The sequence below is a fragment of the Shewanella sp. FeAMO genome, from assembly GCF_053653955.1.
In genome coordinates this window covers 2,418,553-2,476,223 of record NZ_CM132201.1, presented here as the reverse complement: position 1 = coordinate 2,476,223, position 57,671 = coordinate 2,418,553, and the positions used below count along the sequence as shown (strand labels likewise).

General features: G+C 53.2%; 46 protein-coding genes and 2 tRNA genes (2 of these 48 only partly in view). 22 read left to right on the top strand and 26 right to left on the bottom strand.

Translation table 11 applies throughout. From position 1 onward, the window contains the following. The 4 genes from ACWAU4_RS11025 to ACWAU4_RS11010 form a co-directional block, all read left to right on the top strand. On the top strand, window positions 1–532 hold the 3' portion of the coding sequence (locus ACWAU4_RS11025) for an MATE family efflux transporter (RefSeq protein WP_045282764.1). The gene continues 845 nt to the left of window position 1, outside the view; only the last 532 of its 1,377 coding nucleotides appear in the window; the start codon falls outside the window, past its left edge; its stop codon occupies window positions 530–532. 138 nt (window positions 533–670) lie between these two features. Beyond that, window positions 671–747: transfer RNA gene (locus ACWAU4_RS11020), tRNA-Val, on the top strand. Window positions 748–783: 36 nt separating this feature from the next. Beyond that, window positions 784–860: transfer RNA gene (locus tag ACWAU4_RS11015), tRNA-Val, on the top strand. Window positions 861–1,083: 223 nt separating this feature from the next. After that, window positions 1,084–3,786, top strand: coding sequence for a bifunctional acetate--CoA ligase family protein/GNAT family N-acetyltransferase (locus ACWAU4_RS11010; RefSeq protein ID WP_208126013.1), 2,703 nt, complete (start codon window positions 1,084–1,086; stop codon window positions 3,784–3,786). Window positions 3,787–3,873: 87 nt separating this feature from the next. Here ACWAU4_RS11010 and ACWAU4_RS11005 read toward each other — a convergent pair whose 3' ends face one another. The 3 genes from ACWAU4_RS11005 to ACWAU4_RS10995 form a co-directional block, all read right to left on the bottom strand. Then, entirely contained in the window at window positions 3,874–5,499 is a 1,626-nt protein-coding gene (locus tag ACWAU4_RS11005) for a phosphoethanolamine transferase (protein ID WP_208126011.1), read from the bottom strand. Between the two features lie 409 nt (window positions 5,500–5,908). Next, on the bottom strand, window positions 5,909–6,346 hold the full coding sequence (locus ACWAU4_RS11000) for a MarR family winged helix-turn-helix transcriptional regulator (protein WP_025009721.1): 438 nt from the start codon (window positions 6,344–6,346) through the stop codon (window positions 5,909–5,911). 13 nt (window positions 6,347–6,359) lie between these two features. Continuing rightward, complete coding sequence (locus tag ACWAU4_RS10995; protein ID WP_208126009.1) at window positions 6,360–7,478, bottom strand: cation diffusion facilitator family transporter; 1,119 nt, start codon at window positions 7,476–7,478, stop codon at window positions 6,360–6,362. A gap of 257 nt (window positions 7,479–7,735) precedes the next feature. Between ACWAU4_RS10995 and ACWAU4_RS10990 the strand changes: the two genes are divergently transcribed. From ACWAU4_RS10990 to ACWAU4_RS10980, 3 genes are all read left to right on the top strand, one after another. Next, on the top strand, window positions 7,736–9,799 hold the full coding sequence (locus ACWAU4_RS10990) for a PhoX family protein (RefSeq protein ID WP_208126007.1): 2,064 nt from the start codon (window positions 7,736–7,738) through the stop codon (window positions 9,797–9,799). A gap of 292 nt (window positions 9,800–10,091) precedes the next feature. Next, complete coding sequence (gene eco / locus ACWAU4_RS10985) at window positions 10,092–10,637, top strand: serine protease inhibitor ecotin (RefSeq protein ID WP_208126005.1); 546 nt, start codon at window positions 10,092–10,094, stop codon at window positions 10,635–10,637. Between the two features lie 136 nt (window positions 10,638–10,773). Beyond that, complete coding sequence (locus ACWAU4_RS10980) at window positions 10,774–11,469, top strand: tRNA/rRNA methyltransferase (protein WP_044734462.1); 696 nt, start codon at window positions 10,774–10,776, stop codon at window positions 11,467–11,469. Window positions 11,470–11,488: 19 nt separating this feature from the next. Here ACWAU4_RS10980 and ACWAU4_RS10975 read toward each other — a convergent pair whose 3' ends face one another. From ACWAU4_RS10975 to ACWAU4_RS10960, 4 genes are all read right to left on the bottom strand, one after another. Next, on the bottom strand, window positions 11,489–12,943 hold the full coding sequence (locus tag ACWAU4_RS10975) for an efflux transporter outer membrane subunit (protein WP_243756859.1): 1,455 nt from the start codon (window positions 12,941–12,943) through the stop codon (window positions 11,489–11,491). After that, window positions 12,940–16,080 carry an efflux RND transporter permease subunit gene (locus ACWAU4_RS10970; protein ID WP_096141745.1) on the bottom strand — a complete coding sequence of 1,047 codons (3,141 nt, stop codon included), beginning with the start codon at window positions 16,078–16,080 and terminating at the stop codon, window positions 12,940–12,942. The genes ACWAU4_RS10975 and ACWAU4_RS10970 overlap by 4 nt, the downstream gene beginning before the upstream one ends. After that, window positions 16,081–17,337 carry an efflux RND transporter periplasmic adaptor subunit gene (locus ACWAU4_RS10965; protein ID WP_391570463.1) on the bottom strand — a complete coding sequence of 419 codons (1,257 nt, stop codon included), beginning with the start codon at window positions 17,335–17,337 and terminating at the stop codon, window positions 16,081–16,083. A gap of 135 nt (window positions 17,338–17,472) precedes the next feature. Continuing rightward, window positions 17,473–18,249: a tRNA-uridine aminocarboxypropyltransferase gene (locus ACWAU4_RS10960; RefSeq protein ID WP_208125997.1), complete on the bottom strand. Its 777-nt coding sequence runs from the start codon at window positions 18,247–18,249 to the stop codon at window positions 17,473–17,475. 614 nt (window positions 18,250–18,863) lie between these two features. Here ACWAU4_RS10960 and emrD point away from each other — a divergent pair. Then, a complete protein-coding gene (gene emrD, locus ACWAU4_RS10955) occupies window positions 18,864–20,045 on the top strand; it encodes a multidrug efflux MFS transporter EmrD (RefSeq protein WP_257574394.1) in 1,182 nt (393 codons plus the stop codon). Between the two features lie 295 nt (window positions 20,046–20,340). Here emrD and ACWAU4_RS10950 read toward each other — a convergent pair whose 3' ends face one another. The 4 genes from ACWAU4_RS10950 to dapA form a co-directional block, all read right to left on the bottom strand. After that, window positions 20,341–23,433, bottom strand: coding sequence for an efflux RND transporter permease subunit (locus ACWAU4_RS10950; RefSeq protein WP_028779221.1), 3,093 nt, complete (start codon window positions 23,431–23,433; stop codon window positions 20,341–20,343). Continuing rightward, window positions 23,430–24,494 (bottom strand): efflux RND transporter periplasmic adaptor subunit, encoded by a 1,065-nt coding sequence (locus ACWAU4_RS10945; protein ID WP_454290564.1) that lies wholly within the window; start codon window positions 24,492–24,494, stop codon window positions 23,430–23,432. Before ACWAU4_RS10945 ends, ACWAU4_RS10950 begins: the two co-directional genes overlap by 4 nt. 459 nt (window positions 24,495–24,953) lie before the next feature. Beyond that, window positions 24,954–26,054, bottom strand: coding sequence for an outer membrane protein assembly factor BamC (gene bamC / locus ACWAU4_RS10940; protein ID WP_025009713.1), 1,101 nt, complete (start codon window positions 26,052–26,054; stop codon window positions 24,954–24,956). A 4-nt stretch (window positions 26,055–26,058) separates the two neighbouring features. After that, entirely contained in the window at window positions 26,059–26,943 is an 885-nt protein-coding gene (gene dapA / locus ACWAU4_RS10935; RefSeq protein WP_028779222.1) for a 4-hydroxy-tetrahydrodipicolinate synthase, read from the bottom strand. Between the two features lie 174 nt (window positions 26,944–27,117). Here dapA and ACWAU4_RS10930 point away from each other — a divergent pair, with 174 nt between their 5' ends. Then, a complete protein-coding gene (locus tag ACWAU4_RS10930; protein ID WP_025009712.1) occupies window positions 27,118–27,666 on the top strand; it encodes a glycine cleavage system transcriptional repressor in 549 nt (182 codons plus the stop codon). 40 nt (window positions 27,667–27,706) lie between these two features. After that, the gene (gene bcp / locus ACWAU4_RS10925) at window positions 27,707–28,174 is read left to right on the top strand and encodes a thioredoxin-dependent thiol peroxidase (protein ID WP_025889755.1); all 468 of its coding nucleotides are present in this window, start codon (window positions 27,707–27,709) and stop codon (window positions 28,172–28,174) included. Window positions 28,175–28,290: 116 nt separating this feature from the next. On the opposite strand, the gene ACWAU4_RS10920 is transcribed toward bcp, so the two are convergent. After that, entirely contained in the window at window positions 28,291–28,917 is a 627-nt protein-coding gene (locus tag ACWAU4_RS10920; RefSeq protein ID WP_025009710.1) for a LysE/ArgO family amino acid transporter, read from the bottom strand. A 156-nt stretch (window positions 28,918–29,073) separates the two neighbouring features. On the opposite strand from ACWAU4_RS10920, the gene ACWAU4_RS10915 reads away from it, so the two are divergent. Further along, window positions 29,074–29,967, top strand: a complete 894-nt coding sequence (locus ACWAU4_RS10915) for a LysR family transcriptional regulator ArgP (RefSeq protein WP_025009709.1) — start codon at window positions 29,074–29,076, stop codon at window positions 29,965–29,967. Window positions 29,968–30,032: 65 nt separating this feature from the next. Here ACWAU4_RS10915 and ACWAU4_RS10910 read toward each other — a convergent pair whose 3' ends face one another. Both ACWAU4_RS10910 and ACWAU4_RS10905 read right to left on the bottom strand, forming a co-directional pair. Beyond that, window positions 30,033–31,124, bottom strand: coding sequence for an AI-2E family transporter (locus ACWAU4_RS10910; protein ID WP_044734452.1), 1,092 nt, complete (start codon window positions 31,122–31,124; stop codon window positions 30,033–30,035). An 80-nt stretch (window positions 31,125–31,204) separates the two neighbouring features. After that, window positions 31,205–31,426, bottom strand: coding sequence for a sulfurtransferase TusA family protein (locus ACWAU4_RS10905; protein ID WP_025009707.1), 222 nt, complete (start codon window positions 31,424–31,426; stop codon window positions 31,205–31,207). A gap of 102 nt (window positions 31,427–31,528) precedes the next feature. Between ACWAU4_RS10905 and bepA the strand changes: the two genes are divergently transcribed. The 4 genes from bepA to ACWAU4_RS10885 all read left to right on the top strand — a co-directional run bounded on the left by bepA (window position 31,529) and on the right by ACWAU4_RS10885 (window position 36,027). Further along, complete coding sequence (gene bepA, locus ACWAU4_RS10900) at window positions 31,529–32,998, top strand: beta-barrel assembly-enhancing protease (RefSeq protein WP_051472599.1); 1,470 nt, start codon at window positions 31,529–31,531, stop codon at window positions 32,996–32,998. A gap of 122 nt (window positions 32,999–33,120) precedes the next feature. After that, complete coding sequence (gene arsC, locus ACWAU4_RS10895; RefSeq protein ID WP_025009706.1) at window positions 33,121–33,471, top strand: arsenate reductase (glutaredoxin); 351 nt, start codon at window positions 33,121–33,123, stop codon at window positions 33,469–33,471. Further along, window positions 33,472–33,855 carry a DUF2069 domain-containing protein gene (locus tag ACWAU4_RS10890; protein ID WP_071237658.1) on the top strand — a complete coding sequence of 128 codons (384 nt, stop codon included), beginning with the start codon at window positions 33,472–33,474 and terminating at the stop codon, window positions 33,853–33,855. A gap of 222 nt (window positions 33,856–34,077) precedes the next feature. Continuing rightward, window positions 34,078–36,027: a PKD domain-containing protein gene (locus ACWAU4_RS10885; RefSeq protein ID WP_208125995.1), complete on the top strand. Its 1,950-nt coding sequence runs from the start codon at window positions 34,078–34,080 to the stop codon at window positions 36,025–36,027. 91 nt (window positions 36,028–36,118) lie between these two features. On the opposite strand, the gene hda is transcribed toward ACWAU4_RS10885, so the two are convergent. Next, window positions 36,119–36,829 carry a DnaA inactivator Hda gene (gene hda, locus ACWAU4_RS10880; protein WP_025009703.1) on the bottom strand — a complete coding sequence of 237 codons (711 nt, stop codon included), beginning with the start codon at window positions 36,827–36,829 and terminating at the stop codon, window positions 36,119–36,121. Between the two features lie 77 nt (window positions 36,830–36,906). Further along, entirely contained in the window at window positions 36,907–38,052 is a 1,146-nt protein-coding gene (locus ACWAU4_RS10875) for a DUF2066 domain-containing protein (protein WP_144130945.1), read from the bottom strand. 211 nt (window positions 38,053–38,263) lie between these two features. Between ACWAU4_RS10875 and ACWAU4_RS10870 the strand changes: the two genes are divergently transcribed. Further along, window positions 38,264–39,511, top strand: coding sequence for a uracil-xanthine permease family protein (locus tag ACWAU4_RS10870; RefSeq protein WP_101058811.1), 1,248 nt, complete (start codon window positions 38,264–38,266; stop codon window positions 39,509–39,511). A gap of 106 nt (window positions 39,512–39,617) precedes the next feature. On the opposite strand, the gene ACWAU4_RS10865 is transcribed toward ACWAU4_RS10870, so the two are convergent. From ACWAU4_RS10865 to ACWAU4_RS10850, 4 genes are all read right to left on the bottom strand, one after another. Beyond that, entirely contained in the window at window positions 39,618–40,097 is a 480-nt protein-coding gene (locus ACWAU4_RS10865) for a GNAT family N-acetyltransferase (RefSeq protein WP_037436570.1), read from the bottom strand. Window positions 40,098–40,319: 222 nt separating this feature from the next. Beyond that, window positions 40,320–42,257 carry a sensor histidine kinase gene (locus ACWAU4_RS10860; protein WP_208125993.1) on the bottom strand — a complete coding sequence of 646 codons (1,938 nt, stop codon included), beginning with the start codon at window positions 42,255–42,257 and terminating at the stop codon, window positions 40,320–40,322. A gap of 14 nt (window positions 42,258–42,271) precedes the next feature. Next, window positions 42,272–44,491, bottom strand: a complete 2,220-nt coding sequence (locus ACWAU4_RS10855) for a GGDEF/EAL domain-containing response regulator (RefSeq protein WP_208125991.1) — start codon at window positions 44,489–44,491, stop codon at window positions 42,272–42,274. A 34-nt stretch (window positions 44,492–44,525) separates the two neighbouring features. Further along, window positions 44,526–44,675, bottom strand: coding sequence for a hypothetical protein (locus ACWAU4_RS10850; RefSeq protein WP_156019740.1), 150 nt, complete (start codon window positions 44,673–44,675; stop codon window positions 44,526–44,528). A gap of 580 nt (window positions 44,676–45,255) precedes the next feature. On the opposite strand from ACWAU4_RS10850, the gene ACWAU4_RS10845 reads away from it, so the two are divergent. From ACWAU4_RS10845 to ACWAU4_RS10835, 3 genes are all read left to right on the top strand, one after another. Further along, window positions 45,256–45,690, top strand: a complete 435-nt coding sequence (locus tag ACWAU4_RS10845; protein ID WP_025009696.1) for a GNAT family N-acetyltransferase — start codon at window positions 45,256–45,258, stop codon at window positions 45,688–45,690. A 54-nt stretch (window positions 45,691–45,744) separates the two neighbouring features. After that, window positions 45,745–46,233, top strand: coding sequence for a LabA-like NYN domain-containing protein (locus tag ACWAU4_RS10840; RefSeq protein WP_025009695.1), 489 nt, complete (start codon window positions 45,745–45,747; stop codon window positions 46,231–46,233). Between the two features lie 95 nt (window positions 46,234–46,328). Continuing rightward, the gene (locus ACWAU4_RS10835) at window positions 46,329–47,114 is read left to right on the top strand and encodes an alpha/beta fold hydrolase (protein ID WP_208125989.1); all 786 of its coding nucleotides are present in this window, start codon (window positions 46,329–46,331) and stop codon (window positions 47,112–47,114) included. Window positions 47,115–47,211: 97 nt separating this feature from the next. Here the strand turns inward: ACWAU4_RS10835 and ruvB are convergent, their stop codons facing one another. The 6 genes from ruvB to ACWAU4_RS10805 form a co-directional block, all read right to left on the bottom strand. Further along, window positions 47,212–48,216 carry a Holliday junction branch migration DNA helicase RuvB gene (gene ruvB, locus ACWAU4_RS10830; protein WP_096141738.1) on the bottom strand — a complete coding sequence of 335 codons (1,005 nt, stop codon included), beginning with the start codon at window positions 48,214–48,216 and terminating at the stop codon, window positions 47,212–47,214. 35 nt (window positions 48,217–48,251) lie between these two features. Then, window positions 48,252–48,869: a Holliday junction branch migration protein RuvA gene (gene ruvA, locus ACWAU4_RS10825; protein WP_025009693.1), complete on the bottom strand. Its 618-nt coding sequence runs from the start codon at window positions 48,867–48,869 to the stop codon at window positions 48,252–48,254. Further along, entirely contained in the window at window positions 48,866–49,387 is a 522-nt protein-coding gene (ruvC, locus tag ACWAU4_RS10820) for a crossover junction endodeoxyribonuclease RuvC (protein WP_025009692.1), read from the bottom strand. The genes ruvA and ruvC overlap by 4 nt, the downstream gene beginning before the upstream one ends. Window positions 49,388–49,398: 11 nt before the next feature. Continuing rightward, entirely contained in the window at window positions 49,399–50,145 is a 747-nt protein-coding gene (locus tag ACWAU4_RS10815; protein ID WP_025009691.1) for a YebC/PmpR family DNA-binding transcriptional regulator, read from the bottom strand. A gap of 106 nt (window positions 50,146–50,251) precedes the next feature. Then, complete coding sequence (gene aspS, locus ACWAU4_RS10810; RefSeq protein ID WP_025889779.1) at window positions 50,252–52,033, bottom strand: aspartate--tRNA ligase; 1,782 nt, start codon at window positions 52,031–52,033, stop codon at window positions 50,252–50,254. A 188-nt stretch (window positions 52,034–52,221) separates the two neighbouring features. Beyond that, entirely contained in the window at window positions 52,222–55,038 is a 2,817-nt protein-coding gene (locus ACWAU4_RS10805) for a diguanylate cyclase domain-containing protein (RefSeq protein WP_243756858.1), read from the bottom strand. Window positions 55,039–55,185: 147 nt separating this feature from the next. Here ACWAU4_RS10805 and cmoA point away from each other — a divergent pair, with 147 nt between their 5' ends. The 3 genes from cmoA to ACWAU4_RS10790 form a co-directional block, all read left to right on the top strand. Next, window positions 55,186–55,917, top strand: a complete 732-nt coding sequence (cmoA, locus tag ACWAU4_RS10800) for a carboxy-S-adenosyl-L-methionine synthase CmoA (RefSeq protein ID WP_167716271.1) — start codon at window positions 55,186–55,188, stop codon at window positions 55,915–55,917. Continuing rightward, entirely contained in the window at window positions 55,914–56,882 is a 969-nt protein-coding gene (gene cmoB / locus ACWAU4_RS10795; RefSeq protein ID WP_096141736.1) for a tRNA 5-methoxyuridine(34)/uridine 5-oxyacetic acid(34) synthase CmoB, read from the top strand. Before cmoA ends, cmoB begins: the two co-directional genes overlap by 4 nt. A 63-nt stretch (window positions 56,883–56,945) precedes the next feature. After that, window positions 56,946–57,671 carry the 5' portion of an ATP-dependent zinc protease family protein gene (locus tag ACWAU4_RS10790; RefSeq protein ID WP_123116292.1) on the top strand. 39 nt of this gene lie beyond the right edge of the window, so only the first 726 of its 765 coding nucleotides appear in the window; the start codon lies at window positions 56,946–56,948; its stop codon lies off the right edge, out of view.

The window sequence follows — 57,671 nt, the reverse complement described above, 5'->3', positions numbered from 1 at the left end:
TGTATTTATGTTGCCACTCTCCATCGGCATAGCCGTTTCTATTCGGGTCGGTTATTATCTGGGCCGCGGCCAGAGTAATGTGTCGGCACTGGTGACCAAGGTGGGATTGGCTATCGCCTTTTCTCTGGCAATGCTCACCGCGGTGGCGACTGTGGTATTCAGGTATGAGATTGCCCTGCTCTATAATGACAACCCAGAAGTGGTCACTCTGGCAGGCAGTCTGATGCTGATGGCTGCTCTATATCAGTTGTCCGATTCGGTACAAGTGGTTGCGGCCGGTGCCCTTCGTGGCTACAAGGATACCCGCAGCGCCTTTTTCATCACCTTGTTTGCTTATTGGGCTGTGGGGATGACCCTGGGTTATGTATTGGCGTATACCGATTTTCTGGTACCCGCCATGGGAGCACACGGATTCTGGATTGGGCTTATCGCCGGCTTGACCGTAGCCGCGATACTCTTTGCTATCCGTCTGAGATATATCCAGAAAAGTGGCAAACAGTTCGCGGTTATCTCTGACGAGAGCACGAATTAAGCCGAATGCGATCAAAGCTGCAGCAAGTTGTGCAGCAATTCGCCACTCAATAAAAATTTGTGTTTTTTTACTTGCAACTGGCGGCTGCTCGCCCTTAATATAGCGCTCGTTCGAGGGCGACAGCCTGAAAAACGCAATACACCCGTAGCTCAGCTGGTTAGAGCACTACCTTGACATGGTAGGGGTCGGTGGTTCGAGTCCACTCGGGTGTACCACTCTCTTCAGAGAGTCAAAAATGAAAATCATGCAATACACCCGTAGCTCAGCTGGTTAGAGCACTACCTTGACATGGTAGGGGTCGGTGGTTCGAGTCCACTCGGGTGTACCAAGCAACCTGCTTCAAGCAGGTTTTTTTATGCCTGAAACTCCCCTTTCCCGCCATTCAAATTTGCGTTTCCTCTTGCTCTTGTCTTTTCATTCCCACTGGGAGAGTAACCACCTCTACTGCATGGTATTTTTGTAAATCAAGCCCGACTTTTTGCATATTGCTTACTTTCTCCGGCCATGGAATCATGGAGCATAGACAAGGTCCTTTGCCGACAGGGAAATCCATGAGCCAACGTACTCTGCACACGCTGTTCAAACCCGGGTCCATCGCCGTCATTGGCGCGTCCAATCGCGACAAGCGCGCGGGCAATGTGGTAATGAAAAACCTGCTCTCGGGGGGCTTTGCCGGGCCAATTATGCCGGTAACGCCCAAGTATAACGCGGTTATGGGCGTGCTGGCCTATCCCAATATTGAGTCTTTGCCGATCAAACCTGACCTGGCCATCATCTGTACCCGCGCCTCCAGCGTACCTGCGATAGTGGAAACCCTGGCACAATTTGGCTGCAAAGTGGCGATCATCATGGCCTCCGGTATGGCCGATGAATTAAACGAACAAGGCGAAAACCTGCTTGAACTGACTCAAGCCAACGCCAGACGTTACGGCATGCGGATACTCGGCCCCAACAGTTTGGGGATGATGTTGCCGCCCCAGGGACTCAATGCCAGCCTGGCCCATGCCGGTGCCCTGCCCGGCAAAATAGCCTTTGTATCCCAGTCTGCAGCCATCTGCACCACAGTACTCGACTGGGCCAACAACAAAGGGATCGGCTTCTCCTCATTTATTTCCCTCGGTGATGCCACAGACATAGACTTCGATGAGCTGCTGGATTTTCTCGGCCGCGATTCCCGCACCAGCGCCATCATGCTTTATATAGATTCGGTCAATGAGAAGCGCCACTTCCTGTCGGCAGCCAGAGCCGCGGCCCGGCATAAACCTATTTTGGTGATCAAATCTGGCCGCAGCGCCGAGGGTGGCAATGCCGCCAAACTGCACACAGGTGGCATTGCCGGTAATGATGCCGTATATGAGGCCGCCTTTCGCCGCGCCGGTATGCTGCGGGTCACCGACTTGGTTGAGCTATTTGCAGCGCTCGAGAGTCTGGCTCACCTCAACCCGCTCAATGGCGAGCGCCTGTGTATTTTATCAAATGGCGGCGGTCCCGCCGTGCTGGCGGTGGATGAATTGGTGCTCAAGGGTGGCAAGCTAGCACTGTTGTCCGACACCACTGTGGAGAAACTCTCGCAGCTGTTGCCCTCTACCTGGTCCGGGCAAAACCCAGTGGACATCATAGGTGATGCCGGCGCCGAGCGTTACAGCCAGGCGCTGTCGGTATTAATGGACAGTGATGAGCTGGACGCCATCCTGGTATTGCACTCCCCTTCGGCCCTTGGCGAAAGTGTCACCATAGCCGATGCCTTGATTGACACCATCAAACAGCACCCGAAACGTAACCGGGTGAGCATCTTAACCAACTGGAGCGGTGAAGATGCCGCTTACCGGGCTCGAAAACACTTTTCCAAGGCGGGGATCCCAACTTACCGCACACCCGAGGGCGCCGTGCGCGCCTTTATGCATATGGTGGAGTATCGCCGTAACCAAAAACTGCTGCAGGAAGTGCCGCAATCTATACCTGACACTATCCCAACAGACAGCACTACCGCGAGAAGTCTGTTGCAGCAAGCCATAGCCAAGGGCAAACGGGTACTGGAAACCCATGATGCCCGCAACATACTCAACGCCTATGGCTTGGATACCATAGATACCTGGTTTGCCAGGGATGCGGCCGAAGCCGTGGCCATTGCCGATAAGGCGGGTTATCCAGTGGCATTGAAAGTGCAATCACCGGATATTTTGCATAAATCGGACGTTCACGGGGTAATGCTGAATCTCACATCGGCTTCCGAGGTCAATCAGGCCGCGGCGGCCATAGTCGAACGGGTGCACGCCTCCAACCCTGCAGCCTCGGTGGAAGGAATGATAGTGCAAAAGATGGCGCTGACCGCCGGCGCACAGGAGCTCAGAGTCGCGGTAATCAACGACCCAGTGTTCGGCCCAGCCATCATGCTAGGTGAAGGCGGCTCCGAGTGGGAACCCACCCGGGATGCGGCCGTCGCCTTGCCGCCACTGAATATGGCACTGGCACGTTATATGGTGATCCAGGCGCTCAAGACTCAAAAGATCCGCGATCGTCACTTACCCCAAGGCTTGGATATGCGAGCCTTGTGCCTGATGTTGACCCAGATTTCGCAGCTCATTATCGATTGCCCCGAAATCGAGAGCCTGGATCTTAATCCTGTATTGGCGGCGGGCGAGAAAATTACCCTCTTGGATGTCAATCTGCGCCTTAACCCGGAAGTTACGGATAACGCCGGGCGACTGGCGATTCAACCCTACCCCAAAGAGCTGGAAGAGAAAGCCAAACTGCGTAACGGCCTTGAGGTGATGTTGCGGCCGATACTGCCGGAAGATGAACCCAAGCATCTGGACTTTGACAACTCGCTGACAGATGAAGACAGATACAAGCGCTATTTCGGGGTACGCTCGCGTATGACCCATGAAGAAATGGCGGTACTGACCCAAATAGATTACGCCCGTGAGATGGCGTTTATCGCCACCATAAGAGATGAAAACGGCGAAGAGGAAACCTTGGGTGCAGTGCGAGCCTCTATCGATCCGGATAACACAGAAGCGGAATTTGCCATGGCGGTTCGCAGTTCCCATCAGGGGATCGGTATTGGCAAGTTGCTGCTGGAGAAGCTTATCAACTACTACCGCACCACGGGCACTCAGGTGTTAACCGGTTTCACCATGTTCGAGAACCGCAATATGGCCAGTCTCGCCAAGAGTCTTGGCTTTACTGTCACCTTTGATATGGAAGAACACCTGATCAAGATGCACATGGAACTGGCCGGCAAGGACACATAACCCTTCTATATTGAAGGTGAACAACCACACCTCAAAACCAAGAACCCGGCCAATGCCGGGTTCTTTTGATAATTGGAGCAGACTAGCTTAACGGCGACAAAGGGCAATCAAGTCCAACTCAGGCTGGTAAACCTTGCTGCTGACATCGAAGAGCCCCAACAGCGTATCGAACAGGTTGTCGTGGGAAACACTCTTGGCGGCGGCTTCCTTTGCCAGGCAGTCATCATTCAGCCCAAGTTGCTGCTTGAATTGCTTGGAAAACCAAGCCATCCAAGGCACCCTGGTTTGTTCACTCGGCGCTATGGCATAGGGTGATCCATGCAGATACATGCCTTTTTCGCCCAGGGATTCACCGTGATCGGACAGGTACATCATTGCCGTATCATAATCGCCACTGCGTCCCTTTAACTGCTCGACCACCTGAGAGACGATATAGTCGGTATACAGAATCGTGTTGTCATAGGTATTGGTGAGCTGCTCGCGGCTGCAGTTTTGAATGTCACTGCGCTGGCAATCCGGGGTAAAACGGCGATATTGTTCCGGATAGCGCAGATAATAGGTAGGTCCGTGACTGCCGATGATATGCAACACTATCAGCCGATCCTGGCCATTGTTCGGCTGCAACAAGGCTTGTTTGAGTTCATCAAGCAGTACCTGATCCTGACAAAACTGGCCATCGCACAGCTTCGGATCGGCGTTCAGTGCTATCAGCTTGTTTTCCACCCTGTCACACACTCCTTTACAGCCACTGTCGTTATCAAACCACTGTACTTTCACACCGGCATGGTTGAGCACATCCACAGCGGTATCCTGAGCCTTGGCGGCGCGGGAGTCATAATCTTCCCGGCTCATTCTGGAAAACATACAGGGTAAAGAAACTGCCGTGGCCGTGCCACAAGAGCTGACATCGCTGAAGATCAGCGGTGAAATCGCCTTGGTGTAGACATTGGTTGGCCTGTCATAGCCATAGTATTGGTAATTTTGCGCCCTGGCGGTTTCACCAACCACCAGCACCATCAGTCTGGGTTTAGTTTCCCCGGCTGGTTTTACCTGCTTGGCATCTGTACCCAACTCTTGATATTCGAGCGGCTTTTGCAGGTAGTGCTGATTGATGTATTTGGCCGCCGAGCCGACAAAATAGGTGGGCACAATGTAACGTTTGATTTCATCATTATTGCGACCAAAAGCCAGATAGTTCTGCATATAGAAAAAGGCTATCACCACTATGATGAGGATGTTCGCTATGATGTACAGCGCCTTGTACACCAGCTCCTTGCCTATGGGCTTATAGGCGATCTGGATACGATACAAGAGCACTGCCGGCAGCACCCCGGTCAACAGCAGATTTAACATTGATGCCCAGTTCACATAGGTCAAGGCCTCGGCGCTGTTGGTCTGAAAGGTATTCTCTATCATGCCGGTATCGAATACTACGCCATATTTGAACGCGGCAAAAAATACCCCCGATGAACACAGCAACAGCACAATAAAAAAAGGTTTGAGAATATATTTAAAGCTGAACAGGGAAAACAGTATCCCCAAAGCCGAGATCAAGAAGATGGGAATGGTAGCCACAAACAAAGGAGCCACATGCGCTTGGTTCTCGAGCCCCTGTTTGACTATGGTAAAAAAAGGCACATTGAACACGGCCACAAAATACAGTGCCAGTACAAAGGTCAGGCGATTGACAGAGATGGGATTCAACACACTCATTCCTAAATGACGGTTAAAATTGATGCAAGGCTCAGCAATTTCAACTTATGGTTAACTAAATGTTAATATAACAATTTTATCTTAAGGTTCCCTTATCGGTTCCGACATCGCTCATGGGGCCGAATTAAGCTTTCAGACTCTGTGCCAATGGGAAAGTTCGCGATGCACCATACGCTAAAACTGCGGTATAAAAGGTTAAAAGAGTCGCTTGATAACTCAAGAGCCGCTTTGCATGCAAATGTCCCGCAATGTAAGTTGGAGACGCATTAAGCTTGGCAAACCGGAAGTCGCCAAAATGTCTCTGAGAGTAAATTACGGCAAGTTTTATTGTGCTCTTCCATGTTCCGAAGAAAAAGAAAGCGCCTTTTAAAGGCGCTTTGAGGTTTTATATCAGGGTAAACAATCGCAATTAGAATTCGCTGTTGAGCCGATTGAAGAACCCAAGCAGTTGCTCCAGCTCAGCGTCACTGAATTTCGCGGTCATCTCTCGGGTTAACTGCAAATGCAGGGCATCATGCTCCTTAAACATCTGCTCGCCCTTTTCGGTTAAGGATACCTGGATGGCGCGCCGGTCATTTTCCAGCGGCTGACGTTCGGCCAGGCCCGCCTTAACCAAACGTTCAACCTGCACGGTCAGGGTTCCTGTGGTAATACCGAGCTTTTCCGCCAGTTCCTTCATCTTCATAGGGCCGTGAGCCCCCAGGATCTCCACTGTATGGATCTGCGCCAGTGAAGCGCCTTGGTCTCTGACTACGCTCTGTTCCCATGAGGACAGACGCTCATAAAACTCTATGATGGCGTGGTTGATTGACTGTTGCAGCGAATCCTGCCGCTGTTGCTGTTTCATCTATTCTGGCACCTCAATGATGATGGTGATGATGTCCTGTCTGTGTGTGGCTCGCTTGCTCACATTCTTTGGCTCTCGGCATCGCCGCTTTATCGCAGTCGGCACATTGATTGACTTCAATGGTCAGATGATCTATGCGACTGAAATCCGCCAGCAACTCATGATAATAGTCGGTACTGTGGGGAGCGTGGCTCACCAAAGAGATCATGGCTGCGTGATGATCGGCGCTGACCGGCCACACATGAATATCGGTTACCTTGTGGTCTTTTTCGGCTTCTATCCGTTCCACCAGCTTGCGACTGAACTCGGCTTCAACACCTGCGTCAAGCAAAATGGGGCTGGTCTGGCTGATAAGTCCCCAAGCCCAGCGACTGATGATAACAGCTCCGACAATGCCCATCACGGGATCCAGCCAATTCAATCCGAAATATTTACCGGCCAACAGCGCGCCAATTGCCAACAAGGAGGTCAAGGCATCGGCCAATACATGGAAATAGGCTGCGCGCAGATTATGATCTTTGTGTCCGTGGGAATCACCATGGTCGTGGACATGCAGGTGTCCGTGATCGCTGTGATGGCTGTGATTGTGGTCATGTCCGTGCTTGTGGCTATCTGCCTGGCTATGGCTATGTGCATGGTTATGCCCATGACTGTGGCCATGATCGTGACCGTGATGGTCCTTGAGCAGAAATACACTGACGATGTTGACGGTTAAACCTATGATGGCCACCAGAATCGCCTGGTCAAAATGAATATCTTCCGGATACAGGAGTCTGGAGCCGGACTCTATCAACATCAACAGTGCCACCAAGCCGAGAGCAATCGCACTGGTAAAACCACCGAGTACGCTGACCTTGCCGGTACCAAAGGCAAATCTGGGGTTGTTGGCATGTTTCCTGGCGTAAGAGTAAGCAAACAATGTCAGCATAAATGCAGCGGCATGAGTTCCCATATGCCAACCATCGGCCAACAACGCCATGGAACCGTATATAGTACCGGCAACAATCTCGGCCACCATGGTGACCACAGTCAGCAAAAGCACCCACTTGGTACTCTTCTCTCCCTGCTCATTATGGTGGGTAAAGTTATGATTATGCTGCCAGCGCGTGGTGGTATGAAACTCTGAACTCATAGTTAGCCTGCTTTTATATTTTGATGTTCAAACTATTTGATAGGCGAAATATCTCTTTTTCCTGACACAATTTCAAGCATTGCGACTGCAAAAAATCACAAGTGTGACCATGGGATTAACAAACTTCATCCTAAAGTCGGGGGATTATGTCTTATTTGTGTCACCTTTCAGTTATCTGGCTGTCATATGGCGTCATTAGTCTTTGCGTCGCATTTGCAATTCCTATAACGAGATAGAAGATCACGGAGTGAAATCTTATGAGCAAGGCGACTTTCGATCCGACGCGTTATAACAAGAGTCAGAACGAACCTTTTGCCCAGGTACTGGATAAACACCTTTCCCGGCGCAATTTTGTAAAAAGTGGCTTGGGCGTCAGTGCCCTGACTGCATTCGGCGGCTTCGGCCTTGCCGGCTGTGGTTCCGACAACAATAACACCTCTGGCACACCGGATCCTGTGCCCCCTACTCCGGTTCCTCCCAGCCAATCCAGTGTTACACTCGGTTTTGAGTCGGTAGCCGGTTCTCGCCTTGATGCAGTGGTTATCCCTGAAGGTTACCGGGCTCAGGTCCTGGCTCCCTGGGGGACTCCGCTGAACAGTAAAGCGGCTGATTGGAAGGCTGATGGCAGTAATACCGCCCAGGATCAGGCCAACTCTGTGGGTCAAAACCACGACGGCATGCATTTCTTCCCGCTTAATGAAGCCGGAACCGATGGCCTCTTGTGTATCAACCATGAATATATTGAACCAGATGCCCTGCACCCCAACGGCCCGACTAAGGATGCCGATACCGGCCTGAGAACCCTGGTCGATGAAGTCCGTAAAGAGATCAATGCTCACGGCATGACAGTGGTACGCATCAAGCTTAACGACGGCAGCTGGGAAGTAGTCAAGGACGACAAACACAATCGCCGCTTCACCGGTGCTTCCACCATGGATCTCAGCGGCCCGGTAGCCTACACAGACAAAGTCGTAACCGCCTTCTCGCCTGATGGCAGCCAGACCCGCGGCACCCTGAACAACTGTGGTAACGGTTATACCCCTTGGGGGACTTACCTCACCTGCGAAGAGAACTGGCCCGGCTACTTCGTCAATAAGGGCGAGATGACTCAAGCCCAAAGCCGTATCGGTGTCAGCAGCAGTTCTACCCGCTATGGCTGGGCCGATCTGGCCGGTCATGCCGAAGAGCGCCTAGATGAATTTGCCCGTTTCGATGTCACCCCCAAGGCCAGCGATGCCATGTATGACTATCGCAATGAAGATAACGGCTATGGTTATATCGTCGAAGTCGACCCCTACAATCCCAACTCCCGCGCAGTCAAACGCACAGCCCTGGGGCGTTTCCGTCATGAAGGCTGCGCCTACGGCAAGCTGACCGAAGGCAAACCACTGGTATTCTATTCGGGCCATGACTCGCGCTTCGAATATCTGTACAAGTTTGTTTCGGCGGCGCTTTGGGATCCCGAGGATGCAGACAGCAGCAACCGCCTGGCAACCGGTGCCAAGTACATGGATGAAGGTACCCTGTATGTGGCCAAGTTTAACGAAGGTGGCGTAGGTGAATGGTTGCCGCTGACCATGGATGCCATGACAAAGGACGGCAAGACCCTGGCCGATACATTTGCCAGCCAGGCAGATATCATCATCAATACCGCCGGCGCCGCCGATTTGGTTGGCGCGACACCAATGGACAGACCCGAGTGGTGTGTGGTGGATCCTTTCACCGGCAGTGTCTATCTGACCCTGACCAACAATTCCAAGCGGACAGAAGCCAACGCCGCCAACCCAAGGCTTAAAAACAACTTTGGCCATATCATCCGCTGGGATGAAGGTGCCAGTGATACCGAGTTTAGCTGGGATATCTTCCTGTTCGGTTCTCCGGCCGACGGTGACGATGCCACCAACCTCTCCGGCCTGACTGAACTTAACCAGTTGGCCAGCCCGGACGGCCTGGCGTTCGATGCCCGCGGTATTCTGTGGATCCAGACAGATAATGGCGCCAAAGAGGTGACTGAGCACACCAACGACCAGATGCTGGCAATAGTGCCATCCAAGATGGTCGATGGCGACGGCAAGCCTCTGACAGTTACCGCCGACAATCAAACCGAGCTGAAGCGCTTCTTCGTCGGCCCCAATGGCTGTGAAGTCACAGGCTTTGCTATCTCGCCGGACTACACTTCGGTATTTGCCAATATCCAGCACCCGGGGAATTGGCCGGTATCGGCCAATGCCGCCGAGGAAACACCCATCGGCACCAGCATACGTCCGAGGGCAGCGACCGTGGTACTGCGCAAAGTCGATGGTGGTGAAGTCGGCATTTAAATAAACAGCTGTGTTTAAACGAACAGCCGGTTCACACGAATCGGCCTGAACTGACAACGCCCGCCAGGCTGAACCTGGTGGGCGTTTTGCCTCTCGATAACTTGAATTAAGAGCAAGCACATAGCTGGTATTATTTTGATTTGTATAGCAATACAAAATTATTTATGATTTTTTTGAAAATAAATAACCCTTTCTCAGAAGCTGGCCGTTTAACTCTACAGAAGCGCAATCATACACAGCGCCAATCCAATAATTGATTTCAGCCCATAGCGGGCCCATAAGGAGAAAACCTATGCTTAAGTCCGGCAAACTGAAACTGGCACTTATCGCTTCCGCTTTGTTATCTGCCCAGGTTTTGGCAGTCAGCCCGCCGCATCCACAGGGATACAATCAGAACATGATTACTGAAAACCAATTTGATGCCAACAGCTATCAGCCGCAGGATAGCAGCAAGATGTTCCCCGCTCCCAAAGAAGGCATGGTGCAACACATACTGACCCTGCCCCAATTGGAAAACGAAGACGACTACATGGTTGAAATTCAGGTGGGCCAAACCCAGATGGTCGACTGCAACAAGCACGGCCTGATGGGCGAGCTGAAGCAGATGGATCTCAAAGGTTGGGGTTACACCTATTGGGAGTTGGATGAAATTGGCCCGGGACGCTCGACCATGATGGCCTGCTTCGATAAGGCCAAGCATGAAGAGTTTGTTCGCATTCCGGGTGAATACAAGCTGAGATATAACAGCAAGTTGCCTATGGTTATCTATCTGCCTAAAGATGCCGAGCTGCGCTACCGGGTGTGGCGGGCCGAAACAGTGTTCAATTATTCCAAGTAACACAGTGCCTTAAGCCTTCTGGCTGCTCAAATAGAGCTGCAACAAACCTTTTCCCGGCCGGTTGCAGCTTTTTTGCTTTATTCTCGATTGCAGAACCTTATAATCGCTGCAGTTTTCCTTTAGAGCCTTTTTTCGGATGAAACTCAGCTTTGTACTCGTCTCCCCTGCTCGCGCCGCCAATGTTGGCGCTGCTGCCCGCGCAATCAAGACCCAAGGGTTCAATGAACTCATTGTGGTGAATTCGCAAGCTCACCGGGAAGAGGAAGCGGCCTGGGTCGCCTGCGGCGCCGAGGACATACTGGACAACATCCGTGAAGTGGCCAGCCTGGATGAGCTCAGAGAAGAGTTTGAGCTTATGGTGGCCACCACAGCAAGAGAGCGCGGCAGCCCACGACACTATTTAAGCCCGGCAGAACTCGGCGAACAACTGAGTCATCAGCAGGAACAGGTGAAGCGCACCGCCATCGTCTTTGGCTGTGAGGCCAGCGGCCTGAGTAACGCCGACTTGGCAATTTGTGACTTGCTCAGCTACGTACCACTGGCCACCGAATACCCTTCCCTCAATCTGGCGCAAGCCGTGATGGTCTATTCCTACGCTCTGGGTCAGGCTTTGGCTTGTGCCGATGGCAGCCTGGGGCTAAAAAGTGCTCAATCGCCGTTGGCACAACTCAGCGCCCTCAAACAAAAAGCCACCACTCTGCTGGAGCGAGTCGATGCCGCCGATGATGCCAAGTTAAGCCTGTGGTTGAATGAGAGCCTCTCTCGCCTCAGTGACAGAGACGCCAAAATGGCCCACCAACTGCTGGGCGATATACTCAAGAAACTCGACTGAAGTTACTGTGTTCCCTGGGTTAACTCTTTGCCGGTGCGCCGCCACGCAGGGCGCGGTATAGGGCTATCATAGCCAGCAACTTATCGCGTTTTGACTCGCTCAACGAAAGCTCGGCGCTGAAGCGTTGGCGCTGGGCATCCATCAAATCGAGTGAAGTAGCAACACCGTTCTTGTATCTGAGCCGCGCCAAGCGCACATACTCAGAGGAAGCATCGAGCAAGCGTTGCTGCTCTATCAGAGCCTGCTGCGTTCTCTGATAATCATTCATCGCATTGCGTACTTCCATATAGGCGTTCAATACCGTGCTACGATAAGCAAGCATTGCCTGTACCTGCGCCTCGTTGGCTATCTCATATTCGGCGCTTATCTTGCCGGCATTGAAAATTGGCGCCGTGATCCCACCGAGCAGCGACCAGGTGAGCCCCTTTGAGCTGAAAAGGTTATCCAGGTTATTGGATTCGCGACCATATTCGGCAGTAATGGTAAACCCGGGGAAGAAAGCACTCTTGGCTACCCCGACCCCGGCCGTGGCTGCTACCAGAGCCAGCTCGCTGGCGCGTACATCCGGGCGGCGCGACAGTAGCTGTGAAGGCACCCCAACCGCCAGAGATTCGGGAAATTCACTGCTCACCAGTTTGGGAAGCTCTGGCAAGGGGTGATCGTAAGCCCCCAGTAAGATAAGCAACTGATTACGTTTGGCCTTGCTGTCATATTCGAGCTGAGGCAAGGTCACCATGGCGGTTTGATATTCCACTTCCGCCTGGTGTACATCGAGACCCGAGATCATCCCGTTGGCCCGCCTGAGCTTAGCCAGCTGCAGTTCCTTGGCGCGGATCTGAGCCGTTTCCCGGGAGATCTTAAGTCTTTGCTCTATATCGGTCAGCTCGTAAAAGGCGGTGGCGATATCACTGATAAGGCTGATTTTGGATGCCTCAAGCAGCTCTGCCTGCGACAGAGTATTGGCAAGCGCCGCCTCACTGGCCCGGCGATTGGCGCCCCAGATATCCAGCTCCCATGAAGCGACCCCGTTAAGGCCCAAGGCTGTCTTGGCACTGGGATCTTTATTGGTAATGGCGCTGCTAAGCGACCGTTTGGCTTCAAACTCCAGCCCAAGTTCGGGCCACAGGGCCGCATCGACCACCCGCCCTTCGGCTCTGGCGGCTCGCAGCCTGCTCTGCATCATCGCCAGGTCGATATTGTTTCCCAGCGCCTGACGAATAAGCGCCTGCAGTTCGGGATTGAGGAAAAACGTCTGCCATTCATCCTTAACGGCTTCATTGGACTCTACTTGCGGCAGCGTCTTATCAAACTGCGCCGGCATGTTGAGCTCGGGGCGCTGATAATCAGGCCCCAGAGTGCAGCCCCAAAGGCCCAAGGAAAGTATCAAAGCGACTAGCGCCGGTCTAGTGCGTTTGCAGCTGACAAGGCTCTTGTTCGGCTTCTCTTGGCTCATGGCTAATACTCCGGTCATCATAAGCCTTCCTCCGTTGCCGGCTTTTGGCTTGCCGAATCACCCTTAACCTTGGCGCGAACCCAACCGGCTGTGGTCACAAAGAACAGCGGCACCAGTATAATCCCTATGCTGGTCGCCAGCACCATGCCGCCGAGGATAGGAATAGATACCGAGTGGCGACTGACTGAGCCGGGTCCGGCCGATAACACCAGTGGCAAGACACCGAGAATAAAGGCCATGGAGGTCATCAAAATCGGCCTGAAGCGCATCGCGGCGGCTTCCATTGCCGCCTCCAGTCTTGAACGGCCCTCCCGGTGCAGTTGATTGGCGAACTCGACAATCAAAATCGAGTTTTTGGCTGCCATCCCGATGAGGGCGATAAAGGCGACCTGGAAGAAGAGATTACTCTGCATACCACTGAGCAGTGTTGCCAAAGAGGCTCCCAGCATGGCGACCGGAGCAATAAGCAGCACGGCCACAGGAATGGTCCAACTCTCATACAGCGCCGCCAAAAACAGGAATACAAACACCAAAGCCAGCGTAATGGCGATACTGGTCTGGTTGGCCGAGCGTACTTCCTGGAAGGTAAGCCCGGTCCATTCGTACTTGAATTCGGGCGGCAGCATGGGCTTAGCTACTCTGTTGATTGCTTTTATCACATCACCTGAAGCATACCCGGCTGCCGGAGTGACGTTGATGGAAGCACTGGAGAACAGATTGTAGTGAGTCACAGCCGCCGGCCCCACAGTGTATTCATAGTCGGCCAGAACTCCGATAGGCACCATGACACCATTGGATGACCGGACATAATAATCTTTGATCTGCTGGGGGAACTGGCGATAACTGTCCTCGGCCTGAACCCTGACCTTATACACCCGGCCAAACAGATTGAAATCATTGACTACGGAGGAATCGGTAAAGGTCTTGATAGTGCTGTAAAGATCGGCCACATCCACCCCGATAGCCATAGCCTTGGCTTCGTTGACCGAGAGATACATCTGCGGAATGGAACCCTGCAGCGACATGGCCGCTGCCGCGACTTCCGGTTGTTGTTTGAGCTGCTCCACCAATTCGTTGCTGGTTTCCATCAGCCCCTTGAAATTGGTTCCCGAAGTATCCTGCAGCACCATTTCAACCCCGGAGCCGTTCCCCAAACCGGGCACGGCCGATGGCAGGTAGAGGTTGAACTCTGCCTGCAATACCTGGCTGAGTTCATGTTTCAGCTCTTTCATCACCTTCTGCACTGTGGCCTGGCTTTGCTCCCGCTCCGCCCAGGGCTTGAGGACCACTTCAAACTGGCCGTTGGCCTGATTCGAACCCGAGCGGCGGTTTTCACCGGCCAGGGTGAAGGACCAGGCTACCGCAGGATGGGCCAGCACATGGCGCTCGGCAATCTTGAGTACCTTTTGGGTGCGGTTGACCGTCGCTCCGGCCGGCAATGTCATATCAATAAAGAAACGCCCTTGGTCCTCATCCGGCATAAAGCTCGATGGCAAGTGGCTCATAATGTACCAAACCGCCACCACCATGGCGCCAAACACCAGGTAACTGCGCCGCGCATGTTTGTTGGCTACACCTACCAGGGATACGTATTTGTCGGTCAATTTGGAGAGGCGGTTGTTGAGCCAGAAGAAGAAACCGCTCTTGGCCGCATCGCCCGGACGCAACAACAAGGCGCAAAGTGCCGGACTAAGGGTCAATGCCACCACTGTCGAGATCAGCACGGCCACAGCAATGGCGACAGCAAATTCCCGATACATAATACCTGTGATACCGGCAAGGAAGGACACAGGAACAAACACGGCGCACAGCACCAAACTGGTCGCTATCAGGGCTCCGGATAACTCTTTCATGGCGCTGCGGGTTGCCGCCATCGGGCTCATGCCCTTTTCATTGATAAGTCGCTCGACGTTTTCCACCACCACAATGGCATCGTCAACCACAATACCAATGGCCAAAACCAATGCCAGTAGGCTTACTGTATTGATGGTAAAACCGAAGGCCAGCATGGCGGCCAGCGTTCCTATCAAAGAGACAGGTACCGCGATCGCCGGGATAAGGGTCGCCCGCAGGTTCTGCAAAAACAGGTACACCACCAACACCACCAACACCAGGGCTTCGATCAGGGTCTGCACTACCTCATCGATAGACTCTTCGATAAACACAGAAGCATCGTAAAACACCTGCCAGTCCATACCGCTTGGGAACTTGGTTGCGAGTTCGGCCATGGTTTCCTTGACCTTACGGGTCACCTCAAGGGCATTGGCACCGGGCAGCAAATACACCTGCAAGATGGTGGCGTTTTCCCCATTGAGTTGTGATTGCAAGGTATAAGCCGAAGACCCCAGTTCTACTCTGGCAATGTCACGCAAGCGAATGAGCGAGCCGTCGGGATTGGCGCGAACTATGATTTCCTCAAATTCCCTGACACTGGACAGACGTCCGCTGGCGGTTATCGGCAAGGTTTGGCTCAAGGCGCTAGTGTTGGGTTGGGTACCCACGGTACCAGCCGGAGTTTCCTTGTTTTGTGCCTTGATGGCATCGATAACATCTGTGGTAGTCAGGCTGTGACCGGCCAAGGCATCCGGGCGCAACCACACCCGCATGGCATAACTGCGAGCGCCTGTGTTACGAACCCGGCCAACGCCGGGGATCCTTCTCAGTGCCGATTCGATATTGATGGAGGCGTAGTTGGAGAGGTAAATCTCATCGAAACGGGGATCTTTGGAGGTCAATGACAGCTTGAGCAGTTCCACCGAGGAATCCTTGGAGACTGACACCCCGGCGGTCTGTACATCGATAGGCAAGCTATCGATGGCCTGCTGAGTGGCATTCTGCACATCCACCGCCGCCAGATCCGGACTGGTGCCCACATCAAAGGTAATGGTGACATTGGTGCTGCCGGAATTGGTGCTCTTGGAGCTCATATAGATCATATTGGGCACACCGTTGACCTGCTGCTCCAGCGGTGTTGCCACAGACTCGGCGGCTGTAGTGGAAGCTGCCCCCGGATAAGAGGCTGAGATACTCACCTGCGGCGGCGTGATATAGGGATATTGATCCACCGGCAGCTGGAACATGGCTATCAAGCCCAGGAGCACGATAACGATACTGATAACAGCCGAGAATACCGGCCGTCCGATAAAGAACTGAGCCATTTACTTACGCTCCTGTTCTTTTGATTGCTGCTCCAGCGCCTCTTTCTTTTCCTGCTCGTCGAGCCGCTTTTGATACTCTTTGGCATCCAGCGGCTCGGCCAGTTGGCCATGACGCACACGGTGCATGCCTTCGACTATCACTCGTTCACCGGCGTTGAGACCGCTTTTGACCACCACGCCTTCCGGGCCCTGGTATTCAATCACGATAAAGCGCCGCTCAACCTTATTGTCCGGCATCACCACCATCACATAGACACCGCCCTGATCCACCTGAGTCGAACGCTGCGGGATCACTATGGCATTGTCTATCTCACTGAGTTTGATCCTGACATTGGTGTATTGACCCGGCAATAACTCCTTGTCCGGATTGGGCAGTACCGCCCTCACCTCAAAGGTACCTGTGCTGGAATTGACCTGGGGATCGGTAAAACTGACGTTACCCAAATAGCGATAATCACTGTTGTCCGGTAAGGTGATACGCACAAAGCCTTCAACCGCCTTGCCTTCAGTTTCCGCTTCCTGCTGTTGGTTGTAACTGGTCATTCGCCGCCTGGCATTGAGGTAATCCAGCGCCGACATATTGAAATTCACATAGATGGGATTCACCTGCTTCACCCGTGTCAGCAGCGATTGCCCCTGACTGCCGACCAAAGCGCCGATATCCACCTCGGAGCGGCTGACCAGACCTGCGATTGGCGCTCTTATCTCGGTATAACTGAGTTCCAGCAGCGCTTCTTCCAGCTCGGCATGGCCGGCGGCCAGGGCCGACTTGGCCTGCGCCAACGCCGACAGGGCATTGTCATAATCCAGCTGACTGGCGGCATCCTGCTCATAGAGGGGTTTCAGACGCTTCACATCCCGCTGCGCCTTTTCCAGTATCGCCTGCTGCGACTCGACGTTGGCCTTGAGTCGATTAACCACAGCGTTATAGGGCTTGTTATCTATCTTATACAAGATATCGCCGGCATTGACCGCGCTGCCCTCGGTAAAGAGCCGCTCCTCGACAAAGCCATCGACGCGGGCCCTGACCTCCACATCCAAAGAGGCCTTGGTGATACCGACATAATTACCGTAGACAGGCACAGTCGCCTGTCTGACCTCTTCCACCACCACCAGTTTGGGCGTGATGGCAACGGGTTCGGGGTCACAACCGAGCAATAAAAAGCCACTGACGATAAGCAGTGGCATAGAGAAAAGCGATGCATTTGAACCCTTTCGGGCGAAGACGGTCATTAGCGCAGCAAAGACAGAGGACATAGCAGCTTCCAGCGTTCAATGGGAGATCCTGATTGTTAAACACCCCGACGTTTGGCGACAGGTTGTTCATTTACCAGTGTAAGTCCTTGAAGCTGCGTGTCAATTCCCGACTATTATTAAGGGAAAGCTAATAACTTACTTAAGCCTCAGGGTTTCAACCTGAAAGGCAAACTGCTCTTTAAGTGATTGAATATGCTCGGGCTTATTTTTTATCAAGCGGCTACGGGTTGCCAGACTGCTGCTGATAAAGAGCTTAAACCAAGTATCAAGCGCTTCGGCGCAGCCCTCTTCACCCAGAGACTGCAGCGTTAAAATTGCCACTTCGGCCGTACCCATCTGAAAGTCGCGGCTCCCCTTTCTGAGCTGATAGCGAGCCAAGGTTTCGGCGCTGAATGACAACATAGGTAATTGATGCAGGTAAGCACTCTTGCGAAACATCTTCACCGCCTCACGCCAACTGCCATCGAGCAAAATGAACAGCGGTCGCTTGTCTTGCTCCGGATCTCCCTGATTAGCGAGCACTTCGCTCAAAGCCTCAGTCACCACCTCTTGCCCCGGTAAGGCATATTCCCCGGGGAACACCAGATAAGGCTGATAATCCGGGTTTTCCAGCAAGGCTAAGAGTTGAGGGTCCGGCAGAGTTCTCGACCAAAGAAAGGCATGGGTATCCGGAATGAGATCGGCTATCAAACGCCCGCTGTTGCTGGGTTTCAATACCTCGGCATCATACATAAGCAAAGCAAACGCCGCTTCGCAGGGCAGAAGGCGCCTGTGCTCACAGGTACAAAAGCTCTGCTCCAACAGGCAACGGCCACAGCGAACAAGATTCTTGCCCCTTGATGCATAAGGCTTGGTCGACAGCGACTGTCGGTATTCATACAGACGGTGTACCGCGTGAGGTTGAATTGACATGAATTTCCCGAATTACAATGACTTAATAACTCTAGTGTACGACTTTCTTACCGCCAGCCTTGATGCTTTGACTGCCGTGCGTAAGAGTCGGCGCAGTTTACTTCCGCATTCATGTGGCAGCAAGTCGTTTAACCTCACTCTTGCCAGGATAGCCGGCACTTGGTACTTGTCCATAAGGCCGAATGAAAGAACCGATGGAAAATAATCCATCATCAAGATTTGTAAACATATCATTCCAATATAGAGACTCAAAACAGCAATGAAAGCCCTCTATAGAGCTACCATGGCGCTTTCAAAGGTAAATACCCCCAACTTTTGGGTTATATTCCACCCAAACAGTGTAAAGATTAAGGTACGCAAATATATTCTATATAAAATGTTATCAATAGCCTTAATTTTTTTCTTGTATAACAGCGACTTCTGTCATTGAAATTGCAAAATTGCCGAGTATGATAGCGCCCGTCTCGGGAGCTCCCGAGCAGGAAGGGGCTGATACTTATCTCAAGAGGCACTCGCCTTATCGCATCTTCCCAAACGGTTCTTTAGTTATGGTTCTTTATCAAGGTTGTGGGAGTATTACTGTGGTACCTGATGAGAATGTTTCCGGCGTATCCTTGAAGCCTTTATTAATCATGCTGGTGATGATGGTTGCCAGCGGCCAGATTGCCCAAACCATTTTTGTGCCGGCGCTGCCTATGATGGGTGAGCAATTCAGTGTCAGTGCCGGGCAACTGCAGGCGATTATGGGCACTTATCTCTTGGCCTATGGCCTACTGCAATTTGTTTATGGCCCGGTATCGGACAGATTCGGTCGCAAGCCGCTGCTGCTCATCGGTCTTAGTCTTTTCGTCATAGGTGCCATCATCGCCGCCTGCGCCGAGAGCTTTAATACCTTGCTGCTGGCCAGCGCCATTCAAGGCTGCGGCACAGCCAGTGCCGGTGCCCTTTGTCGCTCGATTCCAAGGGATTTCTTCTTCGGCGAAAAGCTGGTGCGTTTCAACAGCTATGTGTCCATGGCCGTGGTGTTCTCGCCGCTGCTGGCTCCCTTTATTGGTGGAGTGTTGAGTGTGCATTATGGCTGGCATGCCGTGTATTGGTTCCTGGCTTTTTTCGGCGTCTGCGTGGTGATAACCCTGGCGCTGAGGTTCAAGGAATCCCTCCCCAAGGAAAAACGCCAGCCGCAGTCCATGCTCAAGTCCTATGCCTTGGTGCTAAAGCACAGAGCCTTTCGCGGTTATCTGCTGTCATTGGTGGCTACCTTCGCCGGGATTGCCGCCTTTGAAGCCATCGCCGGTATACTCTATGGCCAGGTGCTGGCTATGAGCCCCATGATGGTCAGTTGTTATTTCGTGGCGCCTATTCCGGGTTATCTGCTGGGGGCCTGGTATGCCGGCAGACAGGCATCACTGCATAAACTGTTTCACCACGGTGTAGCCCTGCTGGGTGCCGGGGCACTGTTTTTACTGCTGCCCGGCCTGTCAACTTTGGTGATAGGTTGGAGTCTACTGATTGGCTCAGTGCTCTTCTTCACCGGGGCCGGCATATTGTTTCCGGCGCTGACATCGGCGGCGCTTGAACCCTTCCCGCGCCAAGCCGGGGTTGCGGGCGCCCTGCTCGGTGGCTTACAGAACTTTGCCGCCGGTCTTGCGGCCATGTTGATGTCGCTGGTGCCCATGATGGGGCAACTCAGCATAGGGCTTTTGACTTCGTCCATGGTGGTGCTGGTGGTGTTGGCACTCAACTATGCCAGAACCCATCCGGATATCGATGTGCATACCGCCGGGGACCCGCTCTGATTTCCCTGTCAAACCATTAAGCAAGACCGGCCACTGGCCGGTCTTGCTGCTTCCACCCCTTACACTTCATGCTCTTCTTTGCGATTCAGACTTTATCAGCGTTTTAGTCGACGAAGGCATTCGCTTTTGGACGCTATCCTTATGCGCCTTGCCAAACTGCGATCATGACAACAAAGCCAAAACAACCGAATAGCTCAGGCATCAAAAGCGCCCCCAAAAGGAGCGCTGGTACCTAAATCTGAGGTTAAACCGAAAGCCAAACCAATTAAAACGGTTTGGCGGCTGATTAGGCCGGTTATTCGGCCAGTTCTTTTTCCAGTTGCTGCGCCACGGCTTCGGGCGAACTGGAATGGCGGGCAAACAGTGAATAAGCCACAGGGATGACCAACAGGGTAAACAAGGTGGCCAGCAAAATGCCGGAGAGCACCACTACTCCGATAACAAAGCGGGTCTCGGCGCCGGCACCTTCGGCGAGCACCAGAGGCACGGCACCGGCGGCCGTGGTTATGCCTGTCATCAGTATGGGTCTGAGCCTTTGGTTGGCCGCCTGCAAAATAGCGGCATCAAAGTCGACCCCCTTATCCCTGAGCTGGTTGGCAAATTCAACAATCAGAATACCGTTCTTGGCCGCCAGCCCCACCAACATGATGATGCCTATCTGGCTGTAGATATTCAGACTTTGACCGGTCAGCAACAAACCCACCAAGGCGCCCACGGTTGCCAGCGGCACAGTCAGCATGATCACCATGGGGTGAATATAGCTCTCAAACTGCGCCGCCAATACCAGGAACACTATCCCCAGTGCCAGCAGGAACACGAAGTACATGGAGCTGCCGGACTCCTGATAGTCGAGCGACTGGCCTTTGTAGCTTATCAAGGCTTCTGCCGGCAGATAGGTGTGGGCCAAATCATTGAGATAATCGAGCGCCTCACCCAGGCTGTAACCTTCCGCCAAACTGGCCTCCAGGGTAATGGCCCGCATCCGGTTGTAGCGATGGAGCTGACTGGCGTCGGCAAACTCCTCTATGCTGACCAGGTTCGAGAGCGGGATCAGCTGCTTGCTGCGATCTGAGCGCACATAGATATTCTGCATATCCGAGGCGGTGTTTTGGCTGTCGCGGTTCCCCTCAATGATCACGTCATACTCTTCACCGTCGCGCATAAAGGTAGTCACCAGGCGTGAACCCAACATGGACTCAAGCGTGCGCCCTATATGAGCGATGGAAACCCCGAGATCGGCCGCCCTGTCTTTGTCGATAACGACTCTGAGCTGGGGCTTGGTTTCCTTGTAGTCATGATCCAAACCGACGAGATTGGGGTTTTCCGCCGCTTTTTCCAGCATGATGTCGCGCCATCTGGCAAGTTCCTCATAGCTGGGGCCGCCAATGACAAACTGCACAGGTTTACCCACTCCACGGCCAAAGGCCTGACGCATTACAGGAAACGCCCTGACGCCGGCGAGATCGGCCAGCCTGGCACGAACATCATTGATGATCTCCTTGGCGGGACGGCGCTGGCCCCAGTCATTGAGCACTATGATCGCCATACCGTTGGAGAAGTTGGCCGAGCCGCCCCAACCGCGAGGCGCCCGGATCAACAAACGCTTGATTTCGCCGCTGTCGACCAGAGGCATCAAACGTTGCTCCACCTCGTTCATATAGGCTTCAATATATTCATAGCTGGCGCCTTCCGGGCCGTTGACCATCAGGAACATAGAGCCCCTGTCTTCTTCCGGCGCAAACTCCTGCGGGATCAGTTTGACCATGTAGGCACTGGCCCCAAGAGCCGCCACCACCAACAGGGAAACCAGCAAGGGGTGCTTCATGGCGCCGGTGAGGCTGCGGCTGTAAAAGCCTGCCAGAGCGTTCATTCCCTTGTCGACCTGCCGCATCAACCAGGTATCCTGGCTCGCGGGTTTAAGCAGCTTGGAACACATCATGGGGCTGAGTGTCAGTGCCACTATCGAGGAAAACAACACGGCGGCACTCATGGTGACGGCAAACTCTTTAAACAGCTTACCGAGATCGCCATCGAGGAAGGTGATTGGCATAAATACCGCCACCAACACCGCCGTAGTGGCAATAACCGCAAAGGCCACCTCACGGGCGCCGAGGAAAGCGGCTTTCAATGGACTGTCACCCTCTTCGATGCGGCGGTGAATGTTTTCCAGCATCACGATGGCATCATCCACCACCATGCCGATGGCCAGGATCATCGCCAGCAGAGTCAAGAGGTTAATTGTGTATCCCAAGGCGTAGAGCACGATAAAAGTGGCCAGCAGGGATACAGGCACAGTCAGCGCCGGGATCAACATGGCGCGCACACTGCCAAGGAACAGGTAGATGACGATGATCACCAGAATAATGGCGATAAACAGCGTCTGATACACTTCATCGATAGAGGCTTCGATAAACACTGAGCTGTCGTAGGAGCGTTTGATCTCCATACCCTGGGGCAGAGTCGGGTTGATCTCATCCACCAGTTTATTCACCGCCCGCGCCACTTCCAAAGTATTCGCGGTAGACTGTTTGGAGACCCCCAAGCCTATCATGGCTTCGCCGTTACCACGGAACATGATCCGCTCTTCTTCCGAGCCGATTTCGACCCTGGCCACATCCCCGAGCTTAACCAGGTAGCCATCGCCCCCTTGGGTCAGCACCAGGTTGGCAAAGTCTTCGGCGGTGCGAAAGCTGCGTTCAAGCCGCACGGTAAAGTGACGTTCCTTGGATTCGATGGAGCCGGCCGGCAGTTCGACGTTTTCCGATCTCAGGGCCGCTTCGACATCGGCTACGGTCAGGTTGCGGGCCGCCAGTGCCTGGCGGTCAATCCAGACCCGCATGGCGTAAACCTTGCCGCCACCGACACGCATATTGGCCACCCCGTCGATGACGGAGAATCTGTCGGTGAGGTAACGGCGGGCATAGTCGGTGAGCTGCAAAGTGGTCATCTGATCCGACACCAGATTGAGCCACATGATCACTTCATCGCCGCCATTGGCCTTTTGCACTTCCGGCGGATCGGCCTCTTCCGGTAAGTTATCCAGCAAACCGGCAATCCGGTCACGGACATCGTTGGCGGCGGCTTCAATATCGCGGTCAATATCAAACTCAAGCACCACAGAGGAGCGGCCATCTGTGCTGGAAGAGTCGATATGACGTATGCCTTCAACGCCACTGATCCTATCTTCAATCAGCTGAGTGATACGGCTTTCCACCACAGAGGCACTGGCGCCACGGTAGCTGGTATCTATCGAGACTATCGGCGGGTCGATATCCGGGTATTCGCGTAGTGGCAACTTACCGAAGGACACCAGACCGAAAGCGATCAGCAACAGGCTGATGACCGAGGCGAAAACCGGCCGTTTAACGGAAATGTCTGTCAGTATCATGCTGTGGTCTTCGCCTCTTCAGCCGTCAGGAAGCTGAAATGTTCCTTGAACTCCACCTTGACCTTGTCACCGGGACGGACCTTGAGGATCCCGCGAATGATCACCTGCTCACCCAGCTCAACGCCTTCGAGAATTTCCACCCAGCCACGGCTGCGCAGCCCAATAGTAACCTGACGCTGTTCCACCACACCTTCACTGTTGGCCAGATAGATGTAGTGACGGTTTTGAATAGGAATAATGGCCGACTCAGGCAGCAACAACGCCTCACGGTTTTGCTTGATAAGCTTGACCTTCATCAACATGCCCGGTAGCAGTTGACCATCGGGGTTGGGGATTTCGGCGCGCACCACTACTGCCCGTGTGGTTGGGTTAACCCGGCTGTCGATGGAAACAACTTTGCCGCGAAACAGTTTATCCGGGTAAGCGACCGCGCTGGCTTCCACGATTTTGCCCGGCAACAAGTCCTGAATAAAACGCTCGGGAACCGAGAAATCCAGCTTGATCACCGAGATATCATCCAAGGTGGTGATCACCACTCCTGGGGTGACCAGGCTGCCGACCGAAACCTGGCGTAAACCCAGGCGACCATTGAAGGGGGCGGTGATCTGTCTGTCCCGCAGCGCCGCCTGTGCCTGCTCGACTTCGGCCCTGGCACTTTCTATCAGAGTTTGCAGTCGGTCGCGCTCGGTTTCTGCGACTGTCTTGCTGGTGACCAGAGAGCTGATGCGGTCGAACTCGCGGGTATTCTCCCGTACCTTGATCCTGGCCAGTTCCACTCTGGCCTGCTGCTCGGCGTCCTGCAGCTTGGCAAGCAGTTGCCCTTGCTTGACTATCTGACCATCATCGAAGCGAATCGAGGTCACCACATCGCTGACCTTGGGGGTGATGGTGACTGACTCATAGGCTTTGGAAGTGCCAAGGGCCTCCACTTCATCCCGCACAGCCTGAATGGCTGCCTTATACACCACAACATTGGGTACCGGGCGGGCCTTTCTCTCCGCCGGGGCTTGCTGCTGATGCCATTGTTGATAACCAATGGCTGCGGCCGCCAGTAGTACCAAGAGGAGTATTATTTTTTCATTGGTTGTCCGAAGGTACAGAGTTTTATGGGTAAAACAGTTTACTCTGCGACTTATCGGCTTCAATACGTTTTACCTTTTCTTACAAATTACATTTATTTGACACAGATACACACACAGTTAAAACAACTGCATCAAAGCCGCCGGAACAAAGATACAGGCTATAGATTGACTCAAAAACCAAGGACTATTCTGCAAATGGCTTTACAAACAGGGAGGCGTTGATTTCATCTATCGTGCGGTAAAGATGAAGGAGTAGGACAAACATCAAACAAAAACATTATAAATTAAATGGTTATAAATGGCTGGTGCTGAGAAAGCCACAGAACTTCGGTACCGACTTTTGGCACCCAAGGGCAGCAATAGGCTTATGAGGAGATCAAAAAAGGCGCCGAAATCGGCGCCTTTTCAATCACACTCTCTGGTATAAACCCGCAGAGCTTAACGCACTTTACGATCTTCGCGCATCAAATCCGCCAGGTTCTGATAGACGGCTTCAATGGTCTCATTCGCGAGCGGTTGGTCGGCCACATCGTGCAGGCGGATCTCAGTCTGCTCTTTGTTGGCGGCACTTTCCTGCAGCAATAAACGATAGCTACCCTCTTTAAGCGCTAACTTGTTATCGCCCCACAGGGAACTCCAGAAGCCAGAGTTGTCATTCAAGTTAACGTAGAACAAACCTTTGCTTGAGTCCATGTCCACCACTTCCAAACCAAGCTCAGGCAGTACTATCCGCAGACGATCCCAAGTACGCTTGAATGGCGCATCAGCCACCCAGTAGCTCTCGCTGTCGCCGCCCTGATGCAATGACATATCAATGCCCAGACTCTGCTTGATACGGTTGGCCTTGATCATCTGCTCACGCTTGAGGCTCATATAGGCCACGGCGCTGTTGAGCATGTCTATGGTGTAACGGCGCTTATCTTCACCACTGAGCAGTACCGGCAGCTCTGAGCCGTCGTAATGCTCTTCGTGATCTATAAGGTTGATCACCAGGTTACCTGTGCGGCCATGAGGACGAACTTCGACATCGAAACGGAAACGCTGGCGCAGCTGGTAGACTTTATCGCTGCCAAACCAGGAAGAATCGAGCACCTGCTCTGTTTCAATCCAATCTGTTTCGATAGCGCCTTTATCATAATCTTCAGAGACTATGCCATAGCCTTGCTTTTGCAGATAACCCTTAACCGTGCTGAAGATCTCCTGTTTGAGATCAACACTGTTGTCGATGGACTCAACCACCACTTTGATGTTGTCGCTGCCCTCTTCCACATGGGTGCCTTCAGCCATGGGCAGCACTTGCAAAGGCGGACGAATATCGAGTTTTTCACCAACAAACTCAGCATTACTCTTGGCGCCCGCTTGCGGGATCTCAAACTCTTTACTGAACCTTGGGGTGTCCAATCCTTCCGGGATCACCAAGGGAGCTGAAGTGCCGGCTTCAACATACTCGAAGTTGCCATTGGCCTGACGACGGTCAATCGGCGTACTGCAGGCTGAAACTGCGACAACCAGCACTAAGGGGGAAACTTGCTTTAGCATTAAATTATTCAACCTCTATCCCGGCTTTTTGCATTGCGTTAAGCAACAGACCATGAAACTCCTCGGAAAGTTCAGTCAAAGGCAAACGAATTGTGCCTTCGCTGATGAGTCCCATGCGATGGGCCGCCCACTTAACCGGTATTGGGTTTGCCTCACAAAAGAGTGCACTGTACAGGCCGCTCAGGGGTTCATCCACGGCTTTTGCCTCTGCCGCTCTTCCTTGCAGCGCTGCCTCACACATGGCCTTGAACGCCTTAGGGACGATATTGTTGGCAACCGAGATCACCCCGTTGCCACCAAGGGCCAGGAATTCGCGCGCCGTGGCATCATCACCGCTGAACAGCAGAAAATCATCGCCGCAAAGCTCACGCAGCAGTTTAACCCGTGCGAGATCGCCTGTGGCTTCCTTCACCCCTATGATGTTGGGCACATCACAAAGTTGGGCAACGGTTTCCGGCTTCATGTCAACCGAAGTGCGGCCTGGAACGTTATACAGAATTTGGGGAACATCCGTACTGGCTGCAACCGCTTTATAATGGGCAACCAACCCCTTGGGAGTGGGCTTGTTGTAATAAGGTGTCACCCCCAGCATGGCAGCCACATCGAGTTTCGACAGGCCCTGGGTAAGCTCTATGGCTTCAGCGGTGGCATTGGCACCATTACCGCCTATGACGGGAATACGGCCTGCGGCAAAAGAAAGGGTTTGTGACACCACTTCGAGGTGTTCGCGAATGGGCAGAGTGGCAGATTCGCCTGTGGTACCAACTGCTACTATGGCATCGGTCCCCTGCTCGATATGAAATTCCACCAAACGCTCGAGACTTGCAAAATCCACTGAGCCATCGCCTTGCATGGGCGTAATTAAGGCTACGATGCTTCCGTTTATCATCTTATGTCCCCAAGATTTCAGGATTCGCTATGGTACTGGTGCAGCCAGCCAATGACAAGCACTGTCAGGGCTAACAAATCGAATTAGTTGTGGTAGCATGGTTGACCGCACAAAAAACTCAGCTCAAAGGGGCTGAGTTTTCGCTCTATGATACCGGAAATATGAGGAAAATTCATGACCAACTACCTGGTCGTTACCGCTATGGGGGCCGACCGTCCCGGCCTGGTCAGCAAACTGGCAAGATTAGCCAGTGATTGCGACTGTGACATAGTCGACAGCCGCATGGCGCTGTTCGGCAACGAGTTTACTCTGATTATGATGTTGTCCGGCTCCTGGGCATCCATTACCAAGATAGAAACCAGCCTTCCCAGTCTCAGTGTCGAACTTGAACTGATGACGGTAATGAAGCGCACCTCCAAGCACACGCCGCAAAATTACATCTCGCGCATTGAAGTGACTTTCAACGGTCAGGACCAGCGCGGCACCATGAAGCGCATCTCCCAGTTCCTGGCAGACAGGTCCTTGGATCTCGGTGCGGTGCGCTCCTACTCGGAAGAGCTGCCGGACGGCAGCCAGACTCAGCACGTTTTCCTGGCCATCAATATCCCGGAAAAGGTCGAATTGGATAAACTGGAAACCAGCATCCAAGCCTTGGCCGAAGAGATGTCCCTGACCTGCAACATCAAACGTATGCAGGGTATTGCGGTCCCCAAAGCCGATTGAATCCCACTCATCCCAGATAAAGATCAAAAGGATTGAACGCATGAACACCTTAAAAGCAGGCGACAAAGCGCCACTCTTCACCCTAAAAAACCAAAACGATGAAAATATTTCACTGCAAGATTGCCTGAAAAAAGGCCGGGTACTGGTGTATTTCTACCCCAAGGCGATGACGCCTGGTTGTACAGTGCAAGCCTGTGGCCTGAGAGACAGCAAGGCGGAACTGGACGAATTCAATGTAACCGTGCTTGGAATAAGCACAGATCCCGTGGCGAGACTGGGCAAGTTTATCGATAAGCATGAGCTCAACTTCACCCTGCTCAGCGATGAAGACCACGCAGTAGCCGATGCCTTCGGTGTCTGGGGCGAGAAAAAATTTATGGGCAAAGTTTATGATGGCCTGCATCGCCTGAGTTTCCTGATTGACCAGGACGGCACCATCTGCCACAGGTTCGACAAGTTCAAGACCAAAGATCATCATCAAGTGGTGCTGGACTATCTCAAGGGATAAACCCCACGGCTATTTTGCCGGCTCCTATTGCCGGCATTTACCGCATCCCCAAGCCAGAGACATTAAAAAGCCCGCAATGCGGGCTTTTGTTTTTCTGCAAGATACCTGAACTTACCTCAGAAGCCCCTTCCCTGAAAATAGGGCCACAGAATAGCCAGGGCGATTGACCACATGGTCAACCAGATAAATCTGTCCAGATAACGCCAGGCCGCGGGACGGCTGAACACGGGGGCCAGCAGGCGCGCGCCAAAGCTCAGACTAAAGAACCAGATAAAGGAAGCCAGCACGGCCCCGGCACCAAACCAGCCCCTGACCTCGGTATCGAACTGGGTACTTATGCTGCCGAGCAAAACCACTGTATCCAGATACAAGTGTGGGTTCAAAAAGCTGATCGCCAAGGTGGTGATCATCGCCTTGCGAAATGAATCCGCCGCTTCAGCATCCCCGGTCTGCAACCCCTGACTCTTGAATGAAGAGCGCAGCGCGTTGAAGCCGTACCACAGCAGGAAGGCCGCGCCGCCAAAGCTCGCCAGATGTTTGATGGCCGGCACGGCCAAGATCAACTGCCCTAGCCCGGCAACGCCAGCAGTAATCATCAGGGCGTCTATCAAAGAGCAAGTCAAGGCGATGGGAAACGGATAAGCACGTTTGATGCCTTGCTTCAACACAAAGGCGTTTTGAGCTCCCACGGCAATGATTAGACTGGCACCTATCCCCATGCCCTGAATGAAAGCGGTTTGCATAATCTCTCCAACAGCAGTTCGCCGCGATAGCCGGCGACCAATAAAAGTTTTCAATAGCGGCAGTTTACTCCCGGCAAGAAAATTAATATAACTAATGTTTTTTATTGGTCATTAGCAAAACTTATAATCGAACAAGGATTAACCCAAGGAGTTTTTATGCTGGACTACAGTCACCTCAAAGCCCTGTCTGTGGTGGTCGCTGAAGGCGGTTTTGAGCGAGCAGCCAAACGGCTGCATGTGACCCAATCGGCGGTATCACAGCGGATAAAGCAGCTTGAGGAAAGAGTGGGTCAGGCACTGCTCGTCAGGAGTAATCCCGTAGTGCCGACACCAACAGGGAAGCGGCTCTTGCGCCACTATGCCCAGGTCGAACTGCTGGAGACTGAGCTCAGAGCCGAAATGGACGCCGACGATCCGGCCATGCCCACTGTGGTGAGAATAGCGGTGAATGCCGACAGTCTGGCAACCTGGTTTCTACCGTCCATCAGCGCCATATTCGCCCGCCGTGGTTGGTTGTTGGAATTGATAGTGGATGATGAATCTTACACTCATCACCTGTTGAAAAACGGTGAGGCTGTCGGCTGCGTGACCACCTTGGGTCAAGCGATGAACGGCTGCTCCAGCGAGTTTCTCGGGGTGATGGAGTATGCCTGTGTGGCAACGCCTGAGTTTGCCGAACGTTTTTTCGACGGCTTGCCGGATACCGACTCGCTGGCCTCGGCGCCGGCAGTGGTATTCTCCACCCGCGACAAGCTGCATGAAAAGTACTTGAAGCGCTACTTCGAAATGCTGCCGGGACAATGGTGGCAACACACAGTGCCGTCATCGGAAGGCTTTTTGGAAGCGATTCTACAGGGATTGGGTTATGGCCTGGTGGGCCATCTGCAGGCCGAGCCGCTGTTGGCATCCGGGCGCTTGATTGAGTTGACACCCATGATGCGGATGCGGGTACCGCTCTACTGGCAACACTGGAACCTTAAGGCCAAGCAGACCACTCTGGTATTCAGGGCACTGGCGGCGAGCGCCAGAAACCACTTGTTGCCCGAATGAATAGCGGTTGAAAAAACACAGGCGACCATAGGCCGCCTGTGTCAGTGAACTTGAAATTTACCGCCTTATTCGGCTTGCGCCTCTAAAGCGGCTTTGGCCGCATCTGCTTCGGCGTTGGGCCAGGCGTTCAGTACAGCCTTGACCAGAGAAGCCAGCGGGATCGCGAAAAACACGCCCCAAACGCCCCAAAGGCCACCGAAGACCAACACTGCGGCTATGATGATCACCGGGTGCAAGTCCACCGCATCGGAAAACAACAAAGGCACCAGCAAGTTGCCATCCAGCGCCTGAATGATGCCGTAACCCAGCATCAGGTAACCGAACTCAGGGCTGACGCCCCACTGGAAGAAGGCAACCAGCGCAATAGGTAAGGTCACCAGGGTGGCACCGACATAAGGAATAAGCACTGAAAGCCCGGTCAACACCCCAAGCAGCGCCGCATAACGCAGATCCATCAGGGCGAAGAATACGTAACTCACTACCCCGACAATCACAATTTCAATCACCTTGCCGCGAATGTAGTTGAAGATCTGCTGATTCATCTCGAACCAAACCTTACGGGCCAGCTCACGGTTGCTGGGGAAGAAACGCTTGCTGCCGCGGATCAGTTCATCTTTATCCTTGAGAAAGAAGAACACCAGCAGAGGCACCAGGATGGCGTAAACCATCAGCACCAGCAAGGATGCCGAATAGCCGAGAAGCTGCTTGGCGATATCCAAAAGATGCTGGGTGTCGAGCAATTTTTTGAGCTCGGACACCATGGTATCGAGCTGATCTGTAGAGATAAACTGCGGATATTGCTGCGCCTGCTCCTGCAGCAGGATTATCCCCTTGTCCAGCATAGTGGGCAGGTCAGTCAGCAGCGCGGCACCCTGGCGCCAGATACTGGGGATCAGGCCGAATGACAACAAGATCATCAAGCCGATAAAGAGGATCAGCACCAAAGAGGCGGCCGCGGTGCGGCTTATCCCTACCCTTGCCATCTGTGCCACCGGCCACTCCAGCAGAAAGGCCAATACCAGAGCGACCAGCAGCGGCATCAATAAGCCACCGGCGAAATAGATGGTCAAGGCAATACCAAGCAGAATAAACAGCAGTGTCAGAGCCTGAGGATCACTGAAGCGGGCCTGGTACCAACGACTCAAATAGCTAAACATCCGGGATTCCTGTGGTGATGATGGCTGCGCCATCTTGATTATCGCTTCTTCAAGAAGCTGTGTAGTTACGTCCTGCGCTTCTACTCTGCAACGGACACCTGTAAGCGCAATACAGCAGGCTCGTCGGACTCAATCCGACAATCATAGCCCTGTTTTTTGGCAAAGCGGGGAACATCCTGCCGCGATCCCGGGTCTGAAAGCAAGAGACACAGAGTTTCACCGGGCCGCAAACGTTTCATCGCCATCTTGGCCTTGACCAGGGCTTCGGGACAACGACTCTGAGTTAAATCAATTAAAACCATGATGAGCTTGCTAAACATAAACCTCGGCTATTATCCTAAGTTGCAACTCAAACCACAAGCCAGGCAGTTATGCATTAGTGGCATACAGGAAATCTAATCAGCTTGAGTACATTGACTTTTTCCAAGTTCCGACATTCCATTCTGGCCGGTGCCACTGCTGTGTTAATTGCCACCGCCAGCCAAAGTTTCGCCAATAACGACCTGCCGGATCTCGGTACCGCCGCCGTCAACACCTTCAGTCTCGAAAAAGAGATGGTCTATGGTGACGCCTATATGCGGGTTATTCGTTCCCAGGCGCCTGTGTTATCCGATCCTGTGTTGAGCCAATATGCCACCGAACTGGGTAACAAATTGGTGGCGCATGCCACCGGGGTTAAGACCCCCTTCTATTTTTTCCTGTTGCGAAACGATGAAATCAACGCCTTTGCCTTTTTCGGCGGCCATGTAGCAATCCATACAGGCCTGTTTCTCAACGCCGACAATGAAAGTGAATTGGCCTCGGTACTGGCGCACGAAATTACCCACGTAACCCAGAGGCACCTGGCACGCTCACTCGAAGCCCAGGAGAAAGCCAGCCCGGCCACCATTGCCGGGCTGCTCGGCGCCATCTTGCTGACCATAGCAGCGCCTCAAGCCGGGATGGCAGCGCTGGCCACCACCCAGGCACTCTCGACTCAATCCAAGATTAACTATACCCGCTTGCATGAAAAAGAGGCCGACAGGATAGGCATGCAAATTCTGGTGGAGTCCGGTTTCGATCCCAACGCCTCGGCCAACTTCTTCGGCAAACTGGCGGCCCGTTACCGTTTTACCTCCAAACCGCCGCAAATGCTGCTGACTCACCCCCTGCCCGAGTCGCGGATCACCGATGCCCGTAACCGCGCGGCACAGTATCCCCACAGATATGTGGCAGACAACCTTAACTTCCACCTGGCCAAGGCCAGGATCCAGGTGCGCTTTTCCAGCTACAGCGACGATGCGGCACTGTCGCTGTTTGAAACCCAGTTAGCCAAGCACAACTATGCCTTTAAAGATGCGGCCCTCTATGGCAAGGCATTGGCACTGTTTCGCCTCAAGGACTTCAAACAATCCGAGCAGCTCATAGATCAATTGCTGGAAAAAGATCAGGACAACCTCTTCTATCTCGATACCAAAACCGATCTGCTGGTGGAGCGTAAGGATTATCAGGGCGCGATAACGATGTTGGAAGCCCAAAGACGCCTCAAACCCACCTCCCAAGTGATCAACGCCAACCTGGCCAGTGTTTATCTCGAAAGTAAACAGCCACAGCGGGCAATCCCTATTCTCGAGGACATGGCGTTTCTGGATAAGCAAAACCCCTTGCCCTATCAGTTGCTGACCGAAGCCTACAAGCAAACCGGTAACAAGGCGCTGGAACACTTCTCCAATGCCGAGTCCATGGCACTCAGGGCCGACTATAAAGGGGCTATCGATCAGCTCAACTTTGCCTACAAGGCCGCCGACGGCCAACCACTGCAGATTGCCAGAATCGAGGCCAAGATACGCCAGTTCCGTGTCGCCGACCGAGCGCTGGACGAATTGAAGAAATAATCGGCTTACACTTTGATTATGCAGGCTTTCACTGGCCCGTTAATCGGGCCACTTTTCCCTGACGTAACCGCTGATTTTTGCTATCATCGTCGCACTTTTCAGCCAAGGTAAAGAGAAAACCCATGACCCAGGTCACTATTTTCCATAATCCTCGCTGCTCCAAGAGCCGCGAAACACTGGCACTGCTGGAGTCCAAAGGCGTCGAGATCCAGATTGTCGAGTATCTGAAGCAGGTACCGGATGCTGCCACCCTCAGTGAACTGCTGGCTAAACTGGGCATCAGCGCCCGTGAATTGATGCGCACCAAGGAAGAGGAATACAAGGCTCAGGGGCTGAATAACCCGGAATTGACCGAAGCTCAATTGATTGCCGCCATGATTGCCACCCCCAAGCTGATAGAGCGCCCAATCGTCCTGGCCAACGGTAAAGCTGCCATCGGCCGCCCACCGGAAAACGTGTTGGCGATCCTGTAAATGAGCAGTCATGCGTTATTACAGATCTCACGCACAGGCTATCTGCTACTGACGGCCTTGTTGGCCTATGCCTTTATCGGTAAAGGACTCGACGGCGAATACTCGCTACTGTTCACCAGTCTTTGGCTGGTGCCCTTGCTGCTGCCGTTGCCTGGGATCCTTAAAGGTAATCCTTATACCTTTGCCTGGGCCAGCTTTATTCTCTGTCTCTATTTTTTGCACGGCTTGACCTTGCTCTATATAGCCGAGGGCAATGAATGGTGGTTTGCGCTGATTGAGAGTCTGTTGATCTCATGCTTACTGATCAGCATGCCCTTCTACGCCCGCAAGCGCGGTCGCGAATTGGGTCTGGGACTCAAGAAACGCGCCAAAGACAAAGAGTAAACCCGGATAATAGATAGGGGCCGATAATGGCTCCTTTTTTATGCTCTGTTCAGCTCTTGCTCTGCCGTCCTCGCATACTGGCATAATTTGCAACAATTTTTCCCATCTTAAGGACTATTGGTCACCCTGCTGGCCCGTGCTATAGTGCCCAAGCAATACAACCATTTTTATATAAAAAAAACAACAAATAATAACAAGCAGTCAACCAAGTGGAGTCGTGCCATGAAGATACTGCCTTACCTCCCCTTCACCTGTACTCTATTGCTCACCGCCTGTGGCGGTGGTGGCAACGATGATGGCAGCGACCTTATCCCTCCTGTCGTTACCCCACCTCCGGCCTTGTCGCGTTGTGAACAACAAAGTGAATTCGACAACCAAACCACAGCCTCTGGTCTGGTTTTTAAGCTGCAAAGCCGCTATTTAGCCGGTCAGCAAAGCAGTGTTCTGGCCACACTGGGCACGCTCAACAGCCGTAATATGCAGTTCCAGTGGCAACAGTTGTCCGGGCCCAGTGTCGATATGGACATGAATGACAGCCATGTGTTGGCCTTTGTGCCGCCGCAAAGCGGTGATTACCGCTTTCAGTTGAATGTTAGCGGCAGTGATCTCAGCCTGCAGGAAACGGTAACCCTGACAGTGATGGACGGTAGTGGCCTTAATATCCGCCAGGATCACCAAGTGGTAGAGGGCAACAATGTCAGCGTACGACTGGATAGAGTCAATGGCACTGTGGCAAACAACATCAGCTGGTGTATTGCCGCCGGACCTGAGCTCAACCTGGATCTGACCAACCCTGAACGCCCCTTATTTGTTGCGCCCGAGGTCAATCAGGACACAGGGGTGATCTTAAGAGCCAGCGCCAGTGTCAATGGCGAGACCTTAAGCGATGAAGTCAGCATACTGATAACAGATGAAGCACAAATCACCTCAGAGTACTTTGATGCGCCCATCGCCCGCACCCATGCCTACAAACGCAACTCGCCTTATGCCGAAGTGTTAAAGCGCTGCACTTATTCCAATCAGTTGAGCGCTTGCCAGCTCAGTACCCTGTCCTTGATAGGCCAAGGCGCCGGCGGCATCAGTGATAAAGAAGCGATAATGAACCGGGTACTGGTATCCCACGACTGGATGGGACGTAATTTTGAAGCCTTCCTCGATCAAATGGACACTCATGGTGACTTTGCCACCTTGCTGCAGTCTGTCACCGCAGTGGTGATAAGTTACGATGTCCGCCCCTCCTTCTACTGGGTGGTCACAGGTGCTATCTATCTGGATCCGGAAGATCTTTGGTTGACGGCAACTGAACGCGACAGTATCAATGAAGCGCCGGATTACCGTGCCGGTTTCGGTAATGAGCTGCAGTTCCTGATCCCCTGGCGTTATGTCAAAGACAACGATTATGCTTCTGTCTATCGTGATCGCAGCCAGCGCAGCAACCGCCCTATCAGCGAGTTGACAACCGATCTCTCCTCGCTGCTTTATCACGAGTTGGCCCATGCCAATGACTTTTTCCCGCGCAGTGTTCACCAAAGCCTTGAGGGACCGACTTTGCTGGATGACTATTACCGACGCACGGCGCAAAAAGCCTTGATATCGGATCAGCTCAGCAGCGCCTATCCGCTGGGCAGCACAGAGATGAGCGCCCTGGCCGGCGTGAGCTTTATGGGCCAAACAGCCACCGCCACCCAAAAGGCATATACGCCCGGGGATGTCAGTGGCTTCTTCTCCGCAGACAGAGCCAATGACTTTTACAACTACAGCACCCCCAGGGAAGATGCCGCCATGCTGTTTGAAGAAGCCATGATGAGCTACCGTCTTGGCGTGCAGCGTGATGTGGCGATTACAGACAAACCCGAAACAGTGACCGCAAACAGCATCAGGGTCGACTGGGGCCAGCGGGGACGTATCGGCGCCTCGGCCCTTAGAAACCGTACAGGCTTGGTGCTGAGCGAAATGATGCCTGAGCTCAATGCTCAGCTGCTGCTGGATAGTTTGCCGGCGCCGCTGCAGATGCAACCAGGCCTGAGCTGGGCGGCCAACCTCGGCATATCACCCACACTTATGGCGCCGAAGAGTAATGTCCAGCGTCAGCAAGGGCGTGAACAGACCCAAGTGCCGCTGCGTTTAAGTGGCGATCGCCACAAAACCCCCGTAGGGGTGAACAGACCCTGACACGCTTTTCGGTTTATTCGAGCATCAAAAAAGCGCAGCTTCAGCTGCGCTTCTTAAATGCATTTAAAATAACTAGGCTTGGACTCGACAGTCAGAGGCGCAACATCTCTTTGATAAAAGGAATGGTCAACTTACGCTGATGCACCATGGAGGCCTTGTCCAACCTGTCCAACACATCGAACAAGGTGCGCAGATCCCGGGCCAAACGATTGAGCAGAAAACGGCCCACATCTTCCGGTAATTGCAAGCCACGCATGGCGGCGCGGCGCTGCAATGCCACCAACTTTTCCTCATCGGCCATGGGTTGCAGCTGATAATTGAGCCCCCACTGCATCCTTGAGACCAGATCCGGCAAGGCAAAACCAGCATCTATGGGTGCCGCACTGCCGCTGACCACCAAAGCACAATGTTTCTGCTCGGCTACTCGGTTGTAGAGATCGAATATCGCTTCTTCCCACAAAGGGTGGCCGGCAATGGCATCGACATCATCAATACAGACAAGATCGAGCTGCTCCAAGCCTTCAAGCAAAGCGGTGGAGATACTGGCATGAATACCCAGGGGAATATAGAAGCTGCTGCGTCCCAACTCATTGGCATGAGCGCAGGCGGCGTGCATCAAGTGGGTTCGTCCCGACTTAACCGGTCCCCATAGGTAGACGGCTCCCTGGCTGCGGCCTTCGGCACAGGCCCTCAAGGTCTGGATCAGTTCATCGTTTCCTGCCGCAGGATAATAACTGTTAAAAGTCTCATCGTCCGGCAAGTGAACGGGCAGTGAAAGTTGCAAGGGTGAGTTTTGTGTCACTCAGGATCGTTCCAAATCGCAGTAAATCAAGTAATGCGGGCGCCAAGTCTAGCATGACTGGCGCCGCTGTTAAAACCTCAACGGCTGTGCCATTGGTATGGGCCTATGGGCTGGTTCACATTATCGCTGAATTCTGTGGTCTTGGATGGCTGTGGCAATGTATTCATGTCGTCATTGCCCTGCCCGCCAGCCACATCCTGAAAACCAGTCTCGGCCGAAGATAAACGTGGTTCCAGACGCAGCAGGTTTTTCAAGTCCTCTTCCGAGCCAAAAAGCTGCACACTGAAAGTGGCACTGTCACCCTGCAGAGTACTGAGACTGGCTTCACGCACCGCACTGAGTTGGTTGAGAAACGCCTCAATCTCAACCAACTGTTTCATTTGGTTGATGCCGGTAAAACGCACCTTGCTCAAAAGGCCATCGCCGGAATCGGCAATCGCGTACCGGGAAACAAAGTAATCAGACAGTGACAGCATCATCTCGGCCACGGCTTCGTCCTTACTGGCGGCCCGCCCCTGACGGCTGAGCAGAGGTTGGCCAAAAGACTGACTGACATCTGTCTTGGGATAAAGCACCAGTTGATAGCTGAATTCACTGCCGCTGGCTTCCAGTGTACCCATGGCAAAGAAGTCCGCCTGGTAACGCCCTGAAGCGGTAGCGACGGTATCTGCAAACAAACCGCGCACATCATTGACATTGATGCGCATCAGATCGTCCAGATCCATCAAAGGAAACATCAAAGGCACACCACGTTCCATCGAGGCATTGGCAAAAGCCTTGCGCTCTTCGGCGCTCGAATCATCACTGAGGATAACCCTCTCATTATTGATATCCGTGCTGAGCCAAAACAGAGTCAGGGGACGTTGTTTGCCCCAGACCGGCAAGCCGGCTTCGCGCAGCATGCTGATTATCTTGCGGTGATCGAAATTGGCCTTCAGCTTTAGCCCCTCTTCGGTATCCAGATAGCCAAACTGACTGACCATGGCATCGGCATTGGCGAGCTTGGCCTGAATTTCCGGGCTTTCGAGGGCGCTACGGGAGCCGGAGTTTTTCAAAATAACATCTTCCAATGCCTTCTTGAGCCCCTTGCTCTTCTCGGCACTGGTTCGGGATTCCACGGCTACAGTGGCTTCATCCAAACGTTTGACCTCAACAGCCTGGGCCAGAGTTGTGGCACAGAACAGGGAGAGAAAAACGACTGGCTTTATAAATGAATTCAGCATCTTTGCGACGGTAAAAAATGGTCGGAATGGCAAAAGTGTATCATATATGCCTCACTTGGCGAGCCGATGGAGATGAAAAACCTCCCGCTTCGTTCATCTGGGGTTCAGCTGTAGAATTTGTGAAAAATTTGATCTAAAACGGCAAATAGTCCCCCACGATTTACAGTGAACTGGTAATATTGGCCGGTTTAACCTAAATACGGATAAAAAAATGAAATACCTTGCCCGTCCTCTGCAAGGCGCACAGATGTTATTTGTCGCTTTCGGAGCCCTGGTGCTAATGCCGCTGCTCACCGGCCTAGATACCAGCGTAGCCCTGTTCACCGCCGGATTCGGCACCCTGTTGTTCCAGTTGATCACCAAACGTCAAATCCCTGTTTTCCTTGCTTCCTCCTTTGCTTTTATTCCACCTGTCATGTACGGCGTACAAACCTGGGGCGTCCCCGCGACCATGGGTGGCCTGATGGCTGCAGGATGCGTCTATCTTGTACTGGCCTCTGTGGTTAAACTGCGTGGCAGCGGCGTAATCATGAGACTCCTGCCTCCTGTGGTGGTGGGACCTGTGATCATCATCATAGGCCTGGGCCTGGCACCGGTTGCCGTGAATATGGCGCTCGGCAAGAGTGGTGACGGCAGTCAGGTACTTGTTGCTCAGGATACCGCCCTTATTGTTTCTCTGGCATCACTACTGACCACCATAGCCGTGGCCATCTTTGCCAAGGGACTGCTGAGGTTGATGCCGATCCTGGCCGGTATCATAGTAGGTTACGGCCTGAGTCTGTATTACGGCATAGTGGATTTCAATGTGGTACATGAGGCGGCGTGGCTGGCCATGCCCAACTTCGTTGCCCCCGAGTTCAACTGGCATGCCATTGCCTTTATGATCCCGGTTGCCATCGCCCCTGCCGTGGAACACATAGGAGATATTTTGGCTATCTCCAATGTTACCGGTAAAGATTATTTGAAAAAGCCCGGTTTGCATCGCACTCTTGCCGGTGACGGGGTCGCCACCATAGCGGCCACCGCTTTTGGCGGCCCGCCAAACACCACTTATTCTGAAGTGACGGGCGCTGTGACCCTGACCCGCAACTTCGACCCCAGAATTATGACCTGGACTGCCATTACCGCCATTTTGCTGGCCTTTGTTGGTAAACTGGGCGCCCTGATGCAGACGATTCCAGTACCTGTGATGGGCGGTATCATGTGTTTGCTGTTCGGCTCTATTGCCGCTGTGGGCCTCAACTCATTGATCAAGCATCAGGTGGATCTCAGCGAGCCCCGCAACCTCTCCATCGTTGGGGTAACATTGGTATTCGGTATCGGCGGCATGGCTTTCGGTATCGGTTCATTCAGCCTGACCGGTATCAGCCTTTGCGGTATTGTGGCCATAGTGATGAACCTGCTGCTGCCAAGCAGCAAGCCCCAAGCAGCCAAGACAGGTGACTCCCTCGCGGACTGAGCCTTATCTCATTTTGCGTAAACTTGAGTATCAAAGTACAAAGCGCCCAAAAGGGCGCTTTTTCATATTTTAAGCCACCCAAAAGGCCTTAACGACTCTTTGGCTGCTATAACGTCAGGCTCATGGGAATATCCACCATTCCCTCTCGCTCACGAACGCCATCTATACGTTTAAAACCGAATTTCAGGTAAACATTCTCGGCAGTGACGGCTGAATTAACCGTAAATTTGCCTTCATTGCCCTTGTCCAGGCATGCCTTTCTGGCCACATCCCAAAGTCGCCGTGCCAGCCCCTGACCTGCAGCATCTTCGCGAACAAACAGATGATACAGATGGCGATTTTCCCTCATGCCTACTACCCCCAGGAGCTCACCTGAATCATTGACAGCCAGATGATAACGGTAATCTCCGTTTAAATAGCCGCTGACACTGGCAGGCGACATGGAATCAAGCAGCATTGCATGAACCTGAACACCACAGGAGGGCAATACAAACTTGCGGGTTTGGGGAATAATCAGATCACTGATAGCCTGGGCATCGGCAGAATTAGCGATTCGGATACTGGTACTGCTAGTATTGGTAGCCAATTGATAACATCCTGTTTTTCGTTCTAAATAGTTAGGGTTAATACTTTATGCATGGAACGCATCTATCTCAAGGTTGTTTGCCGTCAACCAGGGAAAAGTTCACTCATACATGACAGATACCGTCGGGTTATTGTAAAAATACGCAGAATAACAAGGGGCTGAGGTTAAGCTTTATAAGCTTTTATTTCAGGCAAGGACTTTTAGCTTTGCTCAAGGCAGGCTTCAGGCCGGTGCCATATCGGCTTCTTTAGCTGCGGGCTTGACCGCCGTTTGCTCCAGCGGCAACAGCAATATCATCGACGTTCCTATGCCATTGACTCCCGAAGATACCCGCACACTTCCTCCCAACACTTCAGTGGTCAGATGGTGCACTATATGCAGGCCGAGCCCGGTACCACCGCTACCTCGCTTGGTGGTATAAAAAGGGTCAAACACCCTTTGACTATCCTGCTCCTTAATCCCTATGCCGTTATCCATCACGCAGATCTCCACCTTGTTTTTCAGCTTCCGGGCACAGATATGCACTTCGCCCCGGTCGGGTTCTTCAAAGGCATGGATCAGCGCATTGTGTACCAGGTTCTGGATCACCTGCCCCAGGGGGCCGGGATAACTGTGCATATGAATATCGCTGGGAATATCCGTGGTCAACTTATGATGGCTGTGTTTCCACTGGCCGTGATTCAGTGCCAGGATGTCCGCTATCAACTCGTGGAGCCAGAAGGCTTGCCTATCGGCATTGGCCCTGTCAGATGCCACCTGACGGAACTGTTGAATAAGCAGGGCTGAACGTTTGAGATTGCGCTCGGCCAGGGTTAAACCTTCCGCTTGGTATTCAATAAACTCCTCCAACTGCGAGCGTTTAATATTGCCACTGTGATACCCACGCTTGAGCTCATCCACCCTTTCATTCAGCGCAGTGACACACAACATGGTGGCACCAATAGGCGTATTGAGTTCATGAGCCACTCCGGCCACCATCAAGCCCAGAGACGATAGTTTCTCGGTGCGAACCAGTTCCTGCTGTGATGCCCTCAGTTGAGCCAAAGTCAGTGCCAATGCCGCGTTGCTCTGTTGCAACTCATGAGCCTTATCCCCCAGACGCAGATTGGAGCGCGCCAAAAACGCTCCCAGTAAAGTCATGCACAGAAGCACCACGGCGCCGACACCTGTATAGAGCTGCCTGAGCCTGGCTTGAATGAGCAAAGGCTGCTCATCATGGGACAAGGTGTAAAGCATGGGCACTTGGCTGCCATTGTTTAAGCTCGGGCCCACCCGAGAGAAGGTCCACATACCGGTTTCATCGATAAACTGCCCCTGGCTGGTCTGCTGAATGCGCTGCCAGACCTTGGGGTGAACGACCGCCAGACGCTGCTCGGGATCGCCGAACATAAAGCCCCATTCCCTGTGGCCATAAGTTGAAAGCAGCCAATAGCCTTCGGCATTCAGTAGCATGGTCTTGCCGGACTGGCGTAAACGCTCGAGTAAACCACTGCCATCCAGGTTTACCAATGCCAGTCCAAGCTCGCTGGTATTGGTATCCATCACTTTGGTGGCGGCGCGTAAGGTGGGGCGATAGGGTTTCTCTATCTCTCCGCCTTCGATATTGAGATCAAAAGGAGAGTAATAAACCGCCCCCGGAGCCAGTCGGTTGGCTTCAATTACGTAATAGCGTGATGATTTATCCTGCAATGCGTCGTTGGCAACGACCCGCCTTTGATTATCTGTATGATCAACCCTGACCCACTCAACTCCTGAGGTGCCTATCCAGCGAACTTGCATATAACTGGGATAGGCCTTGCTGAAATCCACAAACAGGCGTTGTAACAAGCTCAGCTGTTCGCTCTCGTCAAGCTTTGGGTCGGCCAATACCGATGCCGTCATTTGCGATAGCAGGCTGACATCCTGATGCACCTTGGTCAACTGTGCATCGAGTACCAGAGCGTCTCTGTCTACCAGCTCCCGCTGAGCATAACGCACCTGATCTATCTGCCATTGGGATGCATAGTGATACATAAGCCAGCTTCCCAGCGGTACCAGCAGCCACCAAGGCAAAAGATAACTGACCCAGGTCAACCACTTATTGCGTTTCTGACTCTTGGATGAGGCTTCCCCTGAAATCAGTGGTGTCATCACGGCCTGTTCGGGCAACTCTATCGACATAAGTGGGGTCCCATTCAGCGTTTACTGAGCCACAACAACAGCTCATCCAGTGGCATGGCCTTACCATACAGCCACCCTTGAGCGATATGGCAGCCATTATCCCTGAGCCAGTTGGCCTGGCTGCGAGTCTCAACCCCCTCGGCAACCACAGAAATATTCAATCGCCGCCCCAACTCAATGATCATCGACGCCAGAAAACGGCTGCGCTCATCTTCATCCAGCCTGGCGACAAAGGTCATATCTATCTTCAAGTGATCGGCCGGCAACTGCAGCAGGTATTCGAGTGACGAAAGCCCGGTACCGAAATCGTCTATCGCAACTGTGCCGCCCCAGGCACGGTGACGCTGGAGAATTTTCGCAACTTGCTGGAACGATTGCATCATGGCGGTTTCGGTGACTTCCAAACACAGACGGCTAGGCTCAACACCTGCAAGACGGCATTGTTGTTTGAGCCTGTCGAGTACATCCGGTTTATCCAGTTGGCGAGCCGAATAATTAAGACTGACCAAAATATCGGTAAAACCGGCCTGATCCAGCGCATGCACTGCCTGACAGGATAACGCAACCACTATGTCGCCTATGCCGTGAATGTAAGACGACTGCTCTGCCAACGGGATAAAGGTGCCCGGAGGTACCATGCCGTCTTCGGTCTGCCAGCGCAGCAAGGCCTCCACGCCGACAACCTCACCACTCTTGAGATCTATCTGTGGCTGGAAGTGCAGTACAAACTCCTGGCGTTGAATGGCGGTATGCAGCCGTTGCATCAACTTGAATCTGTGTGCCGCCTGATGCTCAAATTCGGGATCAAACGCCTGTATGCTACCAGGCCCTCGGGATTTGGCATTTCTGAGCCCGGTACCTGCGGTGCGCAGCAGTTCGGCGGGATCCTGGCCACTGATGGCCAGAGAGACTTCTGTCATACAGGCGGTGAGAATATGACGGCTGTTATCGATTTCAAATGGCGCACTGAACACCCGCTGCGCCCTGTCGATATTGACCTGCTCCTTATGGCCAATGACGGCGAACAGATCTGAATGCAGTCGTCCAATAACAGTCGGCTGCGGAAAAACCTCCTGTAACCTCTGGGCTACCGCCTGCAGCACCTGATTGCCAAACACTGAGCCAAACAGATTATTGAGGCCGGAGAAATGATCCAAATCCAATAACAGCAGATTGTGCGCACTTGCGCTGGACATAGCCTGCAACCTGGAGAGTTCCCGCAGCAAGGCACTGCGATTGGGGATGCCGAGCAGTTCATCCTGGTAGGCAATCTTGTCGAGCCGGCTTATCAGGGCTACGTTGCCAAAGCCCTTGGAAACATTGGCGGCAAACACCTTTAGCAGCTCCATTTCGGTGTCGTCCAAGGTGCGATCTGTGGCCACATAGATGGCAAATTCGGCCAATGCTGCCGATTTCGGGAAAAACAGCACCTGGCTCTCATCGGTACTGACAAAACGTTTTTCCCTGAGCGCCTGTTCCACCATGGACTGAATGGTCGGATCCGGCAACTCCCTGAGGGCACGATTGGCATACTGCCGGAAACGACCACTGCAGGCTATAGTCATGGGCTCAAAGATCTCCTGCCCCGAGCCATCTGCGCTATGACGCCCCCGATTGACACAAACCAGCCCCTCATCCGGCACATCAATAAGATTGGCGATTTCACTTAAGGTAACCGAGGCTATCTGTGCCAGCGTTCGCAGCCCAAGCAAACGGTTGCTGGACTCGACAATGAGTTGCAAACCACGGCGGGCAGAGGAAATGGTCTTGAGCTGGTGATAATTACGCACAGCACCCGTAAGTATGTTGCGAATGCCGCGGCTGGCGAGATCGGACTTAAGCACATAATCAGACAAATCATAGTCTTGCATCACAGACTCGGCCGGTGCCATTCCCGGCTGGCCGGTTAAAAGCACAAAGCGGGTATCGGATATCCCCAGCAGATCCCGCACCGCCTTGACTAACCTGAGACCGGCATCTTCGGTTTCCATTACCACATCGACCAGGACTACGGCAAAGTCGGCGTCTTTACCAAGCAAACTGGACGCCTCGGCCATGCTGTAGGCTTGTATGAGTTCGAGAGGCTGCCCCATCAGGGTCATTTTATTGATGGCAAAACTCAGCGAGTTCTGGAATTTGACATCATCATCCACCGCCAGAATACGCCACTTATTGTCGCGTTGATGGAGCTCTTCCGGCGATGTTTCAGACGAAAACAGAAAATCATCGATCATAGTCACTAATCCCTCAGTCACTTTGCCCGCGTTATTACTTGGACAAAACCTGCAGGCGCTCTATGCCCTGCCCGGTACTCAGCACTATTTGCCTCGGCCAACTTCCTGAACCTATGCTCCTGAACCTCAGTTCAGATGAAATCAGCATGGTTACCGCAATCGCTGCGGCAACACAATTCGGCATCAAGTACTTTTCAATACAGTACGCTATGTCTGATTTAAAGTGTAATCCACTTTTGGCTTAGGGAAAGTGCAAACAAGTCCCATGTGTGCTCTGCGTCGGCTTACAGGCCTGGATGCAAGGCGTGGTTCGCGGCAAATGGCCCTAGTCCTTTGCAAGAAGCACAACACAGCAAACAGGTCTGTAAGCCACGCCCTTTGGGGCTTTCACAGCAAACGGCTCTCTGCGTTATCCGACTTCGACAGGCCCCGGCATGCCTTCAGTCAGAGGCCTTGAACGCCAATTGCTGTGCAAGCCAGAGTGCCATGAGGACTTATTCGCACTTTCCTTATGCCGGTTAACTGCCAGAATAACGGTGTAAATTTTTGCCTAGCACCTGTTTCTGCCTGCGATACTGGTTCAGTTGCCAACAACTGACGGGATACAGCAATAAAAGTAAGGCTTTGAGCCATTTATCATTTTTTTAGCTTGCCCGGTTTGCTATTCTGCCCCCCATCATAGGGATTTGCCGAGCCCGCTAGCCAATTGGGGCGGCAAGCCTTCTAATCCCGTAACCAATTAAAATAATCCACAAGGAAGTTATATGATCCGTTCATTCGCCAAGGAAGACATGTATCCACTATTGGAAATCTGGTTGACCGCCTCCATCGATGCACACGATTTTATCGCCGCAGATTTTTGGCAATCCCAACTGGATAATATGCGCCGGGTCTATATTCCAGCAGCCGAGAACTATGTCTACCAGCATGGCGCCGAAGTGCTGGGGTTTTATTCTCTCTACGAGAACAGCCTGGCGGCTTTGTTTGTTAAACCTGCGATGCAGGGATTAGGAATTGGCAGTCGCTTACTCGAGCACGCCAGGCAGCAAAGAGAACAACTGACCTTAAGTGTTTACTGCGACAACCAGGCCAGTGTCGATTTTTACCAACGCAGGGGAGCTGTGATTATTGGCGAACAAACCTGCGCCGACACAGGCCACAGAGAATATAGCATGCAGCTGACAGGCCTCAGACCCTGAAAGTGGCTCAGATTGCCGATAAAGTTAGCGCCCTGAAGAGAAGGAACACCCGCTATGAGTGAGCAGCGAGGCAGAGTATTGATCCTGGTTGACGTGCAAAACGTCTACTACACAACCAGGCAAGCGCTCGGGCGCAATCTTGACTACAACCGGCTCTGGTCCAAAGTCACCCGTCAACGGCAGCTGGTTAAAGCCTTCGCCTACGCCATAGACAGGGGCGATAAGAAGCAACGGGAATTTCAAAATATCCTGCGGGCCATCGGCTTTGAGGTGAAACTCAAACCCTTTATCCAACGCGCCGATGGCTCGGCCAAAGGCGACTGGGATGTGGGAATTACCATAGATGCACTGGAATATGCAGATGTGGTGGACACCATAGTGCTGCTGTCCGGTGACGGCGATTTTGCCCTGTTGGCCGAAAAACTACGTCAAAAAGGTAAACGGGTTGAGGTTTACGCCGTTCCCGAATTAACTTCGTTGGCTCTGATCAATGCTGCCAGCGAATTCTTCCCCATAGAGGGAGAGTTATTGCTCGGGCAGTGAGCTGGGTTAAGGTCTGCAATCCAGTATCTGCTCTATTGCTTGGCCGGCGTGGTTTACACCGGTTAGCAAAGCCAAGTTCAAAAAGGAAAATAAACATGGAAAACAGTGGTTCAGATAAGCGCCCTTATCTGATTTTGGTGCATGGTGCGCTGGCCAATGCCGAGATGTGGCAACCGCATCTTCCCCACCTTGAAAATGAGTTTGAGATAATCCCTGTCAACTTACGCCATTTCACAGGCCAAACGGACGGCGGTTTCGGCCTCAATACCCACGCCGATGACCTGTATACACAGATAAACAAATTACCGCAGAAGAAGGCTTTGTACCTTGCCGGTTGGTCTTATGGCAGCGATGTGATCCTCAATCTGCTGCTAAAGCATTCTGTTATGCCCACAGGGATATTTCTCTATGAACCCGGTTACCCTGGGGCACTCGAAGGTCAAGTGATGCAAAGCTGGGGGGAAGATGCCAACAATATGTTTGCGCCGATATTTGAACGGGTCGCCAAAGGCGAGTTGGCTGCAGCTGTTGAAGCCCTGATAGATGGCTCGGGCAGTAAGCCCGGCTACTTTAGCCGCCAGGCCGAGGATATTCGCAAGCCCCAACTGGCGCTGGCTTATACTTTGCCGATGCAGCTCAATCAAACCGAGAGCCCTGCCATCACAAAAGATGCCTTGAAAGCCTTCAGGCTCCCCCAAACCTGTACCTTGATAATTGCCCACGGCAGCGATACCCGGGCACTGTTTCGCTTGGTCAGTGAGCAGACCTCAAACCTAGTTGAGAGTGCTCAACTAAGAGTGGTGAAAGACGCCACCCATATGTTGCCTTTGGAAGCGCCCGAGCGCCTGGCCGAGCTTATCAAGAAAAGTTTGCTGTCCTAGCCTCGGCATTTTTCCAAAATCACAAAAAAAGCGGCAACCTTTCAGCTGCCGCTTTTTTGTCTTATTCCCATTCTGCCCTAGGACTTTGGCCGATGCGTTATTCGGGTTTTATCATCTCGAAATGGCTGTAGGCCCTGGCAGTGGCTATCCTGCCCCTGGGAGTACGCTGGATAAAACCTTGCTGGATAAGAAATGGCTCCAGCACATCTTCTATGGTTTCCCGTTCTTCGCCTATGGCCGCCGCCAGGTTGTCGAGACCCACAGGGCCCCCCATAAACTTGTCGATGATCGCCAGCAGCAACTTGCGGTCCATGTAATCGAAGCCTTCGCCGTCCACATCCAGCATATCCAGCGCTTGCTCGGCCACCAACTTGGTGATCCGGCCATCGTGTTTCACCTCGGCAAAGTCACGCACCCGTCTGAGCAGGCGGTTGGCGATCCGCGGGGTTCCGCGGGCACGGCGGGCGATTTCCCTGGCGCCGTCAGAGTCCATCTGCAGTTCCAACATATTGGCAGAGCGGGCAACTATGGTGCTGAGGTCGTCCACATTGTAAAACTCAAGTCGCAGCGGGATCCCGAAACGAGCCCTTAACGGAGACGTCAGCGCACCGGCGCGGGTGGTGGCTCCCACCAGGGTAAACGGCGGTAAGTCCAGTTTGATGGAGCGGGCCGCCGGGCCCTCGCCTATCATGATATCCAGCTGATAGTCTTCCATCGCCGGATAGAGAATTTCTTCCACCACTGGGCTGAGACGATGAATTTCATCGATAAACAGGACATCACCCGGCTCGAGATTGGTCAGCAATGCCGCCAGATCGCCGGCTTTTTCCAGCACAGGCCCCGAGGTGGACTTGATATTCACCCCCATCTCATTGGCGACTATCATTGCCAAGGTGGTCTTGCCAAGCCCCGGCGGGCCGTAGATCAGCATGTGATCCAAGGCTTCCTGGCGGTTTTTGGCGGCTTGAATAAACACCTTGAGCTGAGCGCGTGCCTCATTCTGACCTGTGTACTCGTCCAGTAACTTGGGACGCATCGCCCGATCGATAAGCTCCTCATGAGGAGAGCTCTGGGGTTGGATCAGTCTGTCGGCCTCTATCATGCCTTTACCTTCATTCCTCAGTTATCCGCTCCATGTTACAGCATGGATTTGAGTGCGGCCTTGATCAGGGTTTCTGAATCTATGCCTTCAACAAAGGCGCTGGAAACCGCTTTGCTGGCCTGGGCGGGTTTATAGCCCAAAGAGAGCAAGGCTGCAATGGCATCTTCTTCGGCGCTGTTTGGCGCTTCTACCGGGGTAAAGTTGGACTTGAGCACAAACTCACGCTCATTGCCGCTGGAGGCTTCCATCAGGCTCTTGAGCTTGTCGCGCATCTCAACCAATAAACGCTCGGCGGTCTTCTTGCCCACCCCCGGCAGTTTCACCAAGGTGGCGATATCGTCGCGCTCGACACAACTGACAAATTCCTGCGCCGTCAGCCCCGATAGTATGGTCAGCGCCAACTTGGGGCCGACCCCATTGGCCTTGATAAGTAACCTGAACAGGGCTCTTTCCTGCTTGGTAATGAAGCCATACAGCAGCTGAGCATCTTCACGCACCACAAAGTGGGTATAGAGAGTGGTGCTCTGTTGCAGTTCCGGCAGCTCATAAAAGCTGGTCAACGGCATCTGCAGTTCATAGCCCACGCCATGCACATCCAACAACACTTCCGGAGCTTGCTTTTCCAGCAATATTCCCTGTAAACGCCCTATCATCTGTATCTTCCATAGCTGCGGGCCGTTGCCCGGCCGCCGAGGGCAACCAGACTCTGGCAAGTATGATAATGACACACGGCCACGGCGAGCGCATCTGCCGCATCCGCCTGCGGGGCGGCCGGCAGTTTGAGCAACTGCTGGATCATGTGTTGTACCTGAGTTTTCTGGGCCCTGCCCGTCCCGACCACGGCGCTCTTTATCTGGGTTGCCGTGTATTCAGCCACCGGTAAATTCGCCACTGTGGCCGCCACTATGGCCGCGCCTCTGGCCTGGCCCAATTTCAGCGCCGAATCGGCATTTTTGGCCAGGAACACTTTCTCAATGGCAAACTGCTCCGGCTGATATTGGCGGATAATCTCCGACAGGCCGTCGAATATCTGTTTGAGACGGGAGGGAAGATCCTCGCAGCTGGTGCGAATGCAACCGCTGCCGAGGTAAATCTGGTGCCTTCCCTGACACTGGATCACGCCGTAGCCAGTGATCCGCGAGCCAGGGTCGACACCCAAAATAATCGCCATAGTCCGCCTTATCAGCCGAGGCGTTCCATCACATCATCGGCAATTTCCGCGTTGTGATAGACTTCCTGAACGTCGTCGTGATCTTCCAGCGTGTCGATAAGACGCAGGAACTTGGCGGCGGTATCTTCATCCAGATCGGCCTTGGTCGATGGCACCATGGTCACTTCAGCATTCACCGCTTCAACCCCAATGGCATCCAGCGCATCTTTCACCGCACCGAAATCGGCAGGTGCTGTGTAAACATCCACAGAGCCGTCATCATTGCTGACCACATCCTCGGCGCCGGCTTCCAGTGCGGCTTCCATGATGGCATCTTCATCAACGCCCTCTTCGTAGCTGATAACGCCCTGCTTGGTGAATAGATAAGCCACTGAGCCATCTGTCCCCAGGTTGCCGCCGGACTTATTGAAGGCGTTACGTACGCCGGTCACAGTGCGGTTGCGGTTGTCTGTCATACACTCGACCATAACGGCGGTGCCGCCCGGGCCATAGCCTTCATAAACCACGGTTTCCAGCGACTGGCCGTCGAGTTCACCGGCACCGCGCTTAACCGCACGTTCGACTGTGTCACGGGTCATGTTGTTGGACAGCGCTTTGTCGATAGCGGCACGTAAACGGGGGTTGGAATCCGGATCTGAGCCACCTTCGCGGGCCGATACTGTCAGCTCGCGGATAAGTTTGGTGAACAGTTTACCGCGCTTGGCATCCTGAGCTGCCTTGCGGTGTTTGATGTTGGCCCATTTACTATGACCTGCCATAGGTATATCTCCTCTCAATACCGGTTTAAATTCAAACCGGTAAAAAAACAGACCGAGGCTTATGCCCCGGTTTGATTCACACTTTTATGACTTCAAGCTCAGTCCTTCAGACTTCAGCTTTGTCGGCCGCCTTTTCAGCAACCTTGATACCCAATTCCACCAGTTGTTGTGGATTGGCCTCACCCGGTGCATTGGTCAACGGGCAGGCTGCGGTAGTGGTTTTCGGGAATGCCATCACGTCACGAATCGAGCTGGCGCCTGTCATCAGCATTACCAGACGGTCGAGACCGAAGGCCAAACCTGCGTGCGGTGGTGTGCCGTAGCGCAGTGCTTCCAGCAGGAAGCCGAATTTTTCTTTGGCTTCTTCATCTGTGATCCCGAGAATACGGAATACGGTGGCCTGCATCTCCTGGTTGTGGATACGCACAGAACCGCCGCCGAGTTCGGTACCGTTGAGTACCATATCATAGGCGTCGGATACCGTCTCGGCCGGGTTGGCTTCCAGCTCAGCCGGAGTCACGCCCCTTGGCGCGGTAAACGGATGGTGCACTGCGTACAAGCGACCATCTGCCTTTTCAAACATAGGGAAGTCAACAACCCACAGCGGCGCCCACTCGCCCTTGAGCAGGTTGAAATCTTCACCCAGTTTCAGACGCAGCGCGCCCATGGCTTCGGCAACCACGTTGGCCTTGTCGGCACCAAACAGAATGATATCACCGCTTTGCGCGCCGGTGCGTTCCAGCAGCGCCTTGACGATATCTTCATTGAGGAACTTGAGCACAGGTGACTGAATACCTTCCATGCCGGCGGCCAGGTCGTTGACCTTCATCCAGGCCAGACCGCGAGCGCCATAGATACCAACATACTTGGTGTAGTCGTCTATCTGCTTACGGGACAGCTCGGCGCCACCCGGCACCCGGATAACCGCCACTCGGCCTTCAATATCGTTGGCCGGGCCGTTGAATACCGCAAACTCAACATCCTTGACCAGATCGGCCACGTCCACCAGTTCCAGTGGGTTACGCAGATCCGGCTTGTCGGAACCGAAACGGCGCATGGCTTCGGCATAGGTCATGGTTGGGAATTCACCCAGGTCCACGTTGAGCAATTCGAGGAACAGACCGCGCACCATCTCCTCGGTCTTTTGCATCACCTGCTCAGAGCTCATGAAAGAGGTTTCGATATCAATCTGGGTAAATTCAGGCTGACGGTCGGCGCGCAAGTCTTCGTCACGGAAGCATTTGACGATTTGGTAGTAACGGTCGAAACCTGACATCATCAACAGCTGTTTGAACAGCTGAGGCGACTGAGGCAAGGCGAAGAACTGCCCCTTGTAAGTGCGGCTTGGCACCAGATAGTCACGGGCGCCTTCCGGCGTGGCCTTGGTCAGAATGGGGGTTTCGATATCCAAAAAACCATTGCTGTCCATAAAACGACGCACAGCACTGGTGACCTTGGCGCGGAAAATCAGTCGCTGGGCCATTTCCGGACGACGCAGGTCCAGATAGCGATACTTGAGACGCTGCTCTTCGCTGTTGTTCTGAAAGTTATCCATACTCAGCGGCAGTGGGTCGGCGGCGTTGATTATGGTCAGTTCCTTACCCAGCACCTCGATTTCGCCGGTACGCATATGAGCGTTGACCTGGCTGTCGGGACGGGCTCTGACCACACCTTTAACCTGAACACAGAATTCGCTGCGCAGTGTGCTGGCGACATCGAAAACCTCAGGCAAGTCCGGGTCATATACTACCTGGATCAGTCCTTCACGATCCCGGAGATCCAAAAACACCACACCACCCAAGTCGCGGCTACGGTTCACCCAACCCACCAGGGTCACTTCTTGTCCAACGTGGGACTTGTTTACGTCCCCACAATAATGACTGCGCATCTGCTTTATATCCTTTATTCCGGCCTGCTGAGCTCTGGAACGATTCAACACGATAAGAGCGGCATTATAGAGAATATCTGCCACTTACCAAAGTACTTCACTTTCAGACGGTGAAGTATCAAACAGTTTGCTCCCTTTGACCAGTGGCTGAACCAAGGTCAAGGCACGAGCGTTCAAAATAACAACAATCAGGCACTGCGATAACAGCTGCCGCCACTCTCTTTGGCGCGATACATGAGTTGGTCGGCCCGTTTGAGCAGTTCGATGGCGTTGTCGCCGTCCACCGGATACACGCTGATCCCGACACTGAGTGACAGCTGCACACTGATGTTTTGCCACTTGAGTGGTCCGGCAAGCGATTGGATCAAGTTATCCGCCACCTGACAGACGGCATCGAAATCCTGAATTCGATTGAGTATCACCACAAACTCGTCACCGCCAAAGCGCACCAGAGTATCAGATTTACGGATCACGGCTGCCAGGCGCTGAGTGACCTGCACCAACATTCTGTCACCCACCTCGTGACCATAGGTGTCGTTTATGGCTTTGAAGCCATCGACATCCAAAAACAGCACCGCAAAACGCTCCTGCTCTCTGGCATGTTGCAAAAACGCCTGCTCCAGCCTGTCATCGAGCAGTGCCCTGTTGGGTAAGCCGGTGAGCGGATCGTGATTGGCAAGATGCTTCATCTTGAGCTCGGCCTCACGCCTTAAGCTCATTTCCCGGCTGAGGCGCCGATTGAGCTGCAACACCAGCAGTACAATAAACAGCGCAATCAAGAGTGCCAGCAGAAAATAGCCCAACCATTCCTTGTATTGTTGGCTCTTGTCGGTAATCACAGTGCCAACCCATTTTTCATGGATCCTTTGCCGTTGGCTGTCATCTATACCGCTTATTACCCGGTTAATCAAAGGCACCAAAGGCTTATAGCCGGGCGTGACGCCAATATGGCTCTTTTGATCGGCCATATCGGTTATCAGGTTCATCTTCAGCGCCGGATATTGCCCGGTAGAAAGGGCCGAGGCCAGCGATACCACTTTATCAATAAAGAGATCCGCCCTTCCCAGGTTGACGGCTTCCAACCCTTCGCGCATGCCGGGCACCAACACTGGGCTTATGCCCTGGCTCTTGGCCATAAGCTCACCGGCCAACTGATAACCTTCAACAATCGCCACCCGCTGGCCATTGAGTTGTCCCAGGCTATAAAGATTCAGATGATCCACGGTGGAAACCATGGCCCAGGGCGATGGCCAATAACCGTCGGAAAAAGCCAGCGCAACATGTTGCTCATCCCTCGCCGCCAGACTGGCGGCCATCACCACTTCGCCGCTGCCAAGCGCCTTGAGGAGATCGCGCCACTCATCGAAAGCCACGGGCAGCAGTTTAAGCCCCAACTGCTGCGCCACCCTCGTCATCACGTCGGCATTAATTCCGGCAAACTGTCCCTGCTCATCCTTGAATTCAAAGGGGGGCCAATCCTTGAGGTAACCTACTTTAAGCTCGGGCAAGCTTTCAAGATAGCCCAGCTCTGCCTGGGTCAATGGCAGCCGACTCTGATCCCTGCTGTAAACATGATCGTCACTATTGAGCATCCATTTGTTTTCCAGCGCCGCCAACTCCTCGCGGGTCAACAGATTAAAGCCGGCGATCAGCCTTTGGGTCAGGCCATCGTCCTGGCGGCGGGTCAACACATAGATATCTGAGCTGAACTGCAAGGCTTTTGCTTGCTGGTAACCGGCCCAGAGTCCATGAGTCAACAGATAATGCTGAGTCCAGGCCGAGGGCGAGACGAAGCCTGAGATATCGCCCCGGTCGGCGGCATTGACCATGGCATCGAGAGAGTCGAAATACTTGAGCTGTACCTTGGGTAAGACCTGTTTCAGCTCTGTGATATAAGGCGATGACGGGAAAATCCCCAAGCGTTTGCCGTCCAATAGCGCCAGCGGACTCTCCATCTGGCCTTTGAGAAACAGACGGCTGCTTTGGGTGTGTAAGTGCCAGGCACGCTTGAGTCCAGAGCTGAGATCGTCACTTTCCGGATAGCCTATATGGGCATCGACAATCCCCTGCTTGACCTGCTCCAGAGTGCTGTTCATGCTACCGGCAACAAACTCCACCGGCACCCCGGTTTTGGCGGACCATTTGTGCCAGATATCCACATACAGGCCATGGGGTAAGCCATCCGGGCCAAGATCGGAAAACGGCTCCATATTCAGTGGCATGGCAACCGTGATCCCATGCTGATCGGCACGATACCCCAACCAGCGCCTCTGGGTCTGGACGATAAACTCAGGAGTGATCTGGGCAAAGCCATTATTGATTTCAGCCACCAAGGCCTGCCTGCCTTTGGCGACAGCCGGCGCCACCGGCGAATGCTTTATCAGCATCCGGTTGGCTGTGGGATATTGCTGGGCAATACTGCGGGCCAATTGCCGGTCACGAAGATACCCTTCCATGCCGGCAAACACCTTGATTTCTCCGCGGGATACCGCCTTGAGCAATGCGTCGCGACCTGGGTATAAGGCAAATGACAGGCCGGACTCCTGAGCCTTAAGATCCGATTCGTGGGACGAGCCTTTGACTATCCCTATCCGATACGGCAGCAGCTTCTCAAAACTGTCCTTGTGCCTCAGTTCAGAGTGCAGATAGAGGTAGGTGTCAATACGACTGATGGGCTTGGCAAATTCAAATTCGGCCTCGCGCTCTGGGGTCAGCGCTAACGCCAGATGTACATCCGCCTTGCCTTCTTTGAGCTGCTTCAGGGAATCGTTCCAGTGCCGCGCCACTAGTGTGATGGGTCTTTGATTGACCCGGCTCCATTCCTGCCAGAGATCAACCAGGATCCCCTGTGGCTGGCCGGCATCATCAACAAATTGGTAGGGATAACTATCCTCCCCCATCACTATGACGAGTGGTTTGGCGGGGGACTGGACTTGAGTGGCCGCATCCAGCGGCAGACATACGAGCACACACAATAGACTCAAAAGAGAGGTCAGCGATTTCAAGTGCTTATTTCCTGGTAAGGCGATGTAATTATTTTGTTATTCCTGCACTATTAGACAAAAAATTTGCGTCAATTACCAGAGCGCACTTGCTGCTTTCACGCGGGATTCGGTAAAATACGTCACTGATTTTCCCGCACAAGATTTCAGATGAACACTTCTCAAGACACCATATATGCGACTGACTGCGGTCAGGTCTCAGACTTTGCTTTTGATGACAGGGTAGCCGGCGTATTCAGCGATATGATCCGCCGCTCTGTGCCGGGTTACGGCCAGATCATCAACACCATTGGCGACTTCGCCGAGCGCTTTGTGACACAAGACAGTAAAGTCTATGATTTAGGGTGTTCTCTTGGCGCGGCAACTTTAAGTATTCGTAGGCGCATTGAAGGCAAAGGTTGCGAGATTATCGCCGTCGACAACTCGCCGGCGATGACCGAGCGCTGTCAGGAGTATCTCAATGCTTATGTCAGCGATACCCAGGTGCAGCTTATTTGTGGTGATATTCGTGATATCGTCATCGAAGACGCCTCCTTGGTGGTGCTCAACTTTACTTTACAGTTTCTGCCGCCCGAGGATCGCGATACCCTGATCCAGAAAATATATGCCGGCTTAAGACCCGGTGGCGCCTTGGTGCTGTCGGAAAAAATCCGCTTCGGCGATGAGGTTATCCAGCAAGTACTGGATGAACATCATCTGGATTTCAAACGCGCCAATGGCTATAGCGAGTTGGAGATCAGCCAAAAGCGCAGCGCACTGGAAAACGTGATGAAACCCGATCAACTCAACAATCACTACAACAGATTATCCCAGGCCGGTTTTGCCCATTACGGTGTCTGGTTCCAGTGCTTCAATTTCACATCCATGGTAGCTATCAAGTGATCAGTTTCAGTAATTTCTATCAACAGATTGCCGACTCCAATCTGCAGCATTGGTTGGAAACACTGCCGGCCAAACTCGGCGACTGGCAAAGAGAGCACAAGCACGGTGCCCTGCCCAAGTGGGAGAAGGTGCTCGCCAAGCTCAATTACCCCAGCCCCGACAGCCTGGATTTCAAAGACAGTGTCACCATAGGTTCCGGGGAGCAACTGGCAACGGGGCAGCGGGAAAAACTGGAAAACCTACTGCAGTTGCTGCATCCCTGGCGCAAGGGGCCATTTCATATCCATGGCATTCATATCGATACCGAGTGGCGCTCCGATTGGAAGTGGGAGCGGGTCGCGCCCCATATCAGCCCTCTGGCAGGCAGAACCGTGCTGGACGTGGGTTGCGGCAGCGGCTATCACATGTGGCGCATGTATGGTGAAGGCGCCAAAATGGTGATTGGTGTCGACCCCTCTTCACTGTTTTTATGTCAGTTTGAAGCGGTCAAACGCCTGGCCGGCGGGACTCCGCCGGTGCACCTGCTGCCTTTGGGTATAGAAGAGCTGCCGCCACTGGACGCCTTCGATACTGTGTTCTCCATGGGGGTGCTGTACCACAGGCGCTCACCAATTGACCACTTGTTGCAGTTGCGTGATCAATTGCGAACCGGAGGTGAACTCGTGTTGGAGACTTTGGTCATAGAAGGTGATGAAAATGCCGTACTGCTGCCACGGGATAGATATGGAAAGATGAATAATGTATGGTTTATTCCGTCCGTTGCCGCGTTGCAACTCTGGCTTGAGAAGTGCGATTTTCGTGAGGTTCGCTGTGTTGATCTTGACGTCACTTCACTGGCCGAGCAACGCTCCACGCCTTGGATGCGCAACGAATCTCTGGTGGATTACCTCGATCCGACCGACATCAATTTGACAGTGGAAGGTTACCCCGCCCCCAAACGGGCAACCTTTATCGCGATTAAGTAAGTCGAGTTCACCGAACCCTATATAAAAGTGACGCAATCTGGAAAACAGAATACAGGAAGCACTATGTTGAAACAGACGATTTCAATCGCCGTCATGGCCTCCATGGCAACACTTGCCGGCGGCTGCGCCAGCACTCAGGAAGTGGCAAATACCCCGGTGCCGGTCGACGCCCAGACCTTGCAGTCCAACCTCGCCTCTCAGGAAGCCAGCATAGTCAATGTGATAGCTCAGGCTCAGAATCAACAGCAACAGCATCTGGATGCCCTGAATACTCAGCTTCAGAGTTTACAACAGCAGATGAAGAAACTGCAGCAGCCCCCGAAGGAAACCATCAAGGAAGTACAGGTGCCTGCGCCCTGCGAAGCTTCACCTATTGGCGACAAATATATTCTCGGTGAAGTCGAGAGCGTCTTTATCGATGAGCTGAATGCCAGTTTCGATACCCGTATCGATACCGGCGCAGAATCCTCTTCACTCGATGCCCGCAACATTATTCTGTTTGAGCGTGACGGCGCCCAGTGGGTTAGATTCGATGTGATGATCAATGGCGCGGATGCGCCGGGAAAAACTTTCGAATCCAAGGTGGTACGTTTTGTCCGTATCAAGCAAGACGCCGATGAAAAAGACGATCGCCGTCCGGTGATCCACGCCCACCTCAAAATAGGCAAATATGCCGCCGAAACCGATCTTAACCTTACCGACCGCAGTCACCTCGAATATCCTTTGCTGCTCGGCCGCAAGTTTATGAAAGACATAGCCGTTGTCGACGTAGGCCAAGCTTACCTGCAC

What these genes read in the sequence shown, in the direction of transcription:
- ACWAU4_RS10870 (WP_101058811.1), top strand. Translation starts at nt 38,264, where the DNA reads ATGAAATACCTTGCCCGTCCTCTGCAAGGCGCACAGATGTTATTTGTC.
- ACWAU4_RS10930 (WP_025009712.1), top strand. Translation starts at nt 27,118, where the DNA reads ATGACCAACTACCTGGTCGTTACCGCTATGGGGGCCGACCGTCCCGGC.
- ACWAU4_RS10860 (WP_208125993.1), bottom strand. Translation starts at nt 42,257, where the DNA reads ATGTCGATAGAGTTGCCCGAACAGGCCGTGATGACACCACTGATTTCA.
- ACWAU4_RS10835 (WP_208125989.1), top strand. Translation starts at nt 46,329, where the DNA reads ATGGAAAACAGTGGTTCAGATAAGCGCCCTTATCTGATTTTGGTGCAT.
- eco (WP_208126005.1), top strand. Translation starts at nt 10,092, where the DNA reads ATGCTTAAGTCCGGCAAACTGAAACTGGCACTTATCGCTTCCGCTTTG.
- ACWAU4_RS10875 (WP_144130945.1), bottom strand. Translation starts at nt 38,052, where the DNA reads ATGCTGAATTCATTTATAAAGCCAGTCGTTTTTCTCTCCCTGTTCTGT.
- dapA (WP_028779222.1), bottom strand. Translation starts at nt 26,943, where the DNA reads ATGATAAACGGAAGCATCGTAGCCTTAATTACGCCCATGCAAGGCGAT.
- ACWAU4_RS10840 (WP_025009695.1), top strand. Translation starts at nt 45,745, where the DNA reads ATGAGTGAGCAGCGAGGCAGAGTATTGATCCTGGTTGACGTGCAAAAC.
- ruvB (WP_096141738.1), bottom strand. Translation starts at nt 48,216, where the DNA reads ATGATAGAGGCCGACAGACTGATCCAACCCCAGAGCTCTCCTCATGAG.
- ACWAU4_RS11010 (WP_208126013.1), top strand. Translation starts at nt 1,084, where the DNA reads ATGAGCCAACGTACTCTGCACACGCTGTTCAAACCCGGGTCCATCGCC.
- ACWAU4_RS10815 (WP_025009691.1), bottom strand. Translation starts at nt 50,145, where the DNA reads ATGGCAGGTCATAGTAAATGGGCCAACATCAAACACCGCAAGGCAGCT.
- ACWAU4_RS10975 (WP_243756859.1), bottom strand. Translation starts at nt 12,943, where the DNA reads ATGATGACCGGAGTATTAGCCATGAGCCAAGAGAAGCCGAACAAGAGC.
- ruvA (WP_025009693.1), bottom strand. Translation starts at nt 48,869, where the DNA reads ATGATAGGGCGTTTACAGGGAATATTGCTGGAAAAGCAAGCTCCGGAA.
- ACWAU4_RS10915 (WP_025009709.1), top strand. Translation starts at nt 29,074, where the DNA reads ATGCTGGACTACAGTCACCTCAAAGCCCTGTCTGTGGTGGTCGCTGAA.
- aspS (WP_025889779.1), bottom strand. Translation starts at nt 52,033, where the DNA reads ATGCGCAGTCATTATTGTGGGGACGTAAACAAGTCCCACGTTGGACAA.
- ACWAU4_RS10855 (WP_208125991.1), bottom strand. Translation starts at nt 44,491, where the DNA reads ATGATCGATGATTTTCTGTTTTCGTCTGAAACATCGCCGGAAGAGCTC.
- ACWAU4_RS10980 (WP_044734462.1), top strand. Translation starts at nt 10,774, where the DNA reads ATGAAACTCAGCTTTGTACTCGTCTCCCCTGCTCGCGCCGCCAATGTT.
- ACWAU4_RS10965 (WP_391570463.1), bottom strand. Translation starts at nt 17,337, where the DNA reads ATGTCCTCTGTCTTTGCTGCGCTAATGACCGTCTTCGCCCGAAAGGGT.
- ACWAU4_RS10990 (WP_208126007.1), top strand. Translation starts at nt 7,736, where the DNA reads ATGAGCAAGGCGACTTTCGATCCGACGCGTTATAACAAGAGTCAGAAC.
- ACWAU4_RS10845 (WP_025009696.1), top strand. Translation starts at nt 45,256, where the DNA reads ATGATCCGTTCATTCGCCAAGGAAGACATGTATCCACTATTGGAAATC.
- ACWAU4_RS10910 (WP_044734452.1), bottom strand. Translation starts at nt 31,124, where the DNA reads ATGTTTAGCTATTTGAGTCGTTGGTACCAGGCCCGCTTCAGTGATCCT.
- ACWAU4_RS10970 (WP_096141745.1), bottom strand. Translation starts at nt 16,080, where the DNA reads ATGGCTCAGTTCTTTATCGGACGGCCGGTATTCTCGGCTGTTATCAGT.
- ACWAU4_RS10850 (WP_156019740.1), bottom strand. Translation starts at nt 44,675, where the DNA reads ATGCCGAATTGTGTTGCCGCAGCGATTGCGGTAACCATGCTGATTTCA.
- bcp (WP_025889755.1), top strand. Translation starts at nt 27,707, where the DNA reads ATGAACACCTTAAAAGCAGGCGACAAAGCGCCACTCTTCACCCTAAAA.
- ACWAU4_RS10920 (WP_025009710.1), bottom strand. Translation starts at nt 28,917, where the DNA reads ATGCAAACCGCTTTCATTCAGGGCATGGGGATAGGTGCCAGTCTAATC.
- cmoA (WP_167716271.1), top strand. Translation starts at nt 55,186, where the DNA reads ATGAACACTTCTCAAGACACCATATATGCGACTGACTGCGGTCAGGTC.
- ACWAU4_RS10950 (WP_028779221.1), bottom strand. Translation starts at nt 23,433, where the DNA reads ATGATACTGACAGACATTTCCGTTAAACGGCCGGTTTTCGCCTCGGTC.
- ACWAU4_RS10885 (WP_208125995.1), top strand. Translation starts at nt 34,078, where the DNA reads ATGAAGATACTGCCTTACCTCCCCTTCACCTGTACTCTATTGCTCACC.
- bamC (WP_025009713.1), bottom strand. Translation starts at nt 26,054, where the DNA reads ATGCTAAAGCAAGTTTCCCCCTTAGTGCTGGTTGTCGCAGTTTCAGCC.
- ACWAU4_RS10960 (WP_208125997.1), bottom strand. Translation starts at nt 18,249, where the DNA reads ATGTCAATTCAACCTCACGCGGTACACCGTCTGTATGAATACCGACAG.
- ruvC (WP_025009692.1), bottom strand. Translation starts at nt 49,387, where the DNA reads ATGGCGATTATTTTGGGTGTCGACCCTGGCTCGCGGATCACTGGCTAC.
- ACWAU4_RS11005 (WP_208126011.1), bottom strand. Translation starts at nt 5,499, where the DNA reads ATGAGTGTGTTGAATCCCATCTCTGTCAATCGCCTGACCTTTGTACTG.
- ACWAU4_RS10995 (WP_208126009.1), bottom strand. Translation starts at nt 7,478, where the DNA reads ATGAGTTCAGAGTTTCATACCACCACGCGCTGGCAGCATAATCATAAC.
- ACWAU4_RS11000 (WP_025009721.1), bottom strand. Translation starts at nt 6,346, where the DNA reads ATGAAACAGCAACAGCGGCAGGATTCGCTGCAACAGTCAATCAACCAC.
- ACWAU4_RS10905 (WP_025009707.1), bottom strand. Translation starts at nt 31,426, where the DNA reads ATGGTTTTAATTGATTTAACTCAGAGTCGTTGTCCCGAAGCCCTGGTC.
- ACWAU4_RS10890 (WP_071237658.1), top strand. Translation starts at nt 33,472, where the DNA reads ATGAGCAGTCATGCGTTATTACAGATCTCACGCACAGGCTATCTGCTA.
- arsC (WP_025009706.1), top strand. Translation starts at nt 33,121, where the DNA reads ATGACCCAGGTCACTATTTTCCATAATCCTCGCTGCTCCAAGAGCCGC.